At 66.2% G+C, this 55941-nt stretch carries 52 protein-coding genes (2 of these 52 running past the window's edge); 18 read left to right on the top strand and 34 right to left on the bottom strand.

All coding sequences use genetic code 11. The annotated features are described in order from the left end of the window. From AC1RJ9_RS05385 to AC1RJ9_RS05370, 4 genes are all read left to right on the top strand, one after another. Positions 1–1925, top strand: partial view of a hybrid sensor histidine kinase/response regulator gene (locus AC1RJ9_RS05385; protein WP_492836676.1) — the 3' portion only. Its footprint begins 1045 nt before the window's first position; only the last 1925 of its 2970 coding nucleotides appear in the window; the start codon falls outside the window, past its left edge; it ends in the stop codon at positions 1923–1925. Further along, complete coding sequence (locus tag AC1RJ9_RS05380) at positions 1925–3571, top strand: response regulator (RefSeq protein ID WP_492836674.1); 1647 nt, start codon at positions 1925–1927, stop codon at positions 3569–3571. Before AC1RJ9_RS05385 ends, AC1RJ9_RS05380 begins: the two co-directional genes overlap by 1 nt. A 387-nt stretch (positions 3572–3958) precedes the next feature. Continuing rightward, on the top strand, positions 3959–5473 hold the full coding sequence (locus tag AC1RJ9_RS05375; protein WP_492836672.1) for a PAS domain-containing protein: 1515 nt from the start codon (positions 3959–3961) through the stop codon (positions 5471–5473). A 74-nt stretch (positions 5474–5547) separates the two neighbouring features. Beyond that, the gene (locus tag AC1RJ9_RS05370; RefSeq protein WP_492836670.1) at positions 5548–5916 is read left to right on the top strand and encodes a response regulator; all 369 of its coding nucleotides are present in this window, start codon (positions 5548–5550) and stop codon (positions 5914–5916) included. 197 nt (positions 5917–6113) lie between these two features. Here the strand turns inward: AC1RJ9_RS05370 and AC1RJ9_RS05365 are convergent, their stop codons facing one another. From AC1RJ9_RS05365 to traA, 4 genes are read right to left on the bottom strand one after another with little or no spacing between them, the layout of a single operon-like run. Beyond that, positions 6114–6434, bottom strand: a complete 321-nt coding sequence (locus tag AC1RJ9_RS05365; protein WP_137803657.1) for a helix-turn-helix domain-containing protein — start codon at positions 6432–6434, stop codon at positions 6114–6116. Then, complete coding sequence (locus AC1RJ9_RS05360) at positions 6415–6798, bottom strand: type II toxin-antitoxin system RelE/ParE family toxin (protein ID WP_492836667.1); 384 nt, start codon at positions 6796–6798, stop codon at positions 6415–6417. Before AC1RJ9_RS05360 ends, AC1RJ9_RS05365 begins: the two co-directional genes overlap by 20 nt. A gap of 52 nt (positions 6799–6850) precedes the next feature. Then, positions 6851–7552, bottom strand: coding sequence for a DUF6118 family protein (locus tag AC1RJ9_RS05355; RefSeq protein WP_492836665.1), 702 nt, complete (start codon positions 7550–7552; stop codon positions 6851–6853). A 9-nt stretch (positions 7553–7561) separates the two neighbouring features. Then, positions 7562–10432, bottom strand: a complete 2871-nt coding sequence (gene traA, locus AC1RJ9_RS05350) for a Ti-type conjugative transfer relaxase TraA (protein ID WP_492836663.1) — start codon at positions 10430–10432, stop codon at positions 7562–7564. A 171-nt stretch (positions 10433–10603) separates the two neighbouring features. On the opposite strand from traA, the gene AC1RJ9_RS05345 reads away from it, so the two are divergent. After that, entirely contained in the window at positions 10604–10870 is a 267-nt protein-coding gene (locus AC1RJ9_RS05345) for a conjugal transfer protein TraD (protein ID WP_492836661.1), read from the top strand. Between the two features lie 76 nt (positions 10871–10946). Then, entirely contained in the window at positions 10947–11162 is a 216-nt protein-coding gene (locus AC1RJ9_RS05340; protein WP_492836659.1) for a conjugal transfer protein TraD, read from the top strand. A 20-nt stretch (positions 11163–11182) separates the two neighbouring features. Here AC1RJ9_RS05340 and AC1RJ9_RS05335 read toward each other — a convergent pair whose 3' ends face one another. Next, on the bottom strand, positions 11183–11614 hold the full coding sequence (locus AC1RJ9_RS05335; RefSeq protein ID WP_492836658.1) for a helix-turn-helix domain-containing protein: 432 nt from the start codon (positions 11612–11614) through the stop codon (positions 11183–11185). A 156-nt stretch (positions 11615–11770) separates the two neighbouring features. Here AC1RJ9_RS05335 and AC1RJ9_RS05330 point away from each other — a divergent pair, with 156 nt between their 5' ends. Further along, positions 11771–12019: a DUF7662 domain-containing protein gene (locus tag AC1RJ9_RS05330; RefSeq protein ID WP_492836656.1), complete on the top strand. Its 249-nt coding sequence runs from the start codon at positions 11771–11773 to the stop codon at positions 12017–12019. Between the two features lie 290 nt (positions 12020–12309). On the opposite strand, the gene AC1RJ9_RS05325 is transcribed toward AC1RJ9_RS05330, so the two are convergent. The 4 genes from AC1RJ9_RS05325 to AC1RJ9_RS05310 are packed head-to-tail and all read right to left on the bottom strand — an operon-like array spanning position 12310 to position 13988. After that, a complete protein-coding gene (locus AC1RJ9_RS05325) occupies positions 12310–12804 on the bottom strand; it encodes a hypothetical protein (protein ID WP_492836654.1) in 495 nt (164 codons plus the stop codon). Beyond that, positions 12797–13138 (bottom strand): sigma factor-like helix-turn-helix DNA-binding protein, encoded by a 342-nt coding sequence (locus AC1RJ9_RS05320; RefSeq protein ID WP_492836652.1) that lies wholly within the window; start codon positions 13136–13138, stop codon positions 12797–12799. Before AC1RJ9_RS05320 ends, AC1RJ9_RS05325 begins: the two co-directional genes overlap by 8 nt. Next, on the bottom strand, positions 13138–13551 hold the full coding sequence (locus AC1RJ9_RS05315) for a hypothetical protein (protein ID WP_492836650.1): 414 nt from the start codon (positions 13549–13551) through the stop codon (positions 13138–13140). Before AC1RJ9_RS05315 ends, AC1RJ9_RS05320 begins: the two co-directional genes overlap by 1 nt. Positions 13552–13592: 41 nt before the next feature. Beyond that, positions 13593–13988, bottom strand: coding sequence for a hypothetical protein (locus AC1RJ9_RS05310; protein WP_492836648.1), 396 nt, complete (start codon positions 13986–13988; stop codon positions 13593–13595). 199 nt (positions 13989–14187) lie between these two features. Between AC1RJ9_RS05310 and AC1RJ9_RS05305 the strand changes: the two genes are divergently transcribed. Both AC1RJ9_RS05305 and AC1RJ9_RS05300 read left to right on the top strand, forming a co-directional pair. Further along, positions 14188–14424: a helix-turn-helix domain-containing protein gene (locus tag AC1RJ9_RS05305; protein ID WP_492870904.1), complete on the top strand. Its 237-nt coding sequence runs from the start codon at positions 14188–14190 to the stop codon at positions 14422–14424. Positions 14425–14633: 209 nt separating this feature from the next. After that, on the top strand, positions 14634–14834 hold the full coding sequence (locus AC1RJ9_RS05300; protein ID WP_492836646.1) for a helix-turn-helix transcriptional regulator: 201 nt from the start codon (positions 14634–14636) through the stop codon (positions 14832–14834). Here AC1RJ9_RS05300 and AC1RJ9_RS05295 read toward each other — a convergent pair. Then, positions 14831–16027 carry a tyrosine-type recombinase/integrase gene (locus AC1RJ9_RS05295; protein WP_492836644.1) on the bottom strand — a complete coding sequence of 399 codons (1197 nt, stop codon included), beginning with the start codon at positions 16025–16027 and terminating at the stop codon, positions 14831–14833. The two genes, AC1RJ9_RS05300 and AC1RJ9_RS05295, sit on opposite strands and share 4 nt — an antisense overlap. Before the next feature lie 355 nt (positions 16028–16382). Here AC1RJ9_RS05295 and AC1RJ9_RS05290 point away from each other — a divergent pair, with 355 nt between their 5' ends. Beyond that, a complete protein-coding gene (locus tag AC1RJ9_RS05290; protein ID WP_492836642.1) occupies positions 16383–17078 on the top strand; it encodes a dienelactone hydrolase family protein in 696 nt (231 codons plus the stop codon). Here the strand turns inward: AC1RJ9_RS05290 and nagE are convergent, their stop codons facing one another. From nagE to AC1RJ9_RS05270, 4 genes are all read right to left on the bottom strand, one after another. After that, entirely contained in the window at positions 17079–18881 is a 1803-nt protein-coding gene (gene nagE / locus AC1RJ9_RS05285) for an N-acetylglucosamine-specific PTS transporter subunit IIBC (protein ID WP_492836640.1), read from the bottom strand. Between the two features lie 5 nt (positions 18882–18886). After that, positions 18887–21433: a phosphoenolpyruvate--protein phosphotransferase gene (ptsP, locus tag AC1RJ9_RS05280; protein WP_492836638.1), complete on the bottom strand. Its 2547-nt coding sequence runs from the start codon at positions 21431–21433 to the stop codon at positions 18887–18889. Between the two features lie 24 nt (positions 21434–21457). Beyond that, complete coding sequence (locus AC1RJ9_RS05275; protein WP_492836636.1) at positions 21458–23740, bottom strand: family 20 glycosylhydrolase; 2283 nt, start codon at positions 23738–23740, stop codon at positions 21458–21460. Positions 23741–23890: 150 nt separating this feature from the next. Further along, the gene (locus tag AC1RJ9_RS05270) at positions 23891–26557 is read right to left on the bottom strand and encodes a TonB-dependent receptor (RefSeq protein WP_492836634.1); all 2667 of its coding nucleotides are present in this window, start codon (positions 26555–26557) and stop codon (positions 23891–23893) included. Positions 26558–26824: 267 nt separating this feature from the next. Here AC1RJ9_RS05270 and AC1RJ9_RS05265 point away from each other — a divergent pair, with 267 nt between their 5' ends. Genes AC1RJ9_RS05265 through nagA form a run of 3 tightly spaced genes read left to right on the top strand, consistent with a single transcriptional unit; the run spans position 26825 to position 29834 of the window. Continuing rightward, positions 26825–27568, top strand: coding sequence for a GntR family transcriptional regulator (locus tag AC1RJ9_RS05265; protein ID WP_492836632.1), 744 nt, complete (start codon positions 26825–26827; stop codon positions 27566–27568). A 38-nt stretch (positions 27569–27606) separates the two neighbouring features. Further along, positions 27607–28698 carry an SIS domain-containing protein gene (locus AC1RJ9_RS05260; RefSeq protein WP_492836630.1) on the top strand — a complete coding sequence of 364 codons (1092 nt, stop codon included), beginning with the start codon at positions 27607–27609 and terminating at the stop codon, positions 28696–28698. Further along, positions 28698–29834, top strand: coding sequence for an N-acetylglucosamine-6-phosphate deacetylase (nagA, locus tag AC1RJ9_RS05255; protein ID WP_492836628.1), 1137 nt, complete (start codon positions 28698–28700; stop codon positions 29832–29834). The genes AC1RJ9_RS05260 and nagA overlap by 1 nt, the downstream gene beginning before the upstream one ends. 80 nt (positions 29835–29914) lie before the next feature. Here the strand turns inward: nagA and AC1RJ9_RS05250 are convergent, their stop codons facing one another. The 13 genes from AC1RJ9_RS05250 to AC1RJ9_RS05190 all read right to left on the bottom strand — a co-directional run bounded on the left by AC1RJ9_RS05250 (position 29915) and on the right by AC1RJ9_RS05190 (position 42854). Next, complete coding sequence (locus AC1RJ9_RS05250; RefSeq protein WP_492836626.1) at positions 29915–32734, bottom strand: TonB-dependent receptor; 2820 nt, start codon at positions 32732–32734, stop codon at positions 29915–29917. Between the two features lie 267 nt (positions 32735–33001). Continuing rightward, the gene (locus AC1RJ9_RS05245) at positions 33002–33472 is read right to left on the bottom strand and encodes a chemotaxis protein CheE (protein ID WP_492836624.1); all 471 of its coding nucleotides are present in this window, start codon (positions 33470–33472) and stop codon (positions 33002–33004) included. Next, positions 33469–34071, bottom strand: a complete 603-nt coding sequence (locus tag AC1RJ9_RS05240; RefSeq protein WP_492836622.1) for a response regulator — start codon at positions 34069–34071, stop codon at positions 33469–33471. Before AC1RJ9_RS05240 ends, AC1RJ9_RS05245 begins: the two co-directional genes overlap by 4 nt. Before the next feature lie 7 nt (positions 34072–34078). Further along, positions 34079–34459: a DUF8776 family protein gene (locus AC1RJ9_RS05235; RefSeq protein ID WP_492836620.1), complete on the bottom strand. Its 381-nt coding sequence runs from the start codon at positions 34457–34459 to the stop codon at positions 34079–34081. 5 nt (positions 34460–34464) lie between these two features. Next, on the bottom strand, positions 34465–35031 hold the full coding sequence (locus AC1RJ9_RS05230; protein ID WP_492836618.1) for a chemotaxis protein CheD: 567 nt from the start codon (positions 35029–35031) through the stop codon (positions 34465–34467). Next, complete coding sequence (locus AC1RJ9_RS05225; protein ID WP_010918325.1) at positions 35028–35417, bottom strand: response regulator; 390 nt, start codon at positions 35415–35417, stop codon at positions 35028–35030. Before AC1RJ9_RS05225 ends, AC1RJ9_RS05230 begins: the two co-directional genes overlap by 4 nt. 3 nt (positions 35418–35420) lie before the next feature. Then, positions 35421–36455 carry a protein-glutamate methylesterase/protein-glutamine glutaminase gene (locus AC1RJ9_RS05220; RefSeq protein WP_492836615.1) on the bottom strand — a complete coding sequence of 345 codons (1035 nt, stop codon included), beginning with the start codon at positions 36453–36455 and terminating at the stop codon, positions 35421–35423. After that, entirely contained in the window at positions 36455–37333 is an 879-nt protein-coding gene (locus tag AC1RJ9_RS05215; protein ID WP_492836613.1) for a CheR family methyltransferase, read from the bottom strand. The genes AC1RJ9_RS05220 and AC1RJ9_RS05215 overlap by 1 nt, the downstream gene beginning before the upstream one ends. Next, a complete protein-coding gene (locus AC1RJ9_RS05210; protein ID WP_492836611.1) occupies positions 37333–37800 on the bottom strand; it encodes a chemotaxis protein CheW in 468 nt (155 codons plus the stop codon). Before AC1RJ9_RS05210 ends, AC1RJ9_RS05215 begins: the two co-directional genes overlap by 1 nt. Before the next feature lie 3 nt (positions 37801–37803). After that, positions 37804–40098: a chemotaxis protein CheA gene (locus AC1RJ9_RS05205; protein WP_492836609.1), complete on the bottom strand. Its 2295-nt coding sequence runs from the start codon at positions 40096–40098 to the stop codon at positions 37804–37806. 85 nt (positions 40099–40183) lie between these two features. Next, a complete protein-coding gene (locus AC1RJ9_RS05200) occupies positions 40184–40549 on the bottom strand; it encodes a response regulator (RefSeq protein WP_062095129.1) in 366 nt (121 codons plus the stop codon). Beyond that, a complete protein-coding gene (locus AC1RJ9_RS05195) occupies positions 40546–40833 on the bottom strand; it encodes an STAS domain-containing protein (protein ID WP_492836606.1) in 288 nt (95 codons plus the stop codon). The genes AC1RJ9_RS05200 and AC1RJ9_RS05195 overlap by 4 nt, the downstream gene beginning before the upstream one ends. Further along, positions 40833–42854: a methyl-accepting chemotaxis protein gene (locus AC1RJ9_RS05190; protein ID WP_492836604.1), complete on the bottom strand. Its 2022-nt coding sequence runs from the start codon at positions 42852–42854 to the stop codon at positions 40833–40835. The genes AC1RJ9_RS05195 and AC1RJ9_RS05190 overlap by 1 nt, the downstream gene beginning before the upstream one ends. Before the next feature lie 298 nt (positions 42855–43152). Between AC1RJ9_RS05190 and AC1RJ9_RS05185 the strand changes: the two genes are divergently transcribed. Beyond that, the gene (locus AC1RJ9_RS05185; RefSeq protein WP_099444777.1) at positions 43153–43464 is read left to right on the top strand and encodes a hypothetical protein; all 312 of its coding nucleotides are present in this window, start codon (positions 43153–43155) and stop codon (positions 43462–43464) included. 103 nt (positions 43465–43567) lie between these two features. Here AC1RJ9_RS05185 and AC1RJ9_RS05180 read toward each other — a convergent pair whose 3' ends face one another. From AC1RJ9_RS05180 to AC1RJ9_RS05160, 5 genes are all read right to left on the bottom strand, one after another. Then, positions 43568–45175: a methyl-accepting chemotaxis protein gene (locus tag AC1RJ9_RS05180; RefSeq protein ID WP_492836602.1), complete on the bottom strand. Its 1608-nt coding sequence runs from the start codon at positions 45173–45175 to the stop codon at positions 43568–43570. Between the two features lie 230 nt (positions 45176–45405). Further along, the gene (locus AC1RJ9_RS05175) at positions 45406–46554 is read right to left on the bottom strand and encodes an acyl-CoA dehydrogenase family protein (protein WP_492836600.1); all 1149 of its coding nucleotides are present in this window, start codon (positions 46552–46554) and stop codon (positions 45406–45408) included. A gap of 83 nt (positions 46555–46637) precedes the next feature. Continuing rightward, positions 46638–48140 carry an amino acid permease gene (locus AC1RJ9_RS05170; RefSeq protein ID WP_492836923.1) on the bottom strand — a complete coding sequence of 501 codons (1503 nt, stop codon included), beginning with the start codon at positions 48138–48140 and terminating at the stop codon, positions 46638–46640. A gap of 2 nt (positions 48141–48142) precedes the next feature. Next, positions 48143–49144, bottom strand: a complete 1002-nt coding sequence (locus AC1RJ9_RS05165) for a putative sulfate exporter family transporter (protein WP_492836599.1) — start codon at positions 49142–49144, stop codon at positions 48143–48145. Beyond that, positions 49141–49413 (bottom strand): DUF6356 family protein, encoded by a 273-nt coding sequence (locus AC1RJ9_RS05160; protein WP_492836597.1) that lies wholly within the window; start codon positions 49411–49413, stop codon positions 49141–49143. Before AC1RJ9_RS05160 ends, AC1RJ9_RS05165 begins: the two co-directional genes overlap by 4 nt. 122 nt (positions 49414–49535) lie before the next feature. On the opposite strand from AC1RJ9_RS05160, the gene AC1RJ9_RS05155 reads away from it, so the two are divergent. Together AC1RJ9_RS05155 and AC1RJ9_RS05150 are read left to right on the top strand one after the other, a co-directional pair. After that, on the top strand, positions 49536–50003 hold the full coding sequence (locus AC1RJ9_RS05155; RefSeq protein ID WP_492836595.1) for an Lrp/AsnC family transcriptional regulator: 468 nt from the start codon (positions 49536–49538) through the stop codon (positions 50001–50003). 810 nt (positions 50004–50813) lie between these two features. Further along, on the top strand, positions 50814–50903 hold the full coding sequence (locus AC1RJ9_RS05150) for a hypothetical protein (protein ID WP_492836922.1): 90 nt from the start codon (positions 50814–50816) through the stop codon (positions 50901–50903). 148 nt (positions 50904–51051) lie between these two features. Here AC1RJ9_RS05150 and AC1RJ9_RS05145 read toward each other — a convergent pair whose 3' ends face one another. Further along, positions 51052–53214 carry a hypothetical protein gene (locus AC1RJ9_RS05145; RefSeq protein ID WP_492853395.1) on the bottom strand — a complete coding sequence of 721 codons (2163 nt, stop codon included), beginning with the start codon at positions 53212–53214 and terminating at the stop codon, positions 51052–51054. Between the two features lie 266 nt (positions 53215–53480). Beyond that, positions 53481–54110 (bottom strand): TetR/AcrR family transcriptional regulator, encoded by a 630-nt coding sequence (locus AC1RJ9_RS05140; protein WP_492836591.1) that lies wholly within the window; start codon positions 54108–54110, stop codon positions 53481–53483. Positions 54111–54403: 293 nt separating this feature from the next. On the opposite strand from AC1RJ9_RS05140, the gene AC1RJ9_RS05135 reads away from it, so the two are divergent. Beyond that, entirely contained in the window at positions 54404–55246 is an 843-nt protein-coding gene (locus AC1RJ9_RS05135) for a UDP-2,3-diacylglucosamine diphosphatase (RefSeq protein WP_492836589.1), read from the top strand. Beyond that, positions 55246–55941, top strand: the 5' portion of a protein-coding gene (locus AC1RJ9_RS05130) for a glycosyltransferase family 4 protein (protein WP_492836587.1). It continues 396 nt past the right edge of the window; the window shows 696 of its 1092 coding nt (coding positions 1–696); its start codon is at positions 55246–55248; the stop codon falls past the right edge of the window. The genes AC1RJ9_RS05135 and AC1RJ9_RS05130 overlap by 1 nt, the downstream gene beginning before the upstream one ends.

The raw sequence follows: 55941 nt of genomic DNA, 5'->3' as shown, positions 1-55941 counted from the left end.
TCTTCTCCAAGGAGGTCGCCGACGCTTTCCGCTCCATGGACCTACGCGTCGCGGCGGTCGACCAGCCGCTCACGGAGGAAGAGGAGGCCCCGCACCACGATGGCCCTCATGCCTATATCTCGGTGAAGTCACCCTTGCGAGACGAGGCAGGCCAAGCCTACGCGATATTCGGGATCTCGACCGACATCACCGAGCGCAAACAGGCGGAAATCAAGCTCCGCACGCAATTTGAACGCCTGAGTCTGCTGGACGAGATCACCCGGGCCATCGGCCAGCGACAAGATATCCAGAGCATCTTCCAGGTCGTCGTGCGCAGCATCGAGGACCAACTCCCGGCCGACTTCGCCTGCCTGTGCCTCTACGACGACCTAGAGCGCGCGCTGACGGTCGCGGCCGTCGGGGTCAACAGCCAGGCCTTGGCGTTCGAGCTGGCCATGCCCGAGCGAGCGCGCGTCGACATCGACCAGAACGGCCTTTCGCAATGTGTCCGTGGTCGCCTGGTCTATGAGCCGGATATCGCCGAGGTCCAATTTCCCTTTCCGCAGCGGCTTGCGGGCGGCGGCCTCAGGTCGATGGTTTGCGCGCCGCTACAGATCGAAAGCAAGGTCTTCGGCGTGCTGGTCGTGGCCCGGTTCCAGCCCGAGGCCTTCGTCAGCGGCGAATGCGAGTTCCTCCGCCAGCTGAGCGAACACGTCGCCCTCGCGGCTCACCAGGCCCAACTGCACGGCGCCCTCCAAGCGGCCTATGACGACCTTCGTCAGTCCCAACAGGCGATCATGCAGCAGGAACGGCTGAAGGCGCTGGGCCAGATGGCCAGCGGCATCGCTCACGACATCAACAACGCTCTATCGCCGGTCGCCCTCTATACGGAATCGATGCTGGAGACGGAAACCAATCTGAGCTCCAGCGCGCGCGGACGGCTCGAAGTCATCCAGCGCGCCGTCGAGGACGTCTCGCAAACCATCGCCCGCATGAAGGAATTCTATCGCCAGCGCGAACCCCAGTTGGCCCTGACGCCGGTGAAACTGAACGATCTCGTGCAGCAGGTCATCGACCTCACCAAGGCGCGCTGGAGCGACATGGCCATGCAGCGCGGCGTGGTCATCACGGTGCGAACAGACCTGCACCCCAACCCGCCAGCGATCCTCGGCGTGGAGAGCGAAATCCGCGAGGCGCTGATCAATCTGGTGCTCAACGCCGTCGATGCGGCGCCGGGCGGCGGTGTGTTGACGCTGCGCACCAAGGTCGTCGAGGCCAGGAATGGCGGCGCTCCCAGCGCGGTCAAGATCGAGGTCGAGGATGATGGCGCGGGAATGGACGAGGAGACGCGGCGGCGCTGCCTGGAACCGTTCTTCACCACCAAGGGCGAACGTGGCACCGGCCTGGGGCTGGCGATGGCCTATGGCGTGGCCCAGCGGCACGGCGCGGAGATGGAAATCCGATCGACGCTCGGGAGTGGGACGACTGCCTGCCTGAGTTTCCCCGTGCCCGCCAGCCCGGCGAGCCCGGTGCGAACCGAAGTAGGATTGGCGCCCCGCTCACGGCTGAACCTGCTTCTGGTGGACGATGATCCGGTGCTGTTGAAGGCCTTGAGAGACGCGCTCGAAACCGATGGGCACCAGGTGACGATCGCCAACGGCGGCCAGGATGGCGTCGACGCCTTCAAGGCCGCGAACGACCGCAGCGAAATCTTCGCCGCCGTGATCACCGATCTTGGCATGCCCTATGTTGATGGACGCAAGGTGGCGGCCGAGATCAAGGCTCTGTCGCCCACCACCCCGGTGCTGCTGCTCACCGGCTGGGGCCAGGGCCTGGTCGGCGAAGCGGAGATCTCACCGCACGTCGATCAAGTTCTCAGCAAGCCGCCCAAGCTCCGCGAAATACGCGAGGCCCTCGCGCACCATTGCCAGGCCGAGGAAGACTGATGGAAAACACCGGCTCGATCGAAGGCACGCCCCTGTCCGATCCCGGTCGGCCGCGCATACTCGTCGTTGATGACGAAGCGACGATCGTCGAGGCGCTTTGCGACACGCTGCGCGGCCAGGGCTACGAGGTCACAGGGTTCACCGACGGAAACGCCGCCCTCGCTCGTCTGGAAAAGGACAGCTTCGACCTGCTGCTGGCCGATCTGACGATGCCTAGAATGGGTGGCGTGGCCTTGCTGGCCGAAGCTCAACGGCGCGACCCTGACCTTGTCGGCGTCATCATGACCGGTGATGGCACCATCGCCACGGCCGTGGAGGCAATGAAGACCGGCGCGCTCGACTATATCCTCAAGCCCCTGACGTTGAGCGTTGTCCTGCCAGTGCTTTCCCGCGCCCTGACCATGCGACGGTTGCGGATCGAGAACGTCGAACTGGAACGCAGCGTGCGCAAGCGCACCGCCGAGCTTGAGGCCGCGCTTGAAGAGGTCGAGGCGCAGACGGCCGAGCGACTCAAGGCCGAACAGGCGCTGATGCAGGCCCAGAAGATGGAGGCGGTCGGACGGCTCACCGGCGGGGTCGCCCACAACTTCAACAACCTCCTCATGGCCATGGATGGGGCCTTGCAACTGCTCGACAAGCGTCTGGAGCCGGACCATGTCGGCCGAAAATATGTCGACTGCGCCCGGCAGGCCACCGAGCGGGGCGCCAAGGTGACCAGTCAACTCCTGGCCTTTTCGCGCACCCAGCGCCTTGATCTGCGCCCAACCGACGTCAGCCATGTTCTGCGGGAGGCGATGCCGATCTTCGCCCAGGCTCTGGGTCCAACGGTTGCCCTGGATCTTGATCTGAGCTGGAGCGACGCTTGGGCCTTGGCCGATCCCGATCAGCTGGAACTGGCGATCCTCAACCTCGCCCTCAACGCCCGCGACGCCTTGCCAAACGGCGGTGAGGTGACCTTGGGTGTGACCCTCGAAGACCCGCTTGCCGGTCCGCCCGTCCTGGTGGTGTGGATGCGTGACACCGGTGTGGGCATGCCGGCCGACACCGTCGCCCGCGCGCTGGAGCCGTTCTTCACCACCAAGGAGCGAGGTCAGGGAACGGGCTTGGGCCTGGCCCAGGTCTATGGGTTCGCGCGCCAGTGCGGCGGCGAGGTCAAGATCGAGAGCGCGCCGGGCGCGGGGACGACCATTCGGATTCTGTTGCCGCCGGGGCAAGCTCCAGCCTCCGTGGCCGAGTCCGCACCGGCGAGCGTTTCGAATGGGTTGGACCGCCCGGAATATCTAGGCGGCATCCGGCTGCTGGTGGTGGATGACGATGACGCGGTGCGTCAGGTTCTCGTCGATGGCCTGCGTCTCGAAGGCTTCGAGGTGTTCGAGGCGGAGGACGGCGCGACCGGCCTGCGGATGCTGGAGCGCGAGCCGCCTGACGCTCTGGTGCTCGACTATGCCATGCCCGGCATGAATGGCGCGGAGGTCGCCAAGCGGGCGCGGGTCCTGCGGCCCGGTCTGCCCGTCGTGTTCTGCAGCGGCTATGCCGACACCCTGGCTCTGGACGATATCGAGGACGCACCGCTGGTTCGCAAACCGGTCGCCGTCTCGACACTTGGCCAGATGGTGGTCGATTTGGTCGCGCGGCAAGCCCGCTGAAATCCTGTCGTGATCTTGGGTCGTTTCCGCAATGTTCGATGCCGTATTCGAGGGTGTCGCCCGAGGCATTCCCTTCCTGTTCTCGACAGTCTACGACAGACAGGCTGCGGGACGGCCACAGGTCCTTCGCCATGCTGCAGAAACCCTCATCCTTCGGAATTGGCCAAGGTCCTGACGGAGCTTTTCGTAGGAACTCGCCTCCTGCCTTCCGCCGCCTGACGAGCGCCTTGATGCCAAGGTGAAGATTGAGGACGGGGCGCGATCGCGCGCGTCGAGACCTGGCTTGTCATTGTCGCTGGCGCGCGCTCCCGCGAGCCGCTACGGCTAGGACGCGATCGACAGGGACGACTTCTATTCATCGTGGTCTTGCCGTGCGCCGGACCGACCATGCCCCAAGCGCCGCGCCCGACCGCCCTTGCAGACCCCGCGGTGTTGACGCCCGGCCGTAGCGGGACATTCGCCGGGTTCGGCGGCGATAGCGATCCGTTCGCCGCCGCCGTTCGGGCGACCGGCACGCCGATGATCATCACCAATCCCCGCCTGGCGGACAATCCGCTGGTGTTCGTCAACGACGCCTTTTGTCAGCTCACCGGCTATGACCGTGAAGAGGTCATCGGGCGAAATTGCCGCTTTCTTCAGGGTCCCCAATCCGACCCTGCGGTGGTCGAAGCCATCCGCGTCGCCGTGAGACTGGGGCGGGCGATCGCCATCGATGTGCGCAACCATCGCAAGGACGGTTCGGTGTTCTGGAACCGCCTGCAGATGGCGCCGGTCCACGACGCCGGCGGTGAGCTGAGCTACTTCATCGCCAGTCAGTTCGACGTCACGGCCGAACTGCAGAGGCTTGAAGACCTCGAACGCCACAACGCCGACCTGGCGACCGAGTCGGCGCGGCGGCTGCAGGCCCAGCACGACAGCGAGCAGCGGCTTCGCTTCGCCACGGGAGCCGGCCGCATGGGTCTGTGGGACCTAAACCTGGTCTCGGGCGAGCTGACGGCCTCCTCGGTGTTCCGGGAGAATTTCGGGCGCCTGGCGTCCGAGGCGTTCGACTTGCCGGTGCTGCTGGACGCCGTCCATGCCGACGACCGCCGGCGTGTGCGGGAGGCGTTCAGGAGCCCGGACGTCGATGGCGACTTCGCGCTCGAGTTCCAGATCGTCCGCCCCGACGCGGCCATCGGTTTCATCCAGATGCGCGCCGACATCATCCGGGGCGTCGATGGCGCGCCTCTGCGCCTCGTCGGCGTTTCCATGGATATTTCCGAGCGCCTGAAGGCCAGCGAGGAAAAGTCTCTGCTGCTGCGGGAGCTCGCCCACCGCATCAAGAACATGTTCGCCGTCGTCGATGGCGTGATCTCGCTTTCCGCTCGGGCCGACGCCGCGGCCCGGCCGTTCGCCGACGCCTTGCGAACCCGACTGTTCGGTCTGGGCCGCGCCATGGCCTATGTGACGCCGCCGGAGGTGGTGGGCAGCTCGGAGATTGCGCCGCAGACCCTGCTGGTTCTCCTGCATGTCCTGCTGGAGCCCTACGGGGACCTGGACACCGCCGACCGGCGGGTGACCGTGTCGGGCGACGATGCTCGCATAGGTCGCGCCGCCACCACCTCGATGGCCCTGATCATCAACGAGCTGGCGACCAACGCCTTGAAGTACGGAGCCCTCGGCCACGCCGGCGGTACGGTCAGGATCGAGATGATCCTGGACGGTGACGATGTGACCGTCGCGTGGCGCGAGCATGTGCCGACGGCCAAGACGGTAACTCAGGGGACAGAGGGGGGCGGCTTTGGCAGCACCCTCCTGGAGAACGCCATCGTGCGGCAGCTTCGCGGACAATGGTCGCGCGAATGGACCCCCACGGGGCTGCACACCAACCTGCGCTTTTCGCAGGCGCGCCTTGCACGCTGAGAAGCCAGCCGCACATGGCAACTCCTTAACCAAGTTGAGCGGAACCTGCGGGTGACGCGGGTATTGAAACTATCATGGTAAAGCTGCTGAACCGGACGACGATCCTGGTGGTCGATGACGAGCCGTTCATTCGCGGCGTCGCCGCCGATTATCTTCGGGACGCGGGCTACCTGATCTTCGAGGCCGACGACGGCGCCGAGGCGCTGTCCTTCCTCGATGAAAACCCTGAGATCAGCGTGCTGTTCACGGACATCAACATGCCCGGCATGGACGGCTTCGCCCTGGCCGCCGAGGTCCGGGCGCGCCGTCCGCTGATGCGTGTTGTCTTGACCTCGGGCCGCGAGCGGCCGACCGCCCCGCAGATGCCCGATCGCGGCTACTTCATCGACAAGCCCTATGCCGAAGGCCAACTCACGAAGCTCATGGCCATGGCTGCAGCCTAAACTGCCGTTTGCTCGCGCCCAAAATGCGTGTCGCACCCGCTGCAACTAGCGGCAATCGGCAGCCATAGTCGTTCGAAAGTGGATCTAGCCTCCATCCCCATTCAGCGGTCTCCAGTTCGGTACGAGGGCTGATTTGTGCGCGGAGGGCGGAATCTAGGCGGCCTGAGCAGAATTTTCGCTCACTCCTGGCAAGGCTGCTAGGCGAGAATCTGCAAGCCGTGCTTCTGCACGATCGCCAGCAGCTTGAGCGCCGCTCCGCTGGGCTTCTTGGCGCCGGCCTCCCACTTCTCCACGGTGCTTTCGCTGGTGTTGAGATAGCGGGCGAAGACCGGCTGGCTGACATGATTGCTCTCACGGAGTTGCTTGATCTGCGCGGGCTCGATCATCGGCGGCACGGTGAGGCACGTGGCGTCGAAGTCGCGCATCGTAGCCTTGTCGATCGTGCCGGCCCGGTACATGCCGGCGACGTTGTCATGGATCGCCTCGAAGGCGTCGCTCTTAAACTTGCGCTTGGTCATGACAGATCTCCACAATCGCCTTGGCCCCTAGCTCCTTGGCGATCTCCACGTCGGTCTTTTCGGCGTAGAGATCGGCCAACTTACGAAAGGCCTTCAATTCGTCGTCGTCGATATTCGCCCGGTCCTTTTTGGCGAACAGATAGGCGTAGACCCAATACCTTCGACCTTTGGCCAGGATGATGCTGCGGCTACGGTTCTTGTCGAGACGCTTCTTGAACACCCCGCCACCCAGATCATCGGCCTGACCCGCCATTGCCGCCGCAACCGCCGCGCAAAGCTCGCTGTCCTTGATCAGCGCTTTCTTGGCCGCCTTGGTGAACCAAGCCGTCTTGAAGACCCGCGCGACTTCCTTGGCCTCGGTCATGAGAAATATGTAGCACTGAGTGCTACCCCATTCAATGGCGAGACCATGCACATCATGACGCGCTCAGGGAGTCCACGCTGATCAGACAGCGCTTTCCGCCCTTGGCCTTCTGAGCCGCCGTTACACACCGAGCCAGCACATCGCGGTTTTGCTCGACAATCCGCCGCGCGGTTTGCATCTCCTGCCAACGCTGCGGGTCAGCAATAGCCAGCAGTCGCTCACCAGCCGACCACATATCGCGGTGAAGCACGCGCGCCGCCCTTCTCTCGGGCCAAGCCCACCGTTCTGGAGCCGCCTGTGAGACGATGACCGGAAAGCTCCCGCCGAGAACCGCCCCGCCGACTACACCGGCCAGCGCCGCTTGCAAAAGTCGCCAGTTCTGCAGGCTGGCCAGCCGCGCCGTATTGACCCAGCCACGAAGATCGCCCGCCGCTCGTTGAAGCATCTCCTGGGCCTGATGCAACGTCGCGCGATCCTGCCGCCGAGCCTCGTCACCGGCGGCCGTGATCTGCCGCGCGATCTCAGCGGGCGTAGCTGCCAACGCCGGACTAGCCGCCAGCTTCCCGATCCGCCCAACCGCGACCCTCACGCCTTGAGCGATCTCCCCGAGCGTCTCGCTGTAGTCTGGCGCCGACGCGCGTTCGGCGGCTAGCCCTGTCAGAGCGACATTCAGCAAGGCCACTTCCCGCCGCAACGCCTCGAACGCCACCGCCGCCGGATCTACCAGCGCTTCTGATCCGATGTCCTGATCCATCCTATCCTCCTACAAGCCAAGTCCCCGGCCACGACCGATGCCGAGGTAGTCAGAAAGGCCTTGCCCCACGCTGCGCCCCATCTCGGCGGGAAGCCCAAGCTCGGGCCGACGGGCGCGCAGCAACGACTCCACCTGCGGGTCGCGCTCCAGGCTCTTGGCCATCGCGCCCATGCGGTCCTTGACCTGGCCGGCGCCGGTCATGTCGCCCGCGCGGTGCAGGGCTGAGCGCTGGCGCTGCAGGCCCTGCCAGCGCTCGACGAAGCGATCGGCGCGCAGACGCGGATCGGCCCTGACTTCGGCCTCAAGCTGAAGGACGCGGATCGCCCGCTGCGTGCGGCCCGACGCCGTCTCGTTGGCCAGGGCCGGATCGCGGACATAGGCCCGCTCCAGATCCTTGGCCGAGTGCGGACCGATCATCCCCATCGCCTCGCGCGCCTGCTCCAGCGCCTGGCGCTGATGGGCGAGCACCGGCAAGCCGCGGTCGTTCATGCGCATGACGTCGCCCGCAGCGCGGGCGTGCCGCTCGATCGCCCGGCGCTGAACAAGCTGGTCGTTATCGTGCGCCGGCGCCGCCGGCTGAGGCGTTGGACTGGCCGGCCGGAAGCCGGCGAACATGCCGCGCTCGTGCTGCGAAGATTTCTGCGGCGCCAGCGACGCCGGCACACGAATGTTGCGCTGCTCGGCGAAGTCACTGGCCATGTCCTTGGCCCGATCACGCGACAGCACGCGGGTCAGGTTGCCGAGATCTTCGAACTCGTCGCGTCCATAATGGACCTGGACACTGTCGCGATGCCGCGACAGGGCGACATAGGCGCCGTGGCGATCCATCCCCGGCGTCGCCAGAACATGGGTCCGATCGACGGTGACGCCCTGGCTCTTATGGATGGTGGCCGCATAGCCGTGATCGACCTGGGCGTAGTCCTTCAGGTCGAAGGCGACCGAGCGCCCCGCGTCGAGGCGCCCGGCGTCGAGCCGCACGGTCATCCGGGTCGGCGAGACCTGCTCGATCTCGCCCAGCATGCCGTTCTTCACGCCGAGCCCGCGATCGTTCTTCAGGAACATCAGCCGATCGCCAGCCGCGAACGACCGCTCGCCGCGCTCGGCCTTGACTGTCACGTCCTCGCCCAAGGCGCCGGCCTGACGCAGCCGCTCGCGCGCCGTCAGATTGAGATCGCGCACTTCGTCATTGGTGTGGGTCAGGATGATCCGGCTCTTGCCCGGCTCGGCGATCCGATCCCTATCCCAACGCTCGACCAAATCCTCGCGCGCTTGATCGCGGGTCTCGGCGACATGGACCATGCCGCGCGCTTCGTAAGACGCCAGCGCCTCGCCGGTTCGGCCGGTGGCCAGATGCCGGGTGGCGTCGCGCTGCCACGCCTCATGCTGTCGCCGAACCTGGGTGATCTCGACGTGAGAATGACGCTCGGCGATCGACCGGAACGCCGCGCCGGCCTCGATGGCCTGGAGCTGCTCAGGATCACCGACCAGCACCACCTTGGCCCCGGCCTTGTCGGCCGCCGACAGCAAGCGCTCCATCTGCCGCGAGCCGATCATCCCGGCCTCGTCGATCACCAGCACATCGTGCGCGTCCAGCAGTTCGCGCCCCTGGCTCCACTGATGCTCCAGACTGGCGATGGTGCGTGAGGCGATACCCGATCCGCCCTCCAGGGTCTCGGCGGCGATGCCCGACAGGGCGAGCCCTCGCACCTCATAGCCCGAGGCTTCCCACGCCTCCCGCGCCACGCCCAGCAGCGCCGACTTGCCGGTGCCGGCGTAGCCAACCACCACGCCCAGATCGTTGGCCTGAGTGACGTGCTCGAACGCCGCCTTCTGCTCACCGGACAGGACAAGACCGCGCTGCTCGGCGCGCGCCAGGGCGCGGCGCTGATCCACCTCGCTGACCCGGTGCGCCTGTCGCTCGGCCATCAAGGCGGCGCGATGCAGGCGGTCCTCGACCGCGATCATCTCGCGGCAGGTGAACCGATCCTGGCCGCGTCCGTCCTGGCCTAAGGCGACGAGTTCGGGTGAGGCCTGCACCGCGTTCATGGCGCGGTCGAACTGCTCTTTGCCGTCTGAATGGCGGTGAATGAACATCGCCAAGTCGCGGCGGGTGAAGGTCGCCTGCTGCTTGGTGATGGCGTCCAGGGCGATGCGCGGATCGGCGATGATCCGTTCGCCATTGGCCCGCGCAATCTCGTGGTGCTCGTCGAGCCGATCGGCCTCCAGGCCCTCGTCGGCTCTGCGTCCAGCGGCCGGGCCGATCTTGTTCTGCGGCTCAAGGTCGATGCCCTGGTCTTCCAGGCTGCGGTGATCGATCCGTGCGTCGATGTCCAACGACGCCAGCCGCTCGTTGACGTGATCGGCCCAGGCCTCGCGCCAATGCTCGACCAGCTCGGTGCGGTTCCAATCGCGGACCTTGGGGCCGAACCCGTCTTCTCCGACTTGCCGCATCGACAGCATGACGTGGGCGTGGGGCTTGGCCAGGCCATCGGCCCCGATGTCCCAATGCACATTGAGATCGGCGACCATGCCGCGATCGACCATTTCGCGCTGGACGAAGTCGCGGGCGAGATCGATGCCTTGGGCCTGGTCCATCTCGCGCGGGATGGCGAACTCGACCTCGCGGGAGAGCTGGGCGTCCTTTCGCTTCTCGCCGGCCTCGACCGTGTTCCACAGCGTCGCGCGGTCGGACAGGTGCTCGGGCGCGCCGTCCGGCAGCATGACCTCGGAATGGACGACGCCGCTCTTGTTGGTGAAGTCGTGGTCGCGATCCAGCCGCTCATCATGCAGCCGCGAGGCCGAGCGGTAGGCGGCCGAGGCCACGGCGCTGGCCCCGGTGGCGCGACTGATGACTTTGACGGAGAAGTGGAAGATCGCCATGGCGACAGACCACTTACTATCCTGAGCGCACGTCGGCACGACGTATAAGCGCGCCCTCCAAGATTAAAATCTCGGGAGGGACCGGACTGTCCCAGTGTGTTCCGGCGACCTTACAGCATTCCGTGGCCCGCTGTTTTATCCTGAGCGCACCCCGCCATCATGGAGACTGCGATGCGCAAACCTCGGGACTTTGACGCCGAACTGAAGACGCTGGGGGACAAGGCCAGGATGCTGAAAGAGCGGAAGGTCAAACAGCTGGGCGAACTGGTGATCGCCACCGGGGCGGATGCGCTGGATGTCGAGACCCTGGCCGGCGGACTGCTGGGTCTGGTCGAGACGAAGGACGCGGCCCGCAAGGCGGAGTGGCGCAAACGCGGCGCGGGGTTTTTTCGCAGCGGGAAGGCAGAGCCTGCGCGCGCTGCTGGCGGCGACCAATGACGCGACCCGGCGAACCACGGCGGCGCAACACCGGCTTGAGGCGGGGCGAGCCAGGACCGACACGCGGGCCTGGGTGATGCAGCGGCGAGAGCGGACTCACCACCTGATCGAGTTGGGCGGCCTCGTGCAAAAGGCCGGCCTCGTCGAGCTGACGGGCGACGACCGCGCGACGCTCTATGGCGCGTTCCTGACGCTGGCGATGATGCTCCAGGGCGAAGATCGCGACCACACGCTGGCCCTCTGGCGGCGCGGTGGGAAGCGGGCGTTCGAGAACGACAATACGCCTAGCTGACCGCCAAGCCTCGCCAGTCCCTACGACGACTTTTGCTGGCCCTCGTCGTCCGCCATGGCGCGAACCAGATCGAGGATCTGTCGGCGGACACGACCCTTGCCAATTTTCGGGAAGATCGCTGCCAGTTCCAGACCCTCGGACGTGCTCAGAAACGCCGTGATGACCCGATTGGCGGCCTCGCCGACATCGTCGCTCTCATCGGTGACAGGGTCGGCGAGGCCGTCGAAGAAGTACGACACCGGGACCTGAAGCGTCTTGGCGATCTCATACAGCTTCGATGCGCTGACCCGATTGGCGCCGCGCTCGTACTTCTGGACCTGCTGGAAGGTCAGCCCTAGCGCGTCGGCCAAATGCTCCTGGCTGATGCCCAGTATCTTGCGGCGCATGCGCACGCGACCGCCGACGTGGAGATCAACGACATTGGGCGTGCGGGCTTCAGGCGTATCGGTCACAAAAGTCTCCATCGCATCGGTTGGTCGGTGCGCCGCCAACCGGAAAGGTTCTTGGCGGCGCAAGAAGGCTTTGCGCTGCGGAATTTCAAGGTCGCTCTCCAGTTACGCTAGTGCTCCTGGATTCGACGCATTCGGATCAATCAGCCATGCTGAGGAATGCCCAAGTACGATCCCCTGTCGGGTCATCTGCGTCGCCAGCGTCACGACGAACTCGAACTGACCTTCGCCGAGATCGAACGCATCCTCGGCGCCATGCTCCCCAAGAGCGCGATCCGACCACAGTGGTGGGCGAACACCACCGACCCGGACACCAGCCATATGCAGCGCAAGGCCTGGCGCGACGCCGGCTATGACGCCGTTCTGCTGACCGTTAAGGACCGCGTGCGTTTCAAGCGGACCCGCTGACGCGCCCGCCAGGCTGGGCCTGTCCTGCCGCCCACCGAGCTTGAAGCCGCCGCCGACCTTCGCTCGGAGACAAGACGCCCTGGATCGCTTGGTGGAACAAGGGCCGGACGGGCTGGCGCGCGTCAAGGGGACGCCCTTCGGGCGTCTCGCGGAGCGACGGCGAAGCCGCCCTTGACCCGCACCATCCCGCCCGGCAGACGCTCTCCAAGCGCTCCAGGGCGAGCACCGACCGTTCCGGTCCTGGCTCCCGCAGGTTGGTATGGGCAAGGCGGTTGCCGTGGGTGGCGCGGCTAGCGTTTGCAAACAGGCACCCCGCAGTTGGGACAGCGTGCGGTGCGCAGCTCCTCCATCGTCGCCTTGAAGAGGTCGTAGCCGTCGCCTTGCTGATGGACCATGACCTGTAGCGCCACTTCCAGCTTGGCGGCGACGCCGTGCATGTCGCGCGCCCGAACCTTGGGCAGCGCTTCGAGCCATGCCTCGCGTTGGTCGAACAGCGGCTTCAATTGCGCGTCGATGGCGTCCATCTCTTCGGAGGGCAACAATTCCCCGCGCTCCTCTGGCGTCATGCGCTCCCATCGCTTCTGACGCACAAGAATGGTCTCCAGATCCGACCAGCGCAGACCCAGACGGTCGATCTCCGCGTCGAGCACCAGCCACTCGGCGCAGCGGGCGATGGCTTGGTCCGGGACTGCTGCGCTGCCCGCGCCGGCAACGACTGGCGCGGCGCTGGCGGCGCCGATGACGACGCGCCGGGAAACGGCGAAGGGCTCCTTGTCGTCAGACATCGGGATGCTCCGCATTGGAAAGGTTGATGGGCTTAGGGCGGACGCGCTCGATCAGATCGACCGTGCGGGAAATCTCGCAGAGCGCGTCGGCCAGGCGCGCCTGAACGTCGGCGACAGAAAGCCTCAGGTGGCGAGCGATCAGCGCGTAGTCGAGCGCCTCGATGTGATTGAGCAGGAAGACGTCCCGCGTCTCCCGCCGAAGGCGGAGCACCGCGTACGACATGACTTGCTGGGCGTCATGCGGATCGAAGACACGGCCACGCCAGAGATGAGGATGTTGCCAGCGCCACCGCTGGCTGGCCACGAGCGGCCAAGGCATGCGCAGGCGCACCATCACGCGGCGCCTTCATGATCGGAAGCTTCGCGCCCGGCGGCCACGACAACGGCGTCGATCAGATCCCGGACCGTCGTACAGGCCTGCGACCAACAGACCGACGCGATGGCCTCCGGCGGCATCCGCGAAATGGCATGGACTTGGTAGTACGGGCCAAGAAGCGCGGCCAATTCTGGAAGGGCCGCTGGGACGCCGTTGAACCCCGCGCGCCGCGCGAACCTCAACGCCTTGCTCAGGTCGTGGCGGAGATAGACACGGTTCCAGTCGTCGCTGATCCCTCGGTGCAGGAGGTTCGCCTTCAGCGCCAGTTCGATCGCGATGGCCAGGAAGTAGCGGGCCGCCTCGGGATGTTGGGGCGCCGCCTCAGCCGCTGCGTGGAAACCGGCCGCGTTACGACGGAACGTCGCCGCCAACGAGCGGTCGGCGCCGTCGCGTCGCCGAGGAACGCGACGGGTCATTTGCCACCGGTGAAGGCCGCGAGGTCGCGGACCGCGCGGGTGATCAGGCCGTGGGCTTCGGGATGGTCTTCCACGAAGATCAGGCGGGCCGCCACCGACAGGTTGGCGACGACCGCCTCGACGCTCTTCGCCGGCTTCGGCCGCATGGCTTTCAGGAGGGCGTGCCCCTCGACCTCCAGCACATCGAGCCTGGCGTCGATCTCGGCAAGCCTGGCGCCTTCGGGGATCGCGGCCTGCTGGTCCTGTGACAGCTGATACCAGTTGTGCTTGGTCATCAGCCAGCCTTCGAGCGTCCCCCACTCTAACTGGAGCCGCCGCTGTTCGGCGTCGATGGCCAGCCAGCGGTGGCAGATGGCGACAGACGGGTCCGCTACGACCTGGGGCGCGGGCATAGCCGCAACCCCACAGGTGACGGCGCTGCCAACCATCATTGCTCGCCTGGACGGTTCATCCACGCGCGCAGGCGCGCGCCCCGCCTTTCGACGTGAACTCATGACTCGTGACCCTGAGTGTGTATTATTCCTTTAGTATCATCGACGACCTCTTTCGACAAGCGAAAAGTATCGTGAACTTTACTAATAGTAAAATTCCATGCTGACGGCCTCGCAAATCCGGGCGGCGCGGGCGCTTGTTGATTGGAGCGGACCAAAGCTCGCGGAGGCTGCGGGCCTGTCGTTGCCAACGATCCGCCGAATGGAAAGCGCCGTGGGTCCTGGTCGTAGTTCGGTTGATAACGTGGAAGCCGTTCAGCGTGCGCTGGAGGCTGCCGGGGTCATCTTTCAAATGGCCGACGATACGGCCGGTCCAGGCGTGCGCTTGAAAAGGTAGCGCTCGAGCGCCGCAGCGGACCCGCCGCCAACATCATTAAGCCACGCTACCGACGCCGCCGGGCGCGCCGAAATACGCTTTTGCCGCACAGAGCCTGTCTTTGTTTCCCATAGTACGATCTCGCCCCGCGAGGCCTTGCCGCTAGCAGCAGGCAATCCAATTCTGGCTCATCGAAAGCCTTGAGATCCCAGTCTGTGGAGCTTGCAGCGATGACCGACCCCGACCGCATCCTTCGTATTCGTACGGTGCTGGCGCGTACGGGCCTTAGCCGATCGACCCTTTATCGGAAGATCGGCGAGGGGACTTTTCCTCGGCAGATTCCAATCAGCGTTCACGGCGCGGGATGGCACGAGTCCGCGATCAATCGCTGGATCGCCAATCCCGCTGGCTACCGCCCGGACGCCAGCTAACCCTGACGAAAGGTCAAGACCTTTCCGCTCTTCGCGATAGAGCAATAGCCGGCCCACGCCTCCATCAACTTGCGGCGCTTGTCGAATAGATCACCACGCCTGTAAGCGGCCTCAGCCTTGTTGGCGATGGTATGAGCCAAGGCCATTTCGCAAACCTCGTGTGAGAAGGTGGTCGTTTCTGACGCCCAATCGCGGAAGGTCGAGCGAAAGCCATGAACGGTGACGTCGCTTTTCATCCGTCGCAGCAGCATCGCCATAGCCATCGAGGACAGCGGCGACGCAGACGTCGCGCCTGGGAACACATGACCGATCGACCCGGCTTCAAGCCGCTCGGCGACTATCTTCATCGCGCGACCGGAGAGAGGAATGCGGTGCTCCCGGCCGGCCTTCATGCGGTTCGCAGGAATGGTCCAGATTTCCTTCTGAAGATCGATCTCATCCCACGTCGCGCCTAGCACTTCACCCGATCGAGCGCAGGTCAGGATCAAAAGCTCCAGGGCGCGGGCCGCAACAGCGCTGCGTGTGCGGAGGTTGGCCATGAACTCCGGCATGAGGTCATAGGGAAGCGCCGCATGATGCCCGCGCGCCAACCGTTGGCGCTTAGGCAACAGTTGGTTCAAGTGACCGCGCCAACGCGCCGGGTTCTCACCGCTGCGGAGTCCCTTGGCCTTCGCCGCATCCAACACGTTCTCGATCCGCCCACGTAAGCGTTCCGCTGTTTCGGGCGTGCGGGTCCATAAGGGCTGCAGTACGTCCAGAATGTCTTGCGTGGTGATGTCGTTGACCGGACGTTCGCGAATGGGCGCGGCATACTTGGTCAGCGTCATCTTCCATTGGGCGGCGTGCTTGTCGTTGCGCCAGGAAGGCTGCATGGCCTCGACATAGGCGTCGGCACAGGCGCCGAATGTTTGGACCGTGTCGTCCTTAACGCGCTCGGTCTTGGGGTCGGTGCCGGCCGCTAGCATCGCCCTGAAGGTAGCTGCCTCCGCGCGGGCGTCTGCCAAGGTCAAATCACGCCGACCGCCAAGCCCAAGTTCAACGCGCTTGCCGGCGCGTGTGTACATGAAGACCCAGCGCCTGCGCCCACTTTCATCGATCGACAGATAGAGGCCGCCGCCATCTGAATGTCGGCCTGGCTTGTTGAGCTTTGCCGCTTGGATGGCTGTCAGCTTGTGGAGTGAACGCCCGCTCATCGGAGTCTCCGCCTAACATCTCCGCCGAACCTTTTCGGCCCCACTTCGGGTCCCACTTTCGGTCCTATTTTGTACTCAGGATCGAGTGGGCACCTGACGGAAAGAGTGACACAGATCTTAAAATTAATCCATTAGAAACAAGATGATATAGAGACGTCACGAGACATCCTGATGCGGTATGGGACTACTGGTTTGGCGGACACCCTCTCCGCCAGCCACCCTGTTTGATTTCACACCGATAGCCAGCGCCTCGCGCGCGCGGCGCTCGTCCGACCCGACAGGATCGTTCAAGCCCGGGCTCGCGCGAATGTCGAAACTCGCGGCCATCCCCCCGATCCGCCGCAGGAGCGCGTCCGTGTCCGAGTACCTGACCATCACCGTCCCCGATGGCGACTTCCAGGCCCTGGTGGTGCGCCCCAGCATGGCGCCCGCGCCGGCTATCGTCCTCATTCAGGAGATCTTCGGCGTCAATGACGGCATCCGGCAGATCGCCGGCGAGCTGGCCGCCCAAGGCTATATCGTCGTCGCTCCCGACCTGTTCTGGCGCTTCGAACCCGGCCTGGCGATGTCGGAGGCCTCGCCCGAGAACTGGGAGAAGGCCTTCGGCTTCTACAACCGCTTCGACTTCGACAAGGGCGTCGAGGACGTGGTCGCCACGATCAAGGCCGCGCGGACGCTGGACGGCGCCAACGGCAAGGTCGGTGTGACCGGCTACTGCCTGGGCGGACTGATGACATTCCGGGCCATGGCGGCCAGCGACGCGGACGTGGGCGTCGTCTACTACGGCGGCGGGACCGACAACTACGTGGCCGAAGGCGCGCGGATCAAGAAGCCGCTGCTGATGCACCTGGCCGGCGACGACGAATATATCGGCAAGGAGGCCCAGGCGAAGATCCACGACGCCCTGGACGGCCACCCCCGGATCCAGATCCACACCTATCCCGGCCGCAACCACGCCTTCGCCCGGCCCGGCGGCGACCACTATGACGACGCCGACGCCAAGCTCGCCAACGCCCGCTCGGCGGCCTTCTTCAAGGCCCACCTGTTCTAGCTAGGGCAACTGGCAGCGCACCGCTTCGCCGACGCGCTCGGCGTCGGGACCCAGCACGACGTGGACAACCTTGTCGCCGACCCGGACCACGCCGCGCGCGCCCAGGGCCTTCAGGGCCGGCTCGCTAACCGCGCCCTGGTCGGCGACGACCAGGCGCAGGCGGCTCGAGCAGGTCCCGACACTTTTCAGGTTCGCGGGCCCGCCCAGAGCGCTCAGCAGCTTCTCGGCCTTGCGGTCGTCGTCGATGCTGGGCGGCGCCAAGGGCGCGGGCTTGGCGGCGGCGACGGGCTTGGCGAGCGCGGCAGCCCTCCCGATACCTCGGCCTAGGGCGGCGCGTATCTCGCCGGCGACGCCGTCGGCGATCGGGCCCAGCACGACCTGCAGCGCCTTGTCGGACGGTCGCACCACACCGCGCGCGCCGAGCGCCTTCAGGGCCGGCTCGCTGACCGCGCCCTGGTCGACGACGATCAGGCGCAGGCGGGTGGTGCAGGCGTCGACGCTGGTAAGATTGCCCGCCCCGCCCAGGGCCGCCACGAAGTCCGCGCCCCGGCCGCCACCGGTGGTGACGGTCTCGACGGCGACGGCCTCCTCGTCCTCGCGGCCAGGGGTCTTGAGGTTGAAGCGGAGGATCGCGAAGCGGAAGACACTGTAATAGATCGCGCCATAGACCAGGCCGACCGGAATAAGCAGCAGCGGGTGCGTGGCCTTGTTGAAGTTCAACACATAGTCGAACAGGCCCGCCGAGAAGCCGAAGCCCAGCTTCACGTCGAGAATGTTCATCAGGGCCATCGACAGGCCCGTCAGCACCGCGTGGATCGCGAACAGCGCCGGGGCCAGGAACATGAAGCTGAACTCGATCGGCTCGGTCACCCCGGTCAGGAACGAGGTCAGGGCCAGCGAGCCCAGCATGCCGGCGACAGCCTTGCGGCGCTCGGGCTTGGCGGTGTGCAGCATGGCGAGGCACGCGGCCGGGAGGCCGAACATCATGACCGGGAAGAAGCCGCTCATGAACGCGCCGGCGGTCTTGTCGCCGGCGGCGAAGCGGTTGAGGTCGCCGGTGACGCCGTTGAAGTCGCCCAGGATGAACCAGACCACGTTGTTGAGGATGTGGTGCAGGCCGGTGACGATCAGCAGACGGTTGAACAGGCCGAAGACGAACAGACCGACATTGCCCGACGCCGTGACCAGATGGCTCAGCCCGTCGACGCCAGCCTCCAGCGCGCCCCAGCACAAGCCGAAGATCAGGGCCAGGATCACGCCCGCCAGGCCGGCCACGATCGGCACGAACCGACGGCCGCCGAAAAAGGCCAGGTACTCCGGCAGCTTGATGTCGCTGTAGCGGTTGTAGAGCCAGCCACTGATCACGCCCGACAGGATGCCGACCGGAATCGACAGCTTGCCGATCTCCTTGGCCTTCCAGGCCGCCGCAGTCAGGTCCTTGGCTTCGGCGACCACCTTGGCGGCGACCTCGGGCGGAACGACCAGCAGGGCGTCGACGCCCTTGGTGGCGATCACGTAGCAGACGACGCCGGCCAGGCCCGCCGCGCCGTGGTTCTCCTTGGCCAGGCCAACGGCGACGCCGATGGCGAAGATCAGGCCCAGGCTGCCGAAGATCGCGCCGCCGGCGGCGCTGAAGACGTTGGCGATGTTCAGCGAGACGCCGTGGGTCATGACGGCCAGGCCTGGCGCGCCCAGCAGGTCGGTCTGGCCGATGCGCAGCAGCAGCGCCGCCACCGGCAGCACCGCGATCGGCAGCATCAGGGCCCGGCCCAGGGGCTGAAGGATCTCGAGCGGAGACTTCATCGGGTTCAGGCTCCGAAGGATTTCACGAGGGCGCGGACCGCCTCGGACGAGGTCTGGTCCAGGGCCTGGGCCGCGAGGCTGCGGCAAGACGCGAGGGAAAGACCGCGGACCCGGGCCTTCACCTCGGGCGCGATCGAGGCCGTGGTCGAAAGCTCGGTCACGCCCAGGCCCAGCAGGATCGGGGTGGCGGCGACGTCGGAGGCCAGCCCGCCGCAGACGCCGACCCAGCGATGATGCTTAGCCGCGCCCTTGCAGGTCTGGTCGATCATCCGCAGCACCGCCGGATGCAGGGCGTCGATGCGGGCGGCCAGCTCGGGATTGCCCCGGTCCATGGCCAGCACGTACTGGGTCAGGTCGTTGGTGCCGATCGACAGGAAGTCGGCCTCGGCGGCGAGCAGGTCGGCGGTCACGGCCGCGGCCGGGGTCTCGATCATCACCCCCAGCTCGACCTTGTCGGTGACGCCCAGCTCGCGCCTGGCCTCGTCCAGCATGGCGCGGACGGCGCGCAGCTCGTCCAGGCTGGCGATCATCGGGACCATGATCTTGCATTGACCCCCCTTCTGTCCTCGGGGCGGTCGAACGCGCAGGATGGCCCGCAGCTGAGTCTTCAGCAGATGCGGCCGCCACAGGCTGACGCGTACCCCGCGCAGGCCCAGGGCGGGGTTCTCCTCGGCCGGGATCGGCAGGTAGGGCGCGGCCTTGTCGCCGCCGACGTCCAGGGTGCGGATGATCAGCGGCTTGCCGTCCAGGGCGTCGGCGATGGCCTGGTACTGGCGGGCCTGCTCGTCCTCGTCGGGCGGGGTGTCGCGGTCGAGGAACAGGAACTCGGTGCGCAGCAGGCCGCAGCCTTCCGCGCCATTGGCCACGGCGGCCAGGGCGTCGTTCAGCGAGCCGGTATTCGCGAAGACCTCGATACGGACGCCGTCCCGGGTGACACAAGGATCGTGAGCGGCGGCCCGGGCGGCGGCGCGGCGTTCCTGGCGCTGGGCCAGGGCGGTCTGGGCCGCTTCCAGGGCCGGCGCGTCGGGCGCGACCCGCAAGGTCCCGCTGTCGGCGTCCAGGATCAGCGTCGCGCCGTCCTTGACCTTGAGCAGCGCGCCGCCCAGGGCGACCATCGCCGGGATGCCCATGGCGGCGGCCAGGATGGCGACGTGCGAGGTCGGACCGCCGCGCGCGGTGGCGAAGCCGGCCACGGCGCTCGGATCGACGCCCATCAGCTGCGAGGGCAGCAGTTCGTCGGCCAGCAGGATCGAGCCGGGTGGCAGGACCGCGCCTTCGTCCTCTTCGCCGGCCCCTTCCAAAACAAGGAGGGCGCGCAGCACTTGGCGTTCGAGATCCACGAGGTCGTCGACGCGTTCGGCCAGGCGGCGGTCGCCCAGACCGCGAAGGGCCTCGACATAGCCGCCGACCGCCTTGCGCCAGGCAAAGCCGGCGCTCTTGCCCTCGCCGATCAGGCGGCGGGCGCCGGCGGAGAGTTCGGGATCATCCAGGAAGGCCAGGTGGGCGCCGAGAATGGCCTTGCGGGCCTTGTCGCCTTTGGCGGCGTTCTTCTCGACGCGGGCGCGGACCACGTCGAGGGCGGCGGCCAGAGCGGCCTCCTCGTGGGCGGTCCCCTCGCCCTGCTCGCGCACGACGATGTCGGCGGCGGCCAGGCGCACGGCCTTGCCGATGGCCAGGCCCGGCGCGGCCAGTACGCCCTTCAGCACGCCATCGCGCGGCAGTTCGACCGGCGCGGTCGGCTCCGACGTCACGGCGGCCGGCGCGGTGGCGGGGCCATCGGCGAGAACCGACCCGCCTTCGCCCATGCCGCCCTCGATCAGTTCAGCCACCGCCCGGATCGCCGCCTCCCCGTCCATACCGGACGCCACCACCTGGATGGTGTCGCCGTGGCGGATGGCCAGGGACATGACACCGACCGGGCTCTTGGCGCTGGCGCGGCGGTTGACCGCCACCAGGGCGACCTCGGCCTCGAACTTGCGGGCGGTTTCGGCGATGCGGGCGGCCGGACGGGCGTGGACGCCGTGGACCAGGGGGACAATGACCGCGCGCGCGACCTCGCCGTCGCTCACCAGGCCGGCGGCGGCCGTTCCGCCGATCGGCGCCAGCTCCATCAGGAAGTCGCCGACCGACACCTCGCGGTCCTGGTCGCGGCGGACGATCCGGAAGGCGTCCGGATTGGTGATCACCACCGGCGTGATCAGACTGCGCGCGCGCTGGGCCAGGAGGTCGATGTCAAAGTCCAGCAGCTTGTCGCCGGCCTTCACGCCCTGGCCTTCCTTGACGAAGACGCTGAAGCCCTCGCCGTTCAGGGCCACGGTCTCCAGGCCCACGTGCATCAGGATCTCGGCCCCGTTGGCCGCGCGCAGCGTCACGGCGTGGCGGGCGCGGTGGACGGTCGCGACCACCGCGTCGCAGGGCGCGTGCAGGGTCGAGCCGAACGGATCGATCGCCAGCCCGTCCCCCAGCATCCGCTCGGCGAACACCGCGTCGGGGGTCTCGTCGAGCGGCGCGATCCAGCCCTTGAGCGGCGCGAAGAGTACGAGGTTAGACACGGGGCGCTACTCTGTCTGGAACGCTTATTGGGACTTCAGGGTCACGCGCTCGATCACCCAGAAGGGATCGAGGGTCTTCGAGGTGAAGGTCAGGCACAAGTCCGCCTGGCCCGCGCGGGCCGGCAAGCGGGCGGTGACCGTCGACAGGCCCGGATTCCTGGCGGCGTCGCCCAGCGGGATGGCGGCGATGCGCTCGCCCGTACAGCCTAACCGCACCTCCAGCTCTCCGCCTGGCGTGGCCGGCGGGTGGAGCGGAATGTTGTCGCGGTCCTTGCCGACCTGGAAGTTGAACGGGATCTGGGTGATCCGCGCGGTCAGCACCGCGCCCTTGTCCAGCCTGGCGCCTTCCCAGATCCAGCACGGGTTGAAGATGTCGACATACATCATCGGCCGCTTGTCGAAGGCGGCCGGCGCGTCGTCGATCATGGTCAGCGCCACCTTCTCGGTGCAGGCCTTCAGCTGGCCGCTGACGCGGGTGTCCAGCAGGGCCGGCGTGATGGTCCAGGACCGCGCGCGGCCCAGGGCCTGGCCGTCGACGAAGGTCTGGGCCTTCACCGTCGCGCCGCTGGTCAGCGCCAGGGCGCCGGCATAGGCCGTTGAGGCCGCCGTCGGGGCCTCGCCGTCGGTGGTGTAGCGGATCTCGCCGACGCCAAGGCCCGTCGAGAGTGCGAGAACGGTCTTGCCGTCCGCGCCTTCCGACGGCGCGGCTTGCGGCTCGAACGGCACGGTGTTGGCGGCGACGCCCAGGATCTTCAGACGGGTCATCTCGGCCGGCAGCCGGCGCGCGAAGTCGTCCCAGTTCGCGTCCGCTTCCGACGACCAGCCGCGCTCGGCCAGGGCCACGGCGCGCGGGAAGGCCATCAGCTCCATGCGGGTGTCGGTCTGCATGTGCTCGGTCCAGACATTGGCCTGGACGCCCAGGATGTGCTTGCGCTCGTCCGGGGTCAGCTGGGCCGGGGCCGGATCGAAGGCGTAGACGTCCTTCAGGCTGGAGACGTGGCCGCGACCAGTCGGCTCTTCCGGCGATTGGCTCTGGCGGTTGTCGAGATAGAGCGTCGGATGCGGCGACAGCACCGTGTCGTGGCCCTGCCTGGCGGCCGCGATGGCGCCGTCGATGCCGCGCCAGGACATGACCGTGGCGTTGGGGGCGAGACCCCCTTCCAGGATCTCGTCCCAGCCGATCAGGCGGCGGCCGCGCTCGTTCAGCGACTTGCCGACCCGCTGGATGAACCAGCTCTGCAGTTCGTGCTCGTCCTTGAGGCCCAGTTCCTTGATCTTGGCCTGGATCTTGGGGCTGGCCTTCCACTGGTCCTTGACCGCCTCGTCGCCGCCGACGTGGATGAAGGTCGAGGGGAAGATGTCCATCACCTCGTTCAGCACGTCGTCGAGGAAGGCGAAGGTGGCGTCGTCGGTGTTGTAGAGCCAGGGGAAGACCCCCCAATCCCCCATCTTGCTGGCGTCCGGCGCGGCCGTGCCGAGCGACGGGTAGGCGACGATCGGCGCCAGGGCGTGCCCCGGGGTCTCGATCTCCGGCACGACAGTGATGTTGCGAGCGGCGGCGTAGGCGACCAGCTCGCGGGCCTGGTCCTGGGTGTAGAAGCCGCCGTACTTCGGATAGGCGCGCGCCGCGCCCGGATCGGTGCGCCAGGCGCCGATCTCCGTCAGCTTCGGATATTTCTTGATCTCCAGCCGCCAGCCCTGGTCGTCGACCAGGTGCCAGTGGAAGGTGTTGAGCTTGTGGACCGCCATGGCGTCTATGACCGCCTTCAGCGTGTCCAGCGACTGGACGTGGCGAGCGCTGTCGACCATCAGGCCGCGCCAGGCGAAGCGCGGGGCGTCTTCGATCGACGCGGCGGGCACGGCGACCGGCCCCTTGGCCGCGTCCGGCGTCGCCAGCTGCCACAGCGACATGGCGCCGTAGAACAGGCCCGCGCGCCTGGCGGCGGCGATGGTCACGGCGTTGGGCGAGATGTCCAGCTTGTAGGCCTCCCCCGTCGGTCCTTCGCGGGTCAGGACGACGGCGGCTTCACCGACAGCAGGCGGGCCTTCGACCACGGCGGGCTTGAAGCCGCGAGAGCGCTGGATCAGGTCGGCGAGTTGTCGCGCGACGCCTCTCGCCTCGACATCGCCCTTGGCGACATGGATGCGGGTGGCGCTGGAAAGCTTGAAGGCCCCTTCGGCGCGGACCGCCTTGGCCGGCGCGGGGGTCAGGGTCAGGCCGGCCGTATCGGCCAAGGCGCTCGTCGCGAGCACGGCAGCCAGAGCGAACGCCGAAACGGCGATGGTGCGCAGCGGGGTCTTGGTCACGCGGCCTCGCGAGGAAACAGGCGGCAAAAAGCGGGCGGGACAGCGAGACTGCCCCGCCCCAGCTCCATGCTTGCAGTCAGGAGGGGTTGGATCAATTGCGCTGATGGCCGGAGGCTCCGGACGGACCCGGAGCCTCCGCCGCCGCGCGTCCTAGAAGGCGACGTTCAGCGTGGCCTGCAGCTTGCGGCCCGTGCGATAGACGCCGCGCGGCAGGGCCGTGGTGTTGGCGTAGGCGTAGTACTCGCTGTCCAGCAGGTTCTGCCCAGACACCGACATGGTGATGTTCTGGTTGATCGCGTAGCCGACCGTCGCGTCCAGGGTCTTGGACGCCTTGACGAACATGTCGTCGCCGCGGTCGACGCCGGTGAAGTACTTCGAGCGCCAGTTGAACGTCGCCCGGGCCGAGAACGGACCATGTTCATAGAAGGGGCTGACGTTGATCTGGTTCTTTGAGTTGTACGGCAGTGGCGCCCCGCCCTGGCCGGAGCCGTCGGCGTAGGTGTAGTTGGCCAGCAGGCCGAAGCCGTGGGCGAAGTTCTGCTGGTAGGCGACCGCCAGGCCCTTCACTTCGGCCGAGCCCGCGTTGAACGGACGGCTGATCTGATAGGTCGTGACCTTGCCTTGCGACTGGTTGAAGTAGGATTCCGGCTGCGTGCGCGTCAGGATGTAGTTAGAGATGTCCTTGTAGAACACTTCGGCCGACAGGATCGCTTGCGGCTGGAAGTACCACTCGGCCGAGGCGTTGACGTTGCTCGACTTGTAGGGCTCCAGCGCCGGGTTGCCGCCGCCGCCCGTCAGGATGCCGTCCGACAGCCAGAAGTAGTTGGTCATGTCGGCATAGTTCGGGCGGGCGATCACCTGGGCGGCCGCGAAGCGGAACACCAGGTCCTCGCGGGCGTCGACGATGATGTTCACGCTGGGCAGGACGTTGTCGTAGCTCTTCTTCGTCGTGTTCCAGGTCCAGTCGGCGGCGGCGTTGCAGGCCGCGCCGGGCTTGCAGACATAGCCGGCGCTGTCGACCGAGGTCTTCACGTAACGGACGCCGAAATTGCCGCGGACGTTGTCGGCCTTGAAATTGGCCTGGGCGTACAGCGCGTCGATGTTCTCCTCGATGTTCCAGTTGCCGGCCGTGAACTCGGCGGCGGCGAAGATCGACGGCTTAGGCATCGAAGCGCCTGGAGCCAGCCATTTGCCGCTGTCGACGTACGAGACCATCGACTGGCCATCGATGCGGAAGCGGTTCGCCATCTGCTCGCCGACGCCGTCGAAGCCCTTCAGGTAGTTGCTGGGCACGGTCGACGGGTCGAACAGCGAGGCCGGGGCGGCGACGCCGGTGATGGCGATGCCCGAATACTGCTGGCCGGTCTGGTGCTCACGGCGCTTGTAGCCGACCTGGACGCGCTGGATGACGCCGTCGAAGTCCTTGCCCAGGTCGAGCTGGGCGTACTTCTCTTCGTCGCTGGTCGGCTTGCTGACCAGGTTGCCGCTCCAGCCCGGATCGGTCGCGAAGGCCGACGGATTGCCCATGACGTTGGTCGTGTAGGTCAGGCTGCCGGGGCTCTTGGGCGCGCCGGAGATGTCGACGGTGTAGTTGGCCCAGTTCAGGAACTCGAGGAACACCTGACGCTTGGTGCCGCCGTCGGCGGTGGACTTGCCGATCTCGCCCGACAGATCCCAGCCGTCGGCCTTGTACTGGCCCTTCAGGTGGTAGGTGTCGGAGTTCAGCTCGGCTTCGCGGTACTGCACGTCCAGCACGCTCAGCGCGTTGTTGAACGAAGCCTTGGTGACGACGCCATTGTTGACGGTCAGGCCCGTCAGGGCGCCCAGGCTGTTCCAGGTGTTGCCCTGGAAGGCGTACATCGACTGGTTGGTGTTGTCGTAGTCGGCCTTGATTTTCATCCAGTTGAAGTCGAACGACAGGGCGTCGGTCGGCTTCCACTGCAGGGCCGTGGTGTAGGTGGTGCGGGTGCGGTCCTGCTCGAAGTACGAGGCGCCGAAGGCGTTCGGGCTACGGGCCGTCAGGTTCGAGGTCAGGGTCGTGGCGCACGAACCGGTGCAGCCCTTGGTCCGCGAGTCGACCGGGTTGTCCGGGTTGCCGCCGGCCCACTGGTTGGCGGCCATGGTGCCGTAGCTTTCGACGCCGTCACGCCGCAGCTGGTCCTTGGCGCGCTGAACCGAGAAGCTGGCCCCGAAGGTCTGGGCGTCGTTCTTCCAGCTCAGCAGCAGCGAGCCCTGGGCGTCGCCCTTCTTGGAGCGGTCGGTGTAGAGATAGCTCACCGCGCCAGCAATGAGGCCGGCTTTCAGGTCCAACGGCTTGCGGGTGTTGACGATGACCGTGCCACCGATGCTGCCTTCGTCGATGCGCGCTTCAGGGGACTTGAAGACCTCGACCTTGCCGACGATCTGCGGGGCCAGCAGGGCGTAGTTGAACGTACGGCCCGGAGAATCCAGGATGAACCAGTCGGCGGACGCGACGGTCTGGCCGTTGAGCAGGGTGCGGTTCAGCGCCGGATCGGTGCCGAGGATGCTGACCTTTTCACCTTGACCAAAGGCGCGGTCGACCGTGACGCCGGGAACGATGGTCAGGGCCTCGGCGACGTTGGAGCTCGGAAACTTGCCCACGTCCTCGGCGGTGACGACATCGACGATGGCGTTGGCGCGGCGTTTGGACTCAATGGATTGCAGCAGCGAGGCGCGGATGCCGGTGACGACCACCTCATCGACGGTGCTGTTGTCTTGCGCCAGCGCCGGCGCGGCGGCCATGACAGCCATGGCGCTGACCGATACGGCCAGCACGGATTTGCGGAAATTAGACATAACTCGGCTTCTCCCCATTTTTGCCGGGCCTACTGGACCGGAGCCGAACCCCAAAGCCCAATATGATACCAATTTTCTGGGAGGTTCCGCAGAAAGTGGTACTTCTCAGGCCTCAGGAGAGAACTGTGACGGAAATTTTGCGGATGACAAGGCCAAAAAGAAACCAATTGCAGACCACGATCATATTGGTATGAAAATGGTTATAAGCTATCGCGAGCGGGCATCGGGGCGCCATGATTTTGCGCGGTATGGGCGGGGAGGCTGTAAATGACGTTTGCTGAACGGATCGGGCGGCTCGACGCCAAGGACGACCACGCCCCGCTCTACAAGCAACTGCAGCGCGCCCTGCGCGAGGCCATCCAGACGAAGGTCCTGGCGCCCGACGACGCCCTGCCCGCCGAGCGGGATCTCGCCGAGGAGTTCGGCATCTCGCGCATCACCGTCCGTAAGGCGCTGGACGGTCTGGTCAGCGAGGGCCTGCTGACCCGCCGCCAGGGCGCGGGCACTTTCGTCGCCGCGCGCGTGGAAAAGAGCTTCTCCAAGCTATCGTCCTTCACCGAGGACATGATCTCGCGCGGACGCACGCCTCGCAGCGAGTGGATCAGCCGCGCCGAAGGCCAGGTCACTCCCGAGGAGTCGCTGACCCTGGGCCTGTCGCCCGGCACGCCGGTCTATCGCTTCGCCCGGATCCGCTATGCCGACGGCGCGCCAATGGCCGTGGAATACACCACCATCGCCGCCTTCGCCCTGCCCTCCACCGAGGTGGTCGGCGTCTCGCTGTACGAGGCGCTCGAGGCCACCGGCCACCGGCCCGTGCGCGCGCTGCAACGCCTGCGCGCGGTGCTGTTCCAGGCCGAGCAGGCCGACCTGCTGGGCGTTCCGGTCAAGGACGCCGGCCTGCTGATCGAGCGGCGCGGCTTCCTGCGCGACGGCCGGGCGGTGGAAGTCACGCAATCCTACTATCGCGGCGATGCGTACGATTTCGTCGCGGAACTGAATGCACTGTCGTGAGTGCCAGTCCCGAGTGTCTTGAGTCCGAGGAGTAGAGCTTGGAGGCGACCGTCTTGACCCGTCCTGAGACCCCCGCGCCCACACGGTCGTCGCCCCAAGATCCTGCGCCAGAGTCCACGCGCATGTTCCTGGAAGCCGGCCAGGCCTCGGCCGTCGCCGCGACCCAGCTGGCCGCCAACGCCCGCAAGATCGAGGCCCTGGCCGAGCGCCTGCGCGCCAACCCGCCGCGCGTCGTCGTCACCTGCGCCCGGGGCAGCAGCGACCACGCCGCGACCTTCGCCCGTTACCTGATCGAGACCAAGGCCGGGGTGCTGACCTCGTCGGCCGGTCTGTCGGTCAGCTCGGTCTATGACGCCTCGCCCAACCTGGAAGGCGCGCTGGTCCTGGCCATCTCGCAGTCGGGCAAGAGCCCTGACCTGCTGGCGGCCGTGAAGGCGGCCAAGGCCGCCGGCGCCTATGCGGTGGCCCTGGTCAATGTCGTCGACTCGCCTCTGGCCGAACTGGCCGACGAGGTGATCCCGCTGCATGCCGGCCCCGAGCTCAGCGTCGCGGCCACCAAGTCCTACATCGCCGCCCTCGTGGCCATCACCCAGCTGATCGCCGCCTGGACGGAAGACGAGGCGCTGACGCAGGCGCTGGCGACCCTGCCGGCCGCCCTGGCCGAGGCCTGGACCCTGGATTGGACCCCGGCCGTCGAACGCCTGAAGCTGGCCCACAATCTCTACGTCCTGGGCCGCGGCGTCGGTTTCGCGGTCGCTCTGGAGGCGGCCCTGAAGTTCAAGGAGACCTGCGGCCTGCACGCCGAGGCCTTCAGCGCCGCCGAGGTTCTGCACGGCCCAATGGCGCTGGTGAAGGCGGGCTTCCCGGCCCTGGTCTTCGCCCAGAACGACGAGAGCCGCGCCAGCGTCGACGCGATGGCCCAAGGCCTGCGCGAGCGCGGCGCCGACGTGCTGCTGGCGGCCCCTGGCGAGGATGGCGCGGACGTCCTGCCGACGCTGTCGAGCCACCCGGTGCTGGAGCCAATCCTGATGATCCAGAGCTTCTACCGAATGGCCAATGCGCTTTCGGTCGCGCGCGGCTACGATCCCGACAGCCCGCCCCACCTCAACAAGGTCACTGAAACCGTCTGATGCTGGCTGCACTTGTAAATGGCCGCGTCCTGACGGAAGCCGGCGTCGTCGATGGCAAGGCCGTTCTGATCGAGAGCGGCGTGATCACGGGCGTCGTCGACGCCAGCGCGGTTCCGGCCGGCGCTCAAGCCCACGACCTGGCCGGCGGCCTGCTGGTTCCCGGCTATATCGACACCCAGGTCAATGGCGGCGGCGGCGTGCTGTTCAACGACTCGCCCACGCCCGAGGCCATCGCCGCGATCGGCGCGGCCCACAGGGCCTACGGTACGACCGGCTTCCTGCCGACCCTGATCAGCGACGATCTCTCGGTGGTCGACCAGGCCATCCGCGCCACCGAGCAAGCCATCGCGCAAGGCGTGCCCGGCGTGCTGGGCGTCCACATCGAGGGTCCGTTTCTCAATCCAAAGCGCAAGGGCATCCATGATGAGGGCAAGTTCCGCGTCATCGATGAAGAAGCCCTGGCGCTGCTGACCTCGCTGAAGGTCGGCAAGACTCTGGTCACCCTGGCCCCAGAGCGCACCACACCCGAAATGATCCAGCGCCTGGCCGACGCTGGCGTGCGCGTCGCCGCCGGCCACACCAATGCGCTCTACAAGACCATGCGCCAGGCCCTGGACCACGGACTGACCGGCTTCACGCACCTGTTTAACGCCATGTCGCCGCTGACCAGCCGCGAGCCGGGCGCGGTGGGCGCGGCTCTGGAGAGCCAGACGGCCTGGGCCGGAATCATCGTCGACGGCCGCCACGTCGACCCGGTGACCCTGAAGATCGCCCTGCGCGCCCGGCCTCTGGACCGCTTCATGCTGGTGACCGACGCCATGCCGACGGTGGGCATGACCGACAAGCGCTTCGTCCTGCAGGGCCGCGAGATCGTGGTGCGCGACGGCGTCTGCGTCGACGAGAACGGCACCCTGGCGGGCTCGGACCTCGACATGGCCGGCGCGGTGCGCAACGCGGTCGCCATGCTGGGCCTGCCGCTGGCCGACGCGGTGATGATGGCCTCGGCCGCCCCCGCGGCGTTCCTGGGCCTGGGGGCCCAGCGCGGCCGGATCGCCCAAGGCTTCGCGGCCGACCTCTGCCTGCTCGACGATGCGCTCAACGTCACGGCGACCTGGATCGACGGGGTCGCCGGGTAGCCTCTCTGGGCCGGCCATCCCGCAACGAAAAAGGCCGCCGGTCACCCGGCGGCCTTTCCCGTTCACGCCTCGCGGCGTGACTACATCTTGTAGCGGACCCCGAACATGATGGTCCGGCCAAAGTGGTTGTACTCGTAGTTCCGGTCGGCCGCGAGGTCGGTGAAGCGGTCGCGGTACTCGTCCGTCAGGTTCACGCCTTCCAGCGAAACCTCGAAGTTGTCGTTCAGGCGATAACGCATCGAGGCGTCGACATTGACCGAGCTGTTGTAACCCTCGAACACATTGCCGGTGTCGCTGGCGGCGTCGATATAGCCGCTGCGATAGGCGACCGAGGCGCGAGCGCTGAACTTGTCGGCCTCGTAGTAGAGCGTCGCGTTGAAGGCGCGCTTCGACAGGTCGAACAGGCTCGACGACTCATCACGCGCAACGAGTTGCGGGAAGGAAAGCTGTGCGTTCGTCGTCGGATTCCGAGGGTCGGCGACGGTGGCTGCGCCATTGACCCGATAATTGACGTTGGAATCGACTAAGGTCACGTTGGCGATGCCGCCGAACTTCGACCAGAAGCCGGGCAGGAACGAGAAGGGTCCCTGGATCGCGAACTCTACGCCCTTCAGCGAAGCGCCCTTCCCGTCGATCGTCGTGCCAATCGTCCAGGGTCGCGCTTCGGGATTGGCGGCGGCGGGCGAGCTGGCCAGGATCAGCGACAGCGGCAAGCCGGTCGACGCGTAGGTGCCCTGGACGGACGTCGAGAGCGGGAAGCTCGCGATGTCCTTCTTGAACAGCGCGACCGAGAAGATCGACTCGCGGGCGAAATACCATTCCACCGCGGCGTCATAGGCCTTGGCGCGATAGGGCTTCAGCTGAGGATTGCCGGTGGTGATGCGGTAGTTGAAACCGTCCACCGACCCGCCGGGCGTCAGGGCGCCGAGGTTGGGACGCGTCATGACCTTGGCGGCCGAGGCGCGGACGATGACCTTGTCCATCGGATAGAGCACCAGGTTGGCCGCGGGCAGCCAGTCCTTGTAGGTGCGATCGACGGTCAGGTTCTGGCCGCTGTTGAGGCCGGTCGAGGACTGCTCGGTCTTCACGTACCGCACGCCGGCGTTCAGCGCATAGTCGAGGTCGCCGATCCGGCTCTTCACGTCCATCTGGACGAAGGCGCCGGTGTCCTTCTCGGTCACGGCGCGGGTATTGCCGGCCTGCTGGATCAGAGGGCGGTTGTAGAGATTGACCAGGGCCGTCGCCGCATCGAGGTTCGGAGCCGCCCAGCTGGTCGTCGTACCGGTCGGCGCCTCCGCGCCGCTCAGGGTGAAGTTCGTTGTCAGCGCCGAGGTGACCGGCGCGCCGTAGGTCCCGGTCGCGCAGGTGAAGGCGGCGCAGTAAGTCGAGTCGCGCGCGCCCTCGCGCAGGTTCAGGTCGAACTGGCGGAACGACGCGCCGCCCTTCAGCGTGATCGAGTCGCTCATCGTCCAGTCGCCGTTCAGACCGAAGGTCTTGAACTTATTGGTGTTGTTCGACGGACGGTCGCGGAATTCCGCGAACTGGAAATTCGTCGGATCGCTGATGCTGGCGCCGAACGCCAGCACCGGCTTCTTCATGTTGGTATAGTCATAGCTGTAACCGGTGGCGTCCCGGTCGTCGAAGATGATCGTCGTCTCGTACGGGATGTCGGCGTCCGACTTCGAGAAGCCGGCCAGACCCTGGATCTTGAACTTGTCCGAGAATTCGTGGGTCAGGTTCGCGCCGAGTTGGTAGAAGGTGGTGTCCAGCTTGCGCTCGTAGTGCTCCAGGCGCACCCAGGCGTTGTCGAACGTGCCCTTGATCATGTTGTTGTTGCTGTCCAGCGTGTAGTCGCGGACGTTGATCGAGCGCTCGTTGGAGCGGAACAGGACCTCGGCCCACTTCTCGTTGCGGATGGCCTTGTACTTCGAATACAGGCCATCGACCGACAACTTGGTGCGGTCGGTCGGCGCATACTGGAAGCTGCCGGTCAGGCCCAGGCGCTCACGATCATGGGTGACCTGGCCGTAGCGCGGGATGCGCGGGTGGAAGGCCAGGGCCGCTTCGTTGCAGGCCGCGCTGGGAACGTAGGAGCCGCCGCTGTTCTGGGTGGTGAAGCAGTTGGTCGAACCCACGCGGTTGAAGCGGGCCTGGGCCCAGCGCACGGTGTTGTTGGTCGACTCGATCTGTTCCTGCTGGGAATAGGCGGCCGAGATCGACGCGCCCCACACGCCGCTCGGGTGACGATAGTTGACCAGGCCGGCCAGGCGCGGACCGAGATCCTTGCTCAGGCTGTTGTATTGGCCCTGCGCGCTGAGCGCGAGCGTGAAGCCGTCCTTGCCGGCCAGCGGATTGCCGGTGTTCAGGTCGACGACCGCGCCCAGGGAGCCTTCGTCGAGCGAAGCCTCGGCGGTCTTGTGGACGACCAGCGAGCTGAACAGTTCTGAGGCAAAGACGTTGAAGTCGAAGCCGCGCTCGCGGTTGGCGCTGGCGCCGTCCGAGGTGGTGGCGACCGCTTCCATGCCGTTGACCCGTACGCGGGTGAAGCGCGAGCCCAGGCCGCGCACGGTGATAGCGCGGCCTTCGCCGCCGTCGCGAACGATCGAGATGCCGGGAACGCGCTGCAGCGACTCGGCGAGGTTCTGATCGGGGAACTTTGCGATGTCCTCGGCGACGATGACGTCGACCGACGAGACCGAGTCGCGCTTGGCGTTGAGCGCCGCGTCCAGCGATTTGCGGAAGCCGGTGACCACGATTGCCTCGACTTGATCATCGGCAGGGGCCGGAGCGGGCGCTTCCTGGGCCGACGCGGCGGCGGCGAAAACCATCGCCAGGGCCAGGGCGCTAGCGGACACGCCGTAGTGCAGGGCGCGCACGCGCCCCGTGGTATTCTTGGACATAGAACCTCCTCCCGATGAGACCATTTGGAGACGGCGTCGCCGCCGCCCTAGGCCTTCGTTTCAGCTCCGCGTCCTTCCCACGAAGCCGCACCCCGGCCTTAGATCTTGATTTTTGCTACCGGTGTCAGAAGCAGACACTCGTTTCTGACACCGGTATCAGAGGACTAACAAAGCGATTGGCGGCCGACAAGGCCACAAAGCGGACACAACTCACGAGACCTAGCGCCGTTGCGTTTCCGACACATGGCGGCGGCGGGTCAGGCCGGGTCAGACCTCGTCGGGACGGTGGTGACTGACCTGATAGAGGCCTTCCAGCATCGCCGCGCGCTGATCCGCCGGCAGCTGGGCGCCCATGGCCCGCAGCAGCTTCAAGGCATTGAGGTGGACGTCGACCGCATCCCAGCGCCAGACCTCGGCCTCCGCCAGACTGTCGGCCAGGGTGCACAGGGACACCGCCGCCTTGTCGACCCCGCTGTCGGAGACGAAATGACCAACGTCGATGATCCGTGAGCTGAGCAGGTAAAGCGCGTCGAACGGCTCGCTCTCGCGGTCTTCGGCGGCCTTGCCGAAGCGACGCTCGATCTCGGCCAGCGTTTCGTCCAACGCGGCCAGCGAGGCCTCGCGCAGGCTCTCGACTCCCGCCTCGGCGGCGATGACGGCGTCCTGGGCCAGGATGCCGCCCCGCTCCTTGATCATGCTGGCGAGGCGGTTGGGGGGACGGAATTTACGGACGGTCATATCTGCACCTTCGCTGGGCGCATCAGGTTGGCGATTTCGTCATCCGACATGTTGGGCGTCTGCGCATCGCCCACCTCGGCCGGGAGGTCATCCTTCCGCCGTCCATCCGTCCCTGGCGGGGGTCCCTCGTGCTTGAAACGGCGATCAGGCCCTATGTAGCTGTCGCATTCGATGAACTGCCGCTCCTCGCGAGCGACCCAGACGATGCGCTCCAGCAGCACCTTGGGCGTGATCGGCTTGGCCACGACATAGTTCGACCCCGCGTCGCGCAGCTTGAAGATCTGCGAGGTGCGGGTGTGGCCGGTGACCAGGATGACCGGGACGTAGCGGTTGGTCTCGCCGCCGTCCTTGCGCAGCCATTCGATGAACTCGATGCCGTCGGTGACGGGCATCTGCACGTCGCTGATGATCAGGTCGAAGGTCTTGGTTCGGATCAAGGTCTGCGCGTCCGCGACACTCTCGGCCCGGAGCAGCTGTTTGACGCCAAAGCCCGAAACCACCTGCGACAATATGTCCAACGAGGGACCGTTGTCATCCAAGACCAGAACCGTGGCCTTTTCGAGATTGATCCGCGTCGAGGGAAGGAGCGGGTCGGCCATCGCGCTCCTAGAAGAAGTCGAGCTCGCCGGGGTCGGCGCGTTCGCCCTGCCGCTCCTCGGCGCGCAGCCTCACGACCATGTCGGACAGACCCAGCCCCCTCAGCAGCGGCTCGATCGAGACGTTCCATTCACCGGAGGCGTGCTGGCCGATGCGCTCGAGCACCTCGGACAGGCCGTGCAGGCGCTGGCTCAGCTCGTCCAGCGACTGCAGACGCGTCAGGTTCTCCAGCGTCGCCCCGCCCCTGGCGAGGTCGCCGGCCAGGTGTTCGCAGTCCCGGCACAGGGTCGCGGCCGAAGCCAGTTCCACCGCCAGGCGACGCGACAGCTCTCCGACCGGCAGGTGCTCGGTCGGTGCGGTCGTCGGCGTCTGAAGCGGCAGCGCGGTCATCAGGCTCAGAACAGATCCACGTCGCCGCTGGCCACCGACGGCATCGGCGGCGGAACGGGACGGCGGACATCCTGCGGCGCGTTGTCGACGGCCACCAGACGCTGGCGCACCCGACCCGAGGTCGGCCAGAACTCGACGCGACGGGCCGAGACCCCGCCGGTGCTGGACGAGACGATCGGGATGCCTTCGTCGCGCAGGAAGCGTTCGGCGAAGGCGGCGTTGCTGGCGCCGACGTCCGAGAGGCCGTCGAACAGCTTGGCCCCGCCGAAGATCTTGGCTTCCATCCGCTCGCGGCGGGCGCCCTTCTTCAGCAGATCGTTGATCAGCACTTCCATGGCGTAGGCGCCGTAGCGGACAGCGTCGCCGCCGGTGCGGCCATCGCCCGAATCCGGCAGCAGGAAGTGGTTCATGCCACCGACACCGGCTTGCGGATCGCGGATGCATGCGGCGATGCACGAGCCCAGCACGGTGGTCATCACCACCTGCGGGTCGCCCGTCACATGGCTTTCGCCCTGGGTCACATGAACCTTGACCGCCCGTTCCGGGTCGTCGTGATGAGAGAATTGCGTCATGTCAGCTGCCCGAACACTTGTTCGATCTTCTCTTTCAAGCCTTGAACCGTAAACGGCTTGACGCAGTAGTTGTTGACGCCGAACTGCACGGCGCGCTGGACCAGTTCGCGGTCGGCGCGGCCCGTCAGCATGACGAAGGCGGTCTGGCGGATCGGCGGGTGCGAGCGCACCGCGCGCAACAGCGCCAGGCCATCCATCTTCGGCATGTTGAAGTCCGAGATGACGAGGTTGGCGGGCTTGGCCAGGAGGTTCTTGAGAGCCTCCTCGCCGTCCGGCGCCTCACGGATGTCCTTGAAGCCGATCTGCTGCAGCGCATTGCGGATCAGAGCCCGCATGGTGAGCTGGTCGTCGACCACGAGTACGGAGATGGTGCTAGCTTGCGGCATGGTTCATCGCCTCGCGGAGGCCAGATCGAGGATGGATTGGCCCATGTGGGACAGGGAGACCTGCTTCTCCACAGCGCCAATTTCGAAAGCGGAGCGCGGCATGCCGTAGACGACGCACGAAGCTTCGTCCTGGCCCAGCGTCTTGGCGCCGGCCTTGCGCATGGCCAGAAGGCCCTGGGCGCCGTCGCGGCCCATGCCGGTCAGGATAGCCCCGACCGCCTTGTCGCCGACGGCGTTGGCCACCGAGTTGAACAGCACGTCCACCGACGGGCGGTGGCCGCTGACCGGGTCGCCCTGGACCAGGCGGCAACGCAGGCCCGCCGAGCGAACGACCGTGAGATGCGCCGCGCCGCCGGGAGCGACATAGACCTTGCCAGGCTCCAGCAGGGCGCCGTCGACAGCCTCCTGCACCTTGGCCCCGCTGGCGCGATCCAGGCGGGCGGCGAAGCTGGCGGTGAAGGTCGCCGGCATGTGCTGAGTGATGACCGTCGGCGGGCAGGTCTCGGGGAACAGCGTCAGGATCGACAGCAGGGCTTCCACCCCGCCGGTCGACGAACCGATCGCCACGATGTCGCCCGACGGCACGAAGTCCTTACGCCGCACGGGCGCGGCCGCTGGGGCCGCGCCGGCGTTGGTGCGAACCGAGGCGCGGGCGGCGATCTTCACCTTGGTGACGATCTCGGCCAGGGCTTCCTGGGTGCCGGTGGCGTCGGCGGGCTTGCCCACGCAGTCCACCGCGCCCAGTTCCAGGGCCCGCAGCGTCATCTCGGCGCCGGCCTGGGTCAGGGTCGAGACCATGACCACCGGCATCGGCCGCAGGCGCATGATCTTCTCGAGGAACTCGATGCCGTTCATGTTCGGCATCTCGATGTCGAGCGTGACGACGTCGGGGTTCAGGGTCTTGATCATGCCCCGCGCCTCGAACGGGTCGCCGGCGCCGCCGACCACCTCGATCTCCGGGTCACGAGAGAGGGCCGCCGTGATCAGGCTCCGCATGGTGGCGGAGTCGTCGACGACAAGAACGCGAATCTTCGGCATCAGCGGCCCACCTTCCTATAGGCGGTCAGGCCGCAGCTTTCGAACGCGGTGACATTGGAGCCCACACGCTCGGAATGGCCCACATAGAGACGGCCGCCAGGCGCGACGAGCGGCGCGAAGCGGCTCCAAACACGTTCTTGGGTAGGTTCATCGAAATAGATCACGACATTCCGGCAGAAGATTGCGTCAAATGGGCCCTTCATAGGCCATGATGGAGCGTTGAGATTTAGTTCCCGGAACGCGACCAGGCTGCGGGCCGCGTCGCAAACGCGCCAGGCCCGTCGATCCGAGGCGTCGCGCTCGAAAAACTGGCTGCGCGCCGAGGCGGGAATCCCTTCCAGCAGCGATTCGTCGTAAATGGCCTCGCGGCCTGTCGCCAGCACGTTTGTGTCGATGTCCGTGCCCAGGATCCGGATGTCCAGATCGGCCGCGTTCGGCCATACCGACAGCACCGTGAAGGCCATCGAATAGGGCTCCTGCCCCGACGAGCTGGCGGCCGACCATAGACGCAGCCGCCCCCCGGCGCGCACCTTGTCGGCGACAGGTTCCAGCACGTTGGCGCGCAGGTCGTCGAAATGGTGTGGCTCGCGGAAGAACCGCGTGACGTTGGTCGTCAGCGCCCGGAGCATCTCCTGGCTCTCGTCCTGGCCCTTGTCGCTGGCGACGAAGGCGCAGTACTCGGTAAACGTCCGCAGACCCAGGGTCCGCAGGCGCTTGGCCAGGCGCGAATAGACCAGCGTCGCCTTGCTGTCGGGCAAGCTGATGCCGGCCAGGTCGTACAACAGCGCGGCGATGCGCTTGAAATCCTGATTGGTGAACGCGAACTCGCCATCGACGATGGCTTCGCGGCGCTCTGAGGTGGAAGCGAAATTCGTCATCAGGCGGCCAGGGCCTCCCGTTCGGGCAGGATGCGGTCCAAGGAGATCTCGCTGATCATGCGGCCTTCGATCGAGATGATGCCGCGGACGAAGTTGCGGACGGTGTCGCAGGCCATGTCCGGGGTCGGCTGGATCATGTCGTCGTTGATCGACAGGATGTCCGACACCGCGTCGACCAGCAGGCCGACGGTGCGGTCGCCCGCCTTGACCACGATGAAGACGCTGCGGACGGTCGGCTCGATCACCGGCATGCCCAGGCGGCAGGCCAGGTCCATGATCGGCAGCACCGCGCCGCGCAGATTGATCACGCCGCGCATGAAGCCGGGCGACTGCGGGAGCACCGTGGCCGGGCTCCAGCCGCGGATTTCGCGGACCGCCATGATGTCGACGCAGTACTCCTGGTCGCCCACGCGGAATGAAATCAGTTCCCGGCGGTCAATGCCTATGGCGGTGGCATGGTCGGTCATGACTTACTCCGCCGCGATGAGGGTGGGTTCTGTGGGGCGAGGCGCGCCGCCTTCACGGCGGCGCATGGCGATCGTCGCGTCGACGTCCAGGATCAGGGCCACGCGGCCGTCGCCCAGGATGGTCGCGGCGGCGACGCCCTCGACCTGCTGGTAGTTCTGCTCCAGCGACTTGATGACGACCTGGCGCTGGCCATGGATGGCGTCGGCCACCAGGGCCGCGCGCGAGCCGTCCTCGCCCTCGACCAGCAGCACGACACCGTCGGTCGGGTTGGGGCTATGGTCGCGGTAGCCGAGCGTGAGGCCGACGTCGATCAGCGGCACGAAGCTGTCGCGGACGGCCAGCACCGAGCCGACCGGGCCCAGCGGGCGAACTTCTTCCGGCTTCGGACGCAGGCTCTCGACGATGGCGGCCAGCGGCACGACCAGGGTCTCGCCGGCGACGTCGACCACCATGCCGTCCAGAACGGCCAGGGTCAGCGGCAGGCTCAGCGTGAAGGTCGACCCCTGGCCGGGGCGCGAGGTGATCGAGATGCGGCCGCCCAGAGCCTGGACCGAGCGCTTGACAACGTCCATGCCGACGCCGCGGCCCGACACGTCCGAAATCTTGTCGGCGGTCGAGAAGCCCGGGAGGAAGATCAGGTTGTCGATCTCTTCGTCGGTCAAGGTCACGTCGGGGGCGATCAGGCCCTTCTTGACGGCGATCGACAGCACCCGCTCGCGATTGATGCCCTTGCCGTCGTCCGAGACCTCGATGACGATCCGGCCGCTGCGGTGCAGCGCGGCCAGGCGCACGACGCCTTCGGCGTTCTTGCCGGCCGCCTTGCGCTCCTCGGGGCTTTCCAGCCCGTGGTCGATGGCGTTGCGCAGCATGTGGGTGATCGGGTCGGACAGACGCTCGATGACCGTCTTGTCGACCTCGGTGTTTTCGCCGTCCATGACCAGACGGGCCTGCTTGCCCGTCATGTTGGCGACTTCGCGGACCAGGCGCGGCATGCGCTGGAACACCGACTTCACCGGCTGGGCGCGGATGGCCATGACGCTGTCCTGGATCTCGCGGGTGAGCTGTTCCAGCTCATCCAGACCCATGGCCAGGTTGGAAGACGGGGCGATGCCATATTCGCCGACGCGTTGCGCCAGCATGGCCTGGTTGATGACCAGTTCGCCGACGAGATCGATCAGGCGGTCGATGCGCTCGGGATCGACGCGGATGACTGACTGGCCCGGACCCGGGACCTCGACCTGGGTGGCCTTCGGCGTCGGGGCGGCCGGCTTGGCGGCCTCGACCACCGGCGCGGGGGCCGGCGCGAGGGGCGCGACCTCGGCGACGGGCGCCAAAGCCGCTTCGGGGGCGTGAATTTCGATGGCGGCCGGAGCGGCGGGCTCGACGGCCATTTCGGGGATGGTCTCGGCGACCGTCAGCAGCGAAGCCAGGGCGTCTTCGACCGCGGCTTCGCCACGGGTGATTTCCAGGTCGCAGTCACCGTCGACGAACTCGAAGACTTCGCGGATCGCGGTCTCGTCGTCCTCGGTCTCGAGGCGGACGCTCCAGGTCACGAAGGCGGCTTCCGGATCCAGATTTTCCAGGGCCGGCAGGGCGCGATCGTCCAGCGTCGCCTTGATCGGACCCAGGCGGTTGAGCTCGCGCAGCAGCAGCGCCGTCTCGTTGGCCTTGCGGTAGAGGTCCGACTTCGGACGGATCGACACCGTCCAGACGTTGGCGGGGATCAGGTCGGCGTCGGCGGCCTGCGCCTCGACCGAGATGGTCTGGGGCACGAAGACGAAGCCAAGGTCGTCGTCATCCATGGCGTCTTCGGCGGCGGCGACGGAAACAGTGGCGGGCGGGGCCGGAGCGGCCTCCTCGACCGGCGCCGGGGCGGCGGCGGCCGGAGCCACTGCTGGAGCCGGGGCGGCGTTCGGGTCGGTCCAGGTTTCCAGCTCGGCGGCCATGGCGGCCGAGGCGGCCATGTCGACATCGCCCAGGCCGCGCGCGGCGCTGACGTGGTCGGCCAGGATGTCGGAGGCGCGCAGCATGACGGCGGCCAGATCGGCCGTGTTGGGCACCGAGCCGGCGCGCACGGCGTCCAGCAGGGTCTCGAACACGTGAGCGAAGCGCACCAGCGGCTCGAGGCCGAAGGCGCCGGCTCCGCCCTTGATCGAGTGGACGGCGCGGAACACGGCGTTGACCGTCTCGCTGTCGCCGGCCCCTTCCTTCATGGCCAGGAGACCGCCCTCGAGGTCGGCGAGAAGCTCCTCGCATTCCTGGAAGAAGGTAACCTTGATGGCCTCTAGCTCGTCCATGTCCCGTACGTCCTAATTCGCGTCTAGCAACGGGTAGTCAAAATTCGGCACGCGGTACTTGAGCCTGGCTCAGGCGGCCCCGGACCTAGGCGGCGACGCGGCGGATGGCGTCGACCAGCTTTTCCGGGTTGAACGGCTTGACGATCCAGCCCGTCGCGCCGGCTTCGCGGGCCCGCTGCTTCTTGGCCGGGTCGCTTTCCGTGGTCAGGACCAGGATCGGGATGGCGCGATAGTCGTCATCGACCCGCACCGCCTCGATGAAGCCGAAGCCGTCCAGCTTGGGCATGTTGATGTCCGTGATGATCACGTCGGGGCGATGGGCGGAGAGAACCTCCAGGCCATGTTCGCCGTCGACCGCTTCGACCACGTTGAAGCCGGCGCCGGCCAGGGCCATGCGCAGCATGTCCCGCATGGTGCGGGAGTCGTCGACCGTGAGAATCGTACGGGTCACGATTCAGCTCCTTGGAATTCCGCCGAGAGGAGCACCGTTTCGGCGCCGAAAAGACGGGTGGTTTCGACGAAGGCCTCGGAAGGCCCCTTGATGGAAAAGACTTGACCGTCCTGGTCCCACGCCTTGCGGGCGGCCAGCAGAACCTGCAGGCACAGACCGCCGAGGCGACGGACCTGATCGGCTTCCACGATGATCTCCGCGCCGCGGCGTTCCAGGAAGGCGGCCTTCAGAGGGGCCGCGGCCTTCAGATCCAGGGTTTCAGGCAGCGCGATCGCGGCGGCCATTAGAATTCCTCCCAACCATCCGTTGTGGGGGCCTGGGCGACAGCCGCCGAACCATTGCTCCGGCCCGGACGGGCGAAGGTGTTCAGGCGGGCCTGCTGCTCGGCCACCGGGTTGCGCGCCGGAGCGTGCTGGGCCGCATCGGCCATGGCCGGGCGGGTGTAGTTCGAAACGCCGTTCCCCACTTGGAAGCGGGCCATCAGGCGGACCAGTTCACCGGTCTCGCCTTTCAGCGAGTGCGTCGCGGCGGTCGATTGCTCGACCATGGCGGCGTTCTGCTGCGTGACCTGATCCATCTGGTTCACGGCCGTGTTGACTTCGTTCAGACCAGTCGCCTGCTCCGCGGCCGAAGCCGCGATCTCGGTGACCAGGGCGTCGATCTCGCCGACCTTCGCCACGATCCGTTGCAGCGCCTCGCCCGTCTGGCCGACCAGGCTGACGCCTTGGCTGACCTGCTGGGTCGAGCTGGAGATCAAGGCCTTGATCTCCTTGGCCGCTTCGGCCGAGCGCTGGGCCAGGGCCCGGACTTCCTGGGCGACGACCGCGAAGCCGCGGCCCGCTTCGCCCGCCCGCGCGGCTTCGACGCCGGCGTTCAGGGCCAGGAGGTTGGTCTGGAAGGCGATCTCGTCGATCACGCCGATAATCTGGCTGATCTGCTTGGACGAGTTTTCGATCTCGCCCATGGCCGACACTGCCTGATGCACGACTTGGCCGCTATGCGTCGCTTCGCCACGCGTCGTTGAGACCACGTCCGAAGCCTGGCGGGCGCCCGAGGCCGTGCGGCGCACGGTGGCGGTCAGCTCGTCCAGCGCGGCGGCGGTCTCTTCCAGGCTGGCGGCCTGTTGTTCGGTGCGGCGCGACAGGTCGTCCGAGGCGTGGGCGATCTCGTCGGCGCCGGTGCGCAGGCCGTCGGTCGAGGCGGCGATGACTTTCATCGTCTCCTGCAGCGAGCCCATGGCGCCGTTGAAGTCGTCCTTCAGCTTGCGGTAGTCGCCAGGGAAGTCGGCGGTCACGCGGAAGGTCAGGTCGCCCGAGGCCAGCTTCTCCAGGCCCTGGGCCAGGTTGCTGACGACGGTCGAGGCTTCCTGGGCGGCGGCCGCCGCGGCGGCTTCCTTGGCGCGGCGTTCGTCGGCCGTGAGGGCGGCGGACTTTTCCTGCTCGGCGCGCAATGTGTCGAGGTGCAGTTGGTTGTCGCGGAAGACCTTCAGCGCCGTGACGATGGCGCCCAGTTCGTCGCCGCGCGTCAGCTTCTCGAGGTCGATGCTGTTGTCGCCCTTCGACAGCTTGTCGGTGGCGCCGGCGATGTCGTTGATCGACTTGCGGGTCGTCATGACGGTGAACCACGCCAGACCGCCGACGGCGGCCAGGGTGATCAGCGACATCACGATCGTGATGCTCATCGCGGCGGTCGCCTCGGCCTGGCGCTTGGCGCTCTCGGCTTCGACGCGCTTGTTGGCGGCGCCGACGACCTGGTCGAGCGTGCCGGTCATCTTGGCGTACTGTTCTTCGAACGGGGCGATGAAGCCCACGGCCATGTTGAAGTCGACGCCGATCATGCCGCTGACCGTGTCGATGGCGCTGCGGCACTCATCGAGTTGCTTGATCAGTTCGGCGATCTTGGGTTGTTCGGCCGCCGGCAGCTTGGCCTTAAGCGCGGCCAGCTCCTTTTTGATCGAGTCGGTCTCGGTCAGCACGGCGGCCATGCGAGCGTCGTTCTTGCCGACGTCGATGTTGCCGGCCTTGTGGGTCATGACGGTGTAGAGCTCACCGTTGACGTTCGAGATACGCTTGGAGATCTTCTGGATCTCCAAGTTTTCGCGCATGTCGCTTTCAACGACCTGTTTCAGAGCGGCCGACTGGCTCTTCTGAACAACGATGGCGCCACCCGCCATCAGGGCCAGCATAAGCAAAGCGAATGCCGGCGCAAAGCCGATCTTTATAATCAACGGTAAATCGACGAGACGAATCCGTTTCATCGCGAGGTTCCCTCCAACCGGCGCGCCGTGCCCACGGACCGCCAACATGAGAGGGGATAATCCCCATAGAGTCCTAACAGACTCTGACTTGGTTAAAGCCAATTCGACATAATAGTTCGAGGTGGTGTCGGACGGGTCGTTTCGTCGCAGGCTCCCACGCGCGGAATCTATAAAGACAGGAGCACCTCGCGGTGCGTCGCGCGGCGCCCCTCTGATGGTTACCTGACAGTAAACTTCCAATATTCTTCGCCGACTCAGATTCTCTTAACTTGAACCTGCGAAAAGGCTCCTGCGTCCGGTTGGCGCAGCGTCCACAGGACGGGACATATTTACTAGGAGCAGCGGGATGAAATATCCGATCGCTATTGCCGCGGGAATCGCTGGCAGCTTTTTCGTCGCTCAGGCCGCTTCGGCCGCCGGTGGCTTCGAAGACCAAATGGGCCGTTGCCTGCAGCAGTTCGCGAACACCCGCGACGCCGCTCAGGTGATGCTGGAATGCACCGCCGACGCCGGCAAGCTGTCGGACTGCAAGGTCGTCGACAACAGCGCCGCCGGTAAGGGTTTCGACAAGGCCGCCATGTGCATCGCCGAAAAGCTCCCCATGGGCGCCAAGACGGGCACCGTGAAGGTCCCGTTCCGCTTCCCGGGCGGCGCGTAAGCGTCAATCCCTTCCGGGGAACACATAGCGCCCTCGCCGACACCGTCGGCGGGGGCGTTCTGCTGTTCGCAGGTCAAGATTCGCACCTGACCCGCTCCTTTACTCAAAACTCTTCCCACTTTTCTTTGAGCGCCGCGGCCGCATTGCCCCGCGCCGCTGGGGCGGAGACGGCCGGCTGGCGGCCGGGGCGGCTGAGCGGGCGGGCGACAGGCGGAACGCGCGTCGGCGTGGGCGTCGCCGGCGCGGCGGCCTTCTGGCGCGCCGAGATCGAGAACGTCGCCACCTGCTTGACCAACTCCAGCGTCTGACCCTTGAGGGAATGGGTCGCGGCCGTCGTCTGCTCCACCATGGCGGCGTTCTGCTGAGTGACCTGGTCCATCTGATTGACGGCCGTGTTCACCTCGTTAAGCCCCTGAGCCTGCTCCTGGGCCGAGCTGGCGATCTCCACGATCAGGGCGTCGATTTCGGCCACCTTGCCGACGATGCCGCGCAGGGCCTCGCCCGTCTGGCCGACCAGACCCACGCCGCGATCGACCTGGGCGGTCGAGCTGGCGATCAAGGTCTTGATCTCCTTGGCCGCGTCGGCCGACCGCTGGGCCAGCGCGCGGACTTCCTGCGCCACGACGGCGAAGCCGCGACCGGCTTCACCCGCGCGGGCCGCCTCGACCCCAGCGTTCAGGGCCAACAGGTTGGTCTGGAAGGCGATCTCGTCGATCACCCCGATGATGTTGCCGATCGAGCGCGAACTGGTCTCGATCTCGCCCATGGCGGCCACGGCCTGGTCGACGACGACTCCGGACTTCTCGGCCTCGGCCTTGGCGCCGACCACCACGTCCTGAGCCTGCTTGGCGCCGGCGGCCGAACGACGGACCGTCGAGGTGATCTCGTCCAGAGCCGCGGCCGTCTCTTCCAGGCTGGCGGCCTGCTGTTCGGTGCGGCGCGACAGGTCGTCAGCGGCGGCGCCGATCTCGTCGGCGCCCGAGCGGATCCCGTCGGTGGCCTCGGCCACGCGGCTCATCGCCCGCTCCAGGATGCCGACGGCGTTGTTGAAGTCGTCCTTCAGCTTCTGGAACTCCGGCGCCACCTCGGCCGACAGGCGGCCGACCAGGTCGCCCTGAGCCAGGCGGTCGAGCGCGTCGCCCAGCGCCTGGACCACCGCGTTCTGGCTGGCCTCGTTGGCCAGGCGCACCGCCTCCAGGCGCTGGCGCTCGGCGTCGATGGTCTCCAGATAGATCGAGATGGCGAAGTCCATGTCCAGCATGACCGCCTTCATCAGCGCGCTCACCGCGTCGCCGGCCTTTTTCGGGTCGCCCTTGGCCATGAAGCCCTTGGGCCACTGGTCGTTGATCGTGGCGCGGATCAGATGCTCGCTGACCACCGCGTAGCCGCCGATGTACCAGCGCGGCTCCAGGCCGATGCGGGCGTGGGTCTGGCCGATAGTGCGCACGGCCTTGACGTAGGTGTCGTCGAACTCGGCGCGTGCGATCACATCCCAGTGGGCTTGCTGGCGGCGTGAGGCGGACTGAATGTGGCCCTCGTCGCCGAAGAACTTGCGGGTCTCGGGCGTCGCGCGGACATTGGCGTAGAAGGCGTCCAGGGCGGGGCCGATAGTGGCGCGGACGACGGGCTGAAGCGCGCGGAGGGAGGCCCGCGCCTTATCGTCCAGGCCCATGAACGCCGCTCGTTCGCTGATCGCGTGATCTTGGCTCATGGCCGTCCCCGTTTCGAAATCCGGAGACAACCTCGTCCAGCATACTTAATGCCGGCTTAAATATTCTCCGTATGCGAAGCGACAGGATGACGCACGACACTCAAAGGTCGTGAACACATCTTTGAGTAGCGGCGCCTTCAAAAACATTTGCGTGCACTGGAAAAAGCCGCCTCCCCGCGGCGTGGCGCCACGGCTCTACCAGAAATCAGGCGCGACATCCCGCCGCGGCCCTACCCGCCGCGCTTCAAGGTCTCGCGGGCGATGACCAACTGCTGGATCTGGCTGGTGCCCTCGTAGATGCGGAAGATCCGGACGTCGCGGTACAGCCGTTCGATTCCGTAGTCGGCGACATAGCCCGCGCCGCCGAACACCTGCACGGCCCGATCGGCCACCCGGCCGACCATCTCCGAGGCGAAGAGTTTCGAGGCCGCCGCCTCCAGGGTGACGCCGACGCCGGTGTCGCGCTTGCGGGCCGTCTCGAGAACCAGGGCCCTGGCCGCCAGGGCTTCGGTCTTGCTGTCGGCGATCATCGCCTGGATCAGCTGGAAGCTGGCGATCGGCTGGCCGAACTGCTTGCGCTCGCTGGCATAGGCCACGCAGTCGGCGATCAGCCGCTCGGCCACGCCCACGCAGACGGCGGCGATGTGCAGGCGGCCGCGGTCCAGCACCTGCATGGCGACCTTGAAGCCCTCGCCTTCCTCGCCGAGCCGGTTCCAGGCCGGGACGCGGACGTTGTCGAAAGTGACGTCGTGAATGTGCGCGCCCTGCTGGCCCATCTTCTTCTCGGGCTTGCTGACCGACAGCCCCGGCAGGTCACGCGGGACCAGGAAGGCCGACACGCCGCCCCCGCCCTTCACGTCGGGATTGGTGCGGGCCATCACCGTGAACAGCGAGGCCTTGCCGGCGTTGGTGATGTAGCGCTTGGCGCCGTTCAGGACGTAGCAGTCGCCGTCCAGCGTGGCGCGGGTCTGCACCGCGGCGCTGTCGGAACCGGCTTCAGGCTCGGTCAGGGCGAACGAGGTGATGATTTCGCCGGACGCGATGCCGGGCAGCCACTTGGCCTTCTGGTCGTCGGTTCCGAACATCACCAGGCCCTGGCTGCCGATCCCGACATTGGTGCCGAACACCGAGCGAAAGGCCGGCGAGGCGCGGCCCAGCTCGACGGCCACCAGCGCCTCTTCCTCCATGTTGAGGCCCAGGCCGCCAAATTCTTCTGGAATCGACAGGCCGAAGAGACCCAGGCCCTTCATTTCCTCGACGATGTCGGCGGGCACCGCGTCGTCCTCGGCGACCTTGGCCTCGATCGGGCGCAGGCGCTCCGCGACGAAGCGGGCCACCGTCTCGATCAGTTGCTCGCGGGTTTCCAGATCGAGGGCCATGCGCTTCTCCCGGCATCAAACACTTGTTTTGACCAGGACTGTAGCGATGGCCCCCGAGAATGGAAGAGAGCGAATGGAAGGGCCTAGCGCGCCGCCTTTTCCGCCTGAGCCAGCACGCTCTTGCGCATGCCGTAGGCGAGATAGACCACCGCCCCGATGATGTGAGCGAACAGGAAGTAGATCTGGGTCTTGGCCGGCAGGCTGTAGAACAGATAGAGGCAGCCCAGGATGCCGGCCGGGGCCACGATCTGCCAGGCCGGGGTCGAGAACACGCGCGGACGGTTGGGCTCGCGACGGCGCAGCACGATCACCGACAGGCCCACGGCGATGAACGCCGCCAGGGTGCCGGCATTGGCCAGCTCGGCGATGTCCTTCAGCGACAGGAAGCCCGACAGCACCGCCGACAGGGCGCCGGTCAGCAGGGTCATGACCACCGGCGTGCCGGTCTTGGCGTTGACCTTCGACAGGGCGCGCGGCAGCAGGCCGTCGCGGGCCATGACGAAGAAGATCCGGCTCTGGCCGTACATGAAGGCCAGGATCACGGTCGGCAGGGCCACGACGGCGGCCAGGGCCACCAGCTGGGCCATCTTGCCGTGCCGCAGGCTCTCCAGGATGAAGACCAGCGGCGCCTCGCTCTTGGAGAAGATCTCGGTGCGCGACGCGCCGATCGAGGCGGCGGCGACGATCATGTAGATGGCCGTGCAGGCGGCCATCGAGCCGACGATGCCGATGGTCAGGTCGCGCTTGGGGTTCTTGGTCTCCTCGGCGGCGGTCGAGACCGCGTCGAAGCCGTAGAAGGCGAAGAAGATCAGGCTGGCGGCGGCCATCACGCCAATCTTGGCTTGGTCTGCCCCGCCTCCGGCGGGCACATGGGCCGAGAAGCCGTTGGGCATGAACGGGGTGAAGTGGCTGGCGTCGAAGGCCGGCAGGCACAGGACCACGAAGATGACCAGGGCGATGATCTTCACGAAGACCAGGACCATGTTGACCGTGGCGCTCTCGCGGGTGCCCAGGGCCAGCAGGCCCGCCACCGCCATCGAGATGATCACGGCCGGCAGGTTGACCACGCCGCCAGCGTGCGGTCCGGCCAGCAGGTAGTCCGGAAAGCCCGCCATCTTGAACAGGCCGTGGGCGTGGGCCGACCAGCCGACGGCGACCGCCGCGCAGACCAGGGTGTATTCGAGGATCAGGCTCCAGCCGACGAACCAGGCGACCGGCTCGCCCATGGCCGCGTAGCTGTAGGTGTAGGCGCTGCCCGCCGCCGGCATCAGAGTCGACAGCTCCGCGTAGCACAGCGCGGCGCAGGCGCAGACCGCCCCGGCGATCAGGAACGACAGGATCACGCCCGGCCCGGCCAGGCCCGCGCCGACGCCGGTCAGGGTGTAGATGCCGGTGCCGACGATGGCCCCGACGCCCAGGGCGACCAGGTGATACCAGCTCAGGGTCTTCTTCAGTTGATGGCTGTCCGCGTGGCCCGCGGTGATGGTGTCGATCGACTTGCGTCGCGTCCAGATGCTCACTTGGGGGGTCCCTCCGACTCTTGGCCGGGACCATGGAGCGGGTTTCGTGCTCCGCCAAGGCCTGATCTTTAGAAGAATATTCTCGTCAGGGCGTAGGCCAGGACGGCGACGGCGACGGTGACCGTTCCCAGCATGACCGCCAGCTTCGGCTCGACCTCCAGCAAGGCCTTGGGGCCGAGCTTGGCCGAAATGGCCCCGACGCCGGCCAGCAGCAGGAAGCCGGAGCAGGCCGCCATGGTCGTGACCAGGACGGGCGGGATCAGGCCCAGGCCCCGGCATGCGGCGAGCGCCGCGAAGCCTAGAACAAAAAGCGGCGGCGCCTTGAGCCCGCCGACCACGCCGCCTTCCTGGGTGCGGGTCAGCATCAGGCCGATCAGGACGACCGCCGGGCCCAGCCAGACGATTCGGGCCAGCTTGGCCAGCGCCGCCGTGCCGGCCACTTCCGGAGAGACCGAAGCCCCGGCCCCGGCCACCTGGGCGACGTCGTGGATCGAGAGGCCGAAGAACACGCCCGACTGGTGGGCGCTCAGACCCAGGGCGTGGGCGATCGGCGGATAGGCCAGCATGGCCACCGTCGACAGCAGGTTGACGCCGACGATGACGAGCGCCGTCGTGCGCTGGTTGGCCGGGCTGGCCGGCGCGGCCTGTGACGCCGCGAGCGCGGCGGAGGCGCCGCAGATCGAGCAGGCGGCCGCCGCGATCAGAGCCTCGGCGAACGGCAGGCCCAGGGCCGTGCCCGCCAGGGCGCCGACGCCCAGCCCGCCCAGCACCACGGCGCCGCTGGCGACGATGGCCGGACCGCCCAGGGCGGCGAACTCGCTCCAGCTGATCTGGGCGCCCATCATGGCCACGCCCAGCCGCAGGCCGGGCTTGGCGAAGACGTCCAGACCCGCGCCCAGCTGGGCCTGCAGGCCCAGGGCGCCGAGCATCATGCCCAGCACCACCGCGACCAGCGGCGCCGGGGCGTGCAGGCTCGTGGACAGCAGCTTGGCCAGGATCGCCAGCAGCAGGCCGGCGACCAGGCCGGGACCCAGCTTGCCGGCGCTCAGGCGCAGGGCGGCGGTCGTCATCCGCGGACGGTCTCGCCCGAAATCTGGCCCGAGATCGGCGCGGACGCGGCGAAATGCGCCTCGGCCTTGGCGCAGCGGCTGGACAGCCGCTCGTGCAGGCGGCGCACCGTCTGGCTGCCGGTGCGCTCGAAGGCGAACGGCAGGACGCCGTGGACGAGGCAGGCCAGACCCGCGCCCAGCAGGGTGAAGCCAAAGCCCCAGGCCACGCCCATGTGCTGGCCATAGCTTTCGCCGACTGACTTGGGATGACGCGTGAAGGACAGGTCCATGGGAGCCTCGCTGCTGTGCCGAGGCGCCCTAGGATGGCGAGGATTCGAAGAAAGACATGGTTTGAAAGGTTACCCGTTCCGCGATACGGAGAATTTCATTCTCCAAAACAGGGGATCGCGAGATGATTGATCTCGATCAAATCGACCGCCGCCTGCTGGCCCTGCTGCAGGAGGACGCCACCGTCGCCATCGCCGAGCTGGCCGAGCGGGTCGGCCTCAGCCAGACCCCGTGCTGGAAGCGGATCAAGCGCCTGCAGGACGCCGGCGTCATCACCGCCCGCGTCGCCCTGCTGGACCGCGCGGCCCTGGACCTTTCCCTGACCGTCTTCGTGGCGGTCAAGACCGGCCGCCACGACGAGGCCTGGCTGACCCAGTTCGCGGCCGGCGCCAGTTCCCTGCCCGAGGTCGTCGAGTTCTACCGGATGAGCGGCGAGGTCGACTATCTGCTCAAGGTCGTGGTCAAGGACATCGCCGCCTATGACCGCTTCTACAAGCGCCTGATCGCCACCGCCCCGCTGACCGACGTCTCGTCCAGCTTCGCCATGGAGCAGATCAAGTTCACGACGGCCCTGCCGATCTGCCCGAGCTGATCTCCCTTCCCCCTGGATGGGGGGAAGGAACGTGTTTCAGCATCCTCGCGCCGTGCGGCTGCGAGGGGAGTGAAAGGGACGCGGAGCGCCGGGCGACGCCCGGAGTGTGAGTAAGTAGATACCGTTTCGACGAAGCCGGAGCGCTCCGCGTAGTCCGTTATCCGGAAGCCTTCGAGAGCGCGGGGTCTTAACCCGCTCCCGAGGTTTGGGCCTCCGACGGGCGGGCCAGGGCGACGAGCCCTGGTCCCGGACGCACGGGCGATTTCAGCCCACGCCTGCCGCGTCCGCCGAACCCTCGCCGCCAGGGCTTCGCCCCATGTTTCAGGGAACCCGCCGCTGGATCGGTCGCGAAGGCGCCTCCGAAGAAGCCCCGACGAGCGCTACCCGCTCGACCACCCCTGACAGCCGTCACGATCGCCGGCCGGACGTCCCTTCCAAGCCGTCAGGTGGAGTCAGTATGGGGGCGAGCTGAACGCGGATCATTCAGGGGCGAGAAAAATCGACAAACGGTTGATTTCTTTGGGCTCGATCGCGCCAACGCCGGGGATACAGCGCGCTCAATCCCCTCTCTCTTAGAGAGAGGAAGGGGCCCATCGCGCCGCGATGGGAGGGTGAGTGGTTACACCCTCAGCCGGCGTGCCGGCGCATCGCTCGCAGCGGCGCCAAGATCGTCCCCGGGCTTCGCCTACCCACTCACCCTCCCACGCCTACGGCGCGGGCCCCTCCCTCTCTCCATGAGAGAGGGATTTTGAGCGCGCGATCCCCCTCGGTGAGAAAGCCCTTCCGCCCCGGAAGAGCGCCCCCCCTTACATCTCACGGCGAGACGATCGCAGGGCTGTCCAGGTCACTCAAGGCCGACGCTTCGCGTCGCCGCGCGCGGTCGCCGGAGGCGAGCCTTGACTGACCTGGACAGCCCTGCACGCTGCAGCCTCCAAGAGATTTAAGGCGGGCTCCGACCGTGGGGCGTCGGCTTTCAACTCCCTAGTGCTCTTGTCAAAACCGCCCTAAAGCGACTCTAGCGAAGGTATCAGTTTAGGCCTTTGAATACCTACAACATGGCGTTGATAGCGGCATCGACATTCTCGAGACCACCTTGGTGTGCCTCACCAAGCTGAAGCTTGGCCTCGTTTAATTTGTCTCTGATCCGTCTCTGAACGATATGCTCCTCCAGCCCATCGCATTCAGTTCTCACGGCTTCGGCCATGGATAGCAACTCAGCCGGCAAGCTTTCAGTTAGTTGAGTCGAAAATATTCTCGAAATATTCTGATCACTGTCGTGAACCTGATCTCTAGCCGGCCCGAACGTAAGATACTTCAGGAGAAAATCTAGAGAAAGAACCGGCGAATGCTTAACCGATAACCAAACATCCCGATCAATATCCTGTCCCATTTTGAACGCATAGCGGTCAAGGGTTAACCACCAGCTGCTATAACCTAGACTTGACTTTCCATGCTGCTTGGCGCGTTCGGCCAAGACCGCAAGAGTGTTCTCTGCGTCATGCCTAGCAAGGCGATCGACCGCCAAGTTGTAGACCTCAACGCCCCCTCGACGGGCGTCTTGGACTTTTCTCCAGTATTCAAAAACGGCGTCCCTAAGCTCTCTCGGCAAATTGTCCGGCTCTGGGGGTTGCTCAACAAAAACACCGAGCTTCTTGAGGTAATCCGCGAGATCCTGCTCGGGCGAAAAGGTCCCCATGAAGTTCTCTAGCCACGATGAGAACTTATCCTTTTTACCTCCGCCGAGAATGTATCGTGCGCAGACGTAGGGGACATTTCCTTCCCAGGAATTGCTGCGTGCATACTGCCTAGAACGATTGAGATGACGCTCAACCTCTTCAAGAACCCCAGGCGTCATATACAACTTAACGCCAGCCCGCCTTGCTTGATCAAGCATGGATGAGAAAGGCCTAGAATGCGGAGCAAATATAGTCTCCGGAAATATCGGAAGCAAGACACTTGTATCGAGCCAAATCTCTCCGTGAGAGAATAGTTTCTTTGTGACCGACTGAACGTCCGGCGTCTCACTCAGGAACGCAAAAAGGGTATAGCTATCTGCAAGAACCTTTAAGTATGCCAACATGGCAGGGCTAGGGCTATTTAGAAGAGAACTTACGACATATATTGCGTAAGATACGGATTCCCTACCCGATATTATGTCTGACTTTATTTTTTGGGCGGCAATCTGCTTTATATCCGCATCATTCATCGGCGGGGAACTATCCCGATTAACCGCCGCCGCAAACTCCTCCCCCCGCTTTAGGAAATATGTTTCCACAATCTCCCTTATAGCTGAGAGAAAGTCCGTAAGATTAGATACGGCTACATCTCTCGATAGCGCCACTATGTCTGTCACCTCCTTCTCAAACGCCAGCTTCTTTAGAAGCAGACGCGAGGACGCATCTTTGATCCTCTCTGCCTCATCAGCGCGAATGTGAAAGGTGTCGTCGGAGCCCCATTCTGTAATGGCGGCTTTCTTGAGGCGAGTAAGAGCAGCATCTACAAATGGCTTGAGACGGTGCTCATCATGCTGCGGAAGGAAAGCGTGAACTCGCTTGTAGATATCCTCTCTTGAAACTCTTTCATCTCTATTAGACCCATGAAGAGCAGCCCTCACGAGGGCTTCGAAGGAAGATCTAGTTAGATTTCGCCCAGCAACCTCATCTTGACGCTGCATCTCCAGGTATACGAGAGCCGTCCCAGCTTCCCTATTGCTGATGGCGCTAGGTCCGCTGGAGATATTCTTATCTATAAGAAGTGGATCAACAATTGCGCGCGCCAGATCTTCAGCCGCCTGAGCGCGCCCATCCCCAAGAGTCATCCTGTCCAAGAACCAGTTCTTGTCGAGGACATCAAGGAATACACCAGCTTTTCTGGCTTCCGACTTTATCTTGTCACCTCGCGCGCCAATGGTCTGATTGGTCACGTAGGTCAAAGATTTCACATGAGGAAATGTCTTGGCCAGACGAACAAGCGTCGCCTTTATTTTCGGCTCCCAGGCTAGCTGAACGGAGTACTGGAATACGAACGTAGGTTCGCTATCAGGATGATAAAACTCGGCGTCGCGACCACCATCGCCAGATGGAGATGCCATTGTGCGCAAGTGTGGGTAGTCCGGCACCAAGAACCGAGAAGCTAGCGCCTCGAATCTCGCCCAGTCGCTTCCTTTGAGCTGATCAAGCGCCAACTCGAAGCGTTCCCTAGTGATCGTCATTTTGTCTCTATTAGATGGCTTGACCATAGCTGTGGCGTAGCTCACTCACGATGGCAACCCTATCGGGTCGAGGCATCACCCAATCTAGTGATGGTTGAAGTCACAACTACGACTGCCAGACTCTCCGGGGCAACGTTACGCTGTCGCCGACACTTTTCAGAGGAAGCACCACGTTGGCTGTGCCCGCGGTTCGGTAGAAGTGACACTCGAGCGGCGCGGGTCGATCGCGCCCATTCCCGGGCGCAGATGAACCTTCGCCCGCCCCCCTACTCCGGCCACAAATCCTGCACATCGCCCTTCCTGTTCAGCATGTGCGTGGCCCGCTTGATCAGCATCAGCAGGCGCTCTTTGCGGCCGTCCTTGTCGTAGGTCAGGGTCGTTCTCGCCAGGCCCTCCAGCATGAAGCGCGCCAGGTCGCGGCTGGCCTGGAACCTCGGACCCGCCCCGGCGTGGAGGATCTTCAGGAAGTGGTCGCCGGCCTGGGCGCGGTCGAACTCGGCCTGGGCGGGGGCCAGCAGGGCGTGGATGGCCGGGTCGGTGCGGCCGGCGTCCTCCAGCTCGCCGAAGGCCAGGAACGGCACGCTGTGCAGCAGGTCCCAGTAGCTGTCGATCGCGTGCTCGGTGACGTCGGCGCCGGCGGGCAGGTTCTCGGCGGCGGCGCGGAACAGGGTCGAGCGCTCGGCCTGGATGTGGGCCACGGCGGCCTCGACCAGGGCCTCGCGGGTGGGGAAGTGATAGAGCATCGCCCCGCGCGTCAGGCCGGCGGCGTCGGCGATCACCGGGTTGGTGGCGGCGTGGTAGCCGATCTCGGCGATCAGGCGCATCGCCTGGTCCAGAATCCGCGCGCGGGTCTTCTGGGATTTCGGCGTGTCCTTGGCGAGGCGGGCGGCGTCCATGCCGGTGATCTAGTCCCCGCGATGCTGCACCGCAACAGGCTTGCCGCGCCTGGGCAACCCCAAGCGGCGAAAGGGATTGCTTATCGGTCCAGAATTTTGACAATGACGTCGAAACTGCGCATTTCGCGGGCAGACGGCGGACCGCCGCGAGGGCGCGGCGGCTTAACGCGCGGTAAATCCGCCGCGGCTCCATTTCATCAAAGCGACATGCAATCAGCTTAATCGCCTGCCGTTGGCCGCCATCTTCCGATCCGGGGACGGAGTGATCTCGCGGCGCCACACGGGGTTTCGACATGAGCGCCGACGTCGCCGTTCGCCGCTACCGCTCCATCTTCATCAGCGACCTGCACCTGGGCACGCGCGGCTGCCAGGCCGAGCTGCTGCTGGACTTCATCCGCCACGTCGAGTGCGACAAGCTGTATCTGGTCGGCGACATCATCGACGGCTGGAAGCTGCGCAGCGGCTGGTACTGGCCCCAGGCCCACAACGACGTGGTCCAGAAGATCCTGCGGATGGCGCGAAAGGGGACGGAGGTGATCTATGTCCCCGGCAATCACGACGACCGGATCCGCGACTTCTGCGGCGTCCACTTCGGCGGGGTGATCGTGGCGCGCGACGTGATCCACGAGGCGGCCGACGGCAAGCGCTACCTGGTTGTCCACGGCGACGAGTTCGACGGCATCGTCCAGCACGCCAAGTGGCTCGCCTTCCTCGGGGATTGGTCCTATAGAACCATCCTCATGCTGAACACTCTGGTGAATCGCCTGCGGCGTCGCCTGGGGTTCGGTTATTGGAGTCTGTCGGCGTTTCTGAAGGTCAAGGTGAAGAACGCGTTGCAGTTCATCGAGAACTTCGAGGCCGCCGTGGCCGACGAAGCGCGACGTCGGGGGGTGGACGGCGTGATCTGTGGTCACATCCACAAGGCCGAGATGCGTGACATCGACGGCGTCCGCTACATCAACGACGGCGACTGGGTGGAAAGCTGCACGGCCCTGGCCGAGCACGCCGACGGCCATCTCGAGATCCTGGAATGGGCCAAGCTGCGCTCGTGGTCGGTGATCGACCGCGCCCGTTCGATCGCGCCTCAAGCCGCTGAAGCCGCCGACGAGCCGTTGCCGGAGCCCGCCGCCGCCTGATGCGAATTCTGCTTGCGACCGACGCCTGGGAGCCTCAAGTCAACGGGGTGGTCCGGACCCTGACCCGGGTGGTCGAGGAACTGCGCCTGATGGGCCACGAGGTCGACGTCGTCAGCCCCGAACAGTTCCCGACCTTCCCGCTGCCGACCTATCCCGAGATCAAGCTGGCGATCGGCGCCTATGAGCCGGTGCAGGAGCGCTTCAAGCAGTTCGAGCCCGAGGCGATCCACATCGCCACCGAGGGTCCGATCGGCCTGGCTGCGCGCCGCATCTGCCTGGAATGGAAGCTGCCGTTCACGACCAGCTACCACACCAAGTTCCCGGAATATGTCTCGGCCCGCCTGCCGCTGCCGCTGGCGGCCGGCTACACCTACATGCGCTGGTTCCACAAGCCGTCGGGCCGCCTGATGGTGGCCACGCCGACCATGCGCGACGAGCTGGCCAAGCACGGCTTCCGCAACCTCTCGCCCTGGTCGCGCGGGGTGGACACCGACATCTTCAAGCCGCGCGTCGAAGGCGATCCCGACCCGTTCGAGGGCCTGCCGCGCCCGATCTTCCTCAATGTCGGCCGCGTCGCCGTCGAGAAGAACATCGAGGCCTTCGCCAGCCTGGACCTGCCGGGGACCAAGGTCGTCATCGGCGACGGCCCCCAGCGCGAGGAGCTGGCCGAGAAGTATCCCGAGGTGAAGTTCCTG

Source organism: Caulobacter sp. GW822-FHT07D08, from assembly GCF_058798735.1.
Note: the sequence above shows the minus strand (reverse complement) of the source record. Positions and strands in the feature narration are given on the sequence as shown.

Excerpts from the sequence above, each read along its gene's own strand:
- AC1RJ9_RS05380 (WP_492836674.1), top strand. The coding sequence starts at position 1,925 with ATGGAAAACACCGGCTCGATCGAAGGCACGCCCCTGTCCGATCCCGGT.
- AC1RJ9_RS05375 (WP_492836672.1), top strand. The coding sequence starts at position 3,959 with ATGCCCCAAGCGCCGCGCCCGACCGCCCTTGCAGACCCCGCGGTGTTG.
- AC1RJ9_RS05370 (WP_492836670.1), top strand. The coding sequence starts at position 5,548 with ATGGTAAAGCTGCTGAACCGGACGACGATCCTGGTGGTCGATGACGAG.
- AC1RJ9_RS05365 (WP_137803657.1), bottom strand. The coding sequence starts at position 6,434 with ATGACCAAGCGCAAGTTTAAGAGCGACGCCTTCGAGGCGATCCATGAC.
- AC1RJ9_RS05360 (WP_492836667.1), bottom strand. The coding sequence starts at position 6,798 with ATGACCGAGGCCAAGGAAGTCGCGCGGGTCTTCAAGACGGCTTGGTTC.
- AC1RJ9_RS05355 (WP_492836665.1), bottom strand. The coding sequence starts at position 7,552 with ATGGATCAGGACATCGGATCAGAAGCGCTGGTAGATCCGGCGGCGGTG.
- traA (WP_492836663.1), bottom strand. The coding sequence starts at position 10,432 with ATGGCGATCTTCCACTTCTCCGTCAAAGTCATCAGTCGCGCCACCGGG.
- AC1RJ9_RS05345 (WP_492836661.1), top strand. The coding sequence starts at position 10,604 with ATGCGCAAACCTCGGGACTTTGACGCCGAACTGAAGACGCTGGGGGAC.
- AC1RJ9_RS05340 (WP_492836659.1), top strand. The coding sequence starts at position 10,947 with ATGCAGCGGCGAGAGCGGACTCACCACCTGATCGAGTTGGGCGGCCTC.
- AC1RJ9_RS05330 (WP_492836656.1), top strand. The coding sequence starts at position 11,771 with ATGCCCAAGTACGATCCCCTGTCGGGTCATCTGCGTCGCCAGCGTCAC.
- AC1RJ9_RS05325 (WP_492836654.1), bottom strand. The coding sequence starts at position 12,804 with ATGTCTGACGACAAGGAGCCCTTCGCCGTTTCCCGGCGCGTCGTCATC.
- AC1RJ9_RS05320 (WP_492836652.1), bottom strand. The coding sequence starts at position 13,138 with ATGGTGCGCCTGCGCATGCCTTGGCCGCTCGTGGCCAGCCAGCGGTGG.
- AC1RJ9_RS05310 (WP_492836648.1), bottom strand. The coding sequence starts at position 13,988 with ATGCCCGCGCCCCAGGTCGTAGCGGACCCGTCTGTCGCCATCTGCCAC.
- AC1RJ9_RS05305 (WP_492870904.1), top strand. The coding sequence starts at position 14,188 with ATGCTGACGGCCTCGCAAATCCGGGCGGCGCGGGCGCTTGTTGATTGG.
- AC1RJ9_RS05300 (WP_492836646.1), top strand. The coding sequence starts at position 14,634 with ATGACCGACCCCGACCGCATCCTTCGTATTCGTACGGTGCTGGCGCGT.
- AC1RJ9_RS05295 (WP_492836644.1), bottom strand. The coding sequence starts at position 16,027 with ATGAGCGGGCGTTCACTCCACAAGCTGACAGCCATCCAAGCGGCAAAG.
- nagE (WP_492836640.1), bottom strand. The coding sequence starts at position 18,881 with ATGAAGTCTCCGCTCGAGATCCTTCAGCCCCTGGGCCGGGCCCTGATG.
- AC1RJ9_RS05270 (WP_492836634.1), bottom strand. The coding sequence starts at position 26,557 with ATGTCTAATTTCCGCAAATCCGTGCTGGCCGTATCGGTCAGCGCCATG.
- AC1RJ9_RS05265 (WP_492836632.1), top strand. The coding sequence starts at position 26,825 with ATGACGTTTGCTGAACGGATCGGGCGGCTCGACGCCAAGGACGACCAC.
- nagA (WP_492836628.1), top strand. The coding sequence starts at position 28,698 with ATGCTGGCTGCACTTGTAAATGGCCGCGTCCTGACGGAAGCCGGCGTC.
- AC1RJ9_RS05250 (WP_492836626.1), bottom strand. The coding sequence starts at position 32,734 with ATGTCCAAGAATACCACGGGGCGCGTGCGCGCCCTGCACTACGGCGTG.
- AC1RJ9_RS05245 (WP_492836624.1), bottom strand. The coding sequence starts at position 33,472 with ATGACCGTCCGTAAATTCCGTCCCCCCAACCGCCTCGCCAGCATGATC.
- AC1RJ9_RS05240 (WP_492836622.1), bottom strand. The coding sequence starts at position 34,071 with ATGGCCGACCCGCTCCTTCCCTCGACGCGGATCAATCTCGAAAAGGCC.
- AC1RJ9_RS05235 (WP_492836620.1), bottom strand. The coding sequence starts at position 34,459 with ATGACCGCGCTGCCGCTTCAGACGCCGACGACCGCACCGACCGAGCAC.
- AC1RJ9_RS05230 (WP_492836618.1), bottom strand. The coding sequence starts at position 35,031 with ATGACGCAATTCTCTCATCACGACGACCCGGAACGGGCGGTCAAGGTT.
- AC1RJ9_RS05225 (WP_010918325.1), bottom strand. The coding sequence starts at position 35,417 with ATGCCGCAAGCTAGCACCATCTCCGTACTCGTGGTCGACGACCAGCTC.
- AC1RJ9_RS05220 (WP_492836615.1), bottom strand. The coding sequence starts at position 36,455 with ATGCCGAAGATTCGCGTTCTTGTCGTCGACGACTCCGCCACCATGCGG.
- AC1RJ9_RS05215 (WP_492836613.1), bottom strand. The coding sequence starts at position 37,333 with ATGACGAATTTCGCTTCCACCTCAGAGCGCCGCGAAGCCATCGTCGAT.
- AC1RJ9_RS05210 (WP_492836611.1), bottom strand. The coding sequence starts at position 37,800 with ATGACCGACCATGCCACCGCCATAGGCATTGACCGCCGGGAACTGATT.
- AC1RJ9_RS05205 (WP_492836609.1), bottom strand. The coding sequence starts at position 40,098 with ATGGACGAGCTAGAGGCCATCAAGGTTACCTTCTTCCAGGAATGCGAG.
- AC1RJ9_RS05195 (WP_492836606.1), bottom strand. The coding sequence starts at position 40,833 with ATGGCCGCCGCGATCGCGCTGCCTGAAACCCTGGATCTGAAGGCCGCG.
- AC1RJ9_RS05190 (WP_492836604.1), bottom strand. The coding sequence starts at position 42,854 with ATGTTGGCGGTCCGTGGGCACGGCGCGCCGGTTGGAGGGAACCTCGCG.
- AC1RJ9_RS05185 (WP_099444777.1), top strand. The coding sequence starts at position 43,153 with ATGAAATATCCGATCGCTATTGCCGCGGGAATCGCTGGCAGCTTTTTC.
- AC1RJ9_RS05180 (WP_492836602.1), bottom strand. The coding sequence starts at position 45,175 with ATGAGCCAAGATCACGCGATCAGCGAACGAGCGGCGTTCATGGGCCTG.
- AC1RJ9_RS05175 (WP_492836600.1), bottom strand. The coding sequence starts at position 46,554 with ATGGCCCTCGATCTGGAAACCCGCGAGCAACTGATCGAGACGGTGGCC.
- AC1RJ9_RS05165 (WP_492836599.1), bottom strand. The coding sequence starts at position 49,144 with ATGACGACCGCCGCCCTGCGCCTGAGCGCCGGCAAGCTGGGTCCCGGC.
- AC1RJ9_RS05160 (WP_492836597.1), bottom strand. The coding sequence starts at position 49,413 with ATGGACCTGTCCTTCACGCGTCATCCCAAGTCAGTCGGCGAAAGCTAT.
- AC1RJ9_RS05155 (WP_492836595.1), top strand. The coding sequence starts at position 49,536 with ATGATTGATCTCGATCAAATCGACCGCCGCCTGCTGGCCCTGCTGCAG.
- AC1RJ9_RS05145 (WP_492853395.1), bottom strand. The coding sequence starts at position 53,214 with ATGACGATCACTAGGGAACGCTTCGAGTTGGCGCTTGATCAGCTCAAA.
- AC1RJ9_RS05140 (WP_492836591.1), bottom strand. The coding sequence starts at position 54,110 with ATGGACGCCGCCCGCCTCGCCAAGGACACGCCGAAATCCCAGAAGACC.
- AC1RJ9_RS05135 (WP_492836589.1), top strand. The coding sequence starts at position 54,404 with ATGAGCGCCGACGTCGCCGTTCGCCGCTACCGCTCCATCTTCATCAGC.